General features: G+C 65.7%; 57 protein-coding genes, 3 tRNA genes and 2 pseudogenes (2 of these 62 only partly in view). 33 read left to right on the forward strand and 29 right to left on the reverse strand.

Annotated elements, in window-relative coordinates; genetic code table 11:
• Nucleotides 1–1,246, forward strand: partial view of an L-aspartate oxidase gene (gene nadB, locus MU582_14025; GenBank protein ID UPK73552.1) — the 3' portion only. 1,163 nt of this gene lie to the left of the window's left edge; 1,246 of the gene's 2,409 nt are visible here — the last part of the coding sequence; the start codon falls outside the window, past its left edge; its stop codon occupies nt 1,244–1,246.
• An 81-nt stretch (nt 1,247–1,327) separates the two neighbouring features.
• Nucleotides 1,328–1,621, forward strand: coding sequence for a DUF1330 domain-containing protein (locus MU582_14030; protein UPK73553.1), 294 nt, complete (start codon nt 1,328–1,330; stop codon nt 1,619–1,621).
• Nucleotides 1,622–1,667: 46 nt separating this feature from the next.
• Here the strand turns inward: MU582_14030 and MU582_14035 are convergent, their stop codons facing one another.
• The 7 genes from MU582_14035 to MU582_14065 all read right to left on the reverse strand — a co-directional run bounded on the left by MU582_14035 (nt 1,668) and on the right by MU582_14065 (nt 7,069).
• On the reverse strand, nt 1,668–2,069 hold the full coding sequence (locus tag MU582_14035) for a YciI family protein (protein ID UPK73554.1): 402 nt from the start codon (nt 2,067–2,069) through the stop codon (nt 1,668–1,670).
• Nucleotides 2,070–2,320: 251 nt separating this feature from the next.
• Nucleotides 2,321–3,043: a nucleotidyl transferase AbiEii/AbiGii toxin family protein gene (locus tag MU582_14040; GenBank protein UPK73555.1), complete on the reverse strand. Its 723-nt coding sequence runs from the start codon at nt 3,041–3,043 to the stop codon at nt 2,321–2,323.
• Nucleotides 3,044–3,213: 170 nt separating this feature from the next.
• A complete protein-coding gene (locus tag MU582_14045) occupies nt 3,214–3,801 on the reverse strand; it encodes a hypothetical protein (GenBank protein UPK73556.1) in 588 nt (195 codons plus the stop codon).
• A gap of 446 nt (nt 3,802–4,247) precedes the next feature.
• Nucleotides 4,248–4,319: transfer RNA gene (locus tag MU582_14050), tRNA-Val, on the reverse strand.
• Between the two features lie 214 nt (nt 4,320–4,533).
• Nucleotides 4,534–4,989, reverse strand: a complete 456-nt coding sequence (locus MU582_14055; protein UPK73557.1) for a peroxiredoxin — start codon at nt 4,987–4,989, stop codon at nt 4,534–4,536.
• Nucleotides 4,986–6,581: an AMP-binding protein gene (locus MU582_14060; protein ID UPK73558.1), complete on the reverse strand. Its 1,596-nt coding sequence runs from the start codon at nt 6,579–6,581 to the stop codon at nt 4,986–4,988. The genes MU582_14055 and MU582_14060 overlap by 4 nt, the downstream gene beginning before the upstream one ends.
• Before the next feature lie 50 nt (nt 6,582–6,631).
• Nucleotides 6,632–7,069 carry a DUF3052 domain-containing protein gene (locus MU582_14065; GenBank protein UPK73559.1) on the reverse strand — a complete coding sequence of 146 codons (438 nt, stop codon included), beginning with the start codon at nt 7,067–7,069 and terminating at the stop codon, nt 6,632–6,634.
• Nucleotides 7,070–7,287: 218 nt separating this feature from the next.
• Between MU582_14065 and aceE the strand changes: the two genes are divergently transcribed.
• The 8 genes from aceE to MU582_14105 all read left to right on the forward strand — a co-directional run bounded on the left by aceE (nt 7,288) and on the right by MU582_14105 (nt 16,986).
• The gene (gene aceE / locus MU582_14070) at nt 7,288–10,053 is read left to right on the forward strand and encodes a pyruvate dehydrogenase (acetyl-transferring), homodimeric type (protein UPK73560.1); all 2,766 of its coding nucleotides are present in this window, start codon (nt 7,288–7,290) and stop codon (nt 10,051–10,053) included.
• Between the two features lie 254 nt (nt 10,054–10,307).
• Complete coding sequence (locus MU582_14075; protein ID UPK73561.1) at nt 10,308–11,435, forward strand: phosphatase PAP2 family protein; 1,128 nt, start codon at nt 10,308–10,310, stop codon at nt 11,433–11,435.
• 4 nt (nt 11,436–11,439) lie between these two features.
• Nucleotides 11,440–12,606: a helix-turn-helix domain-containing protein gene (locus MU582_14080; protein ID UPK73562.1), complete on the forward strand. Its 1,167-nt coding sequence runs from the start codon at nt 11,440–11,442 to the stop codon at nt 12,604–12,606.
• Nucleotides 12,607–12,737: 131 nt separating this feature from the next.
• Entirely contained in the window at nt 12,738–13,700 is a 963-nt protein-coding gene (locus MU582_14085; GenBank protein ID UPK73563.1) for an ACP S-malonyltransferase, read from the forward strand.
• Complete coding sequence (locus tag MU582_14090) at nt 13,697–14,701, forward strand: ketoacyl-ACP synthase III (protein ID UPK73564.1); 1,005 nt, start codon at nt 13,697–13,699, stop codon at nt 14,699–14,701. Before MU582_14085 ends, MU582_14090 begins: the two co-directional genes overlap by 4 nt.
• A 43-nt stretch (nt 14,702–14,744) precedes the next feature.
• Complete coding sequence (locus MU582_14095) at nt 14,745–14,993, forward strand: acyl carrier protein (protein ID UPK73565.1); 249 nt, start codon at nt 14,745–14,747, stop codon at nt 14,991–14,993.
• A 44-nt stretch (nt 14,994–15,037) separates the two neighbouring features.
• Complete coding sequence (gene fabF / locus MU582_14100; GenBank protein UPK73566.1) at nt 15,038–16,276, forward strand: beta-ketoacyl-ACP synthase II; 1,239 nt, start codon at nt 15,038–15,040, stop codon at nt 16,274–16,276.
• Nucleotides 16,277–16,425: 149 nt separating this feature from the next.
• Nucleotides 16,426–16,986, forward strand: a complete 561-nt coding sequence (locus MU582_14105) for a hypothetical protein (protein ID UPK73567.1) — start codon at nt 16,426–16,428, stop codon at nt 16,984–16,986.
• Nucleotides 16,987–16,993: 7 nt separating this feature from the next.
• On the opposite strand, the gene MU582_14110 is transcribed toward MU582_14105, so the two are convergent.
• Together MU582_14110 and MU582_14115 are read right to left on the reverse strand one after the other, a co-directional pair.
• Entirely contained in the window at nt 16,994–18,223 is a 1,230-nt protein-coding gene (locus MU582_14110; GenBank protein ID UPK73568.1) for a Fic family protein, read from the reverse strand.
• A 71-nt stretch (nt 18,224–18,294) separates the two neighbouring features.
• Nucleotides 18,295–18,792 (reverse strand): DUF3145 domain-containing protein, encoded by a 498-nt coding sequence (locus MU582_14115; protein ID UPK73569.1) that lies wholly within the window; start codon nt 18,790–18,792, stop codon nt 18,295–18,297.
• A gap of 165 nt (nt 18,793–18,957) precedes the next feature.
• Here MU582_14115 and MU582_14120 point away from each other — a divergent pair, with 165 nt between their 5' ends.
• On the forward strand, nt 18,958–19,608 hold the full coding sequence (locus MU582_14120; protein UPK73570.1) for an SDR family oxidoreductase: 651 nt from the start codon (nt 18,958–18,960) through the stop codon (nt 19,606–19,608).
• Nucleotides 19,609–19,618: 10 nt separating this feature from the next.
• Here the strand turns inward: MU582_14120 and MU582_14125 are convergent, their stop codons facing one another.
• The 5 genes from MU582_14125 to MU582_14145 all read right to left on the reverse strand — a co-directional run bounded on the left by MU582_14125 (nt 19,619) and on the right by MU582_14145 (nt 23,582).
• On the reverse strand, nt 19,619–20,809 hold the full coding sequence (locus MU582_14125) for an AI-2E family transporter (protein ID UPK73571.1): 1,191 nt from the start codon (nt 20,807–20,809) through the stop codon (nt 19,619–19,621).
• 54 nt (nt 20,810–20,863) lie between these two features.
• Nucleotides 20,864–21,319, reverse strand: coding sequence for a MarR family transcriptional regulator (locus MU582_14130; protein ID UPK73572.1), 456 nt, complete (start codon nt 21,317–21,319; stop codon nt 20,864–20,866).
• The gene (locus tag MU582_14135; GenBank protein ID UPK73573.1) at nt 21,316–21,930 is read right to left on the reverse strand and encodes a DJ-1/PfpI family protein; all 615 of its coding nucleotides are present in this window, start codon (nt 21,928–21,930) and stop codon (nt 21,316–21,318) included. The genes MU582_14130 and MU582_14135 overlap by 4 nt, the downstream gene beginning before the upstream one ends.
• Nucleotides 21,931–21,995: 65 nt before the next feature.
• On the reverse strand, nt 21,996–22,772 hold the full coding sequence (locus MU582_14140) for a matrixin family metalloprotease (protein ID UPK73574.1): 777 nt from the start codon (nt 22,770–22,772) through the stop codon (nt 21,996–21,998).
• Between the two features lie 63 nt (nt 22,773–22,835).
• The gene (locus MU582_14145) at nt 22,836–23,582 is read right to left on the reverse strand and encodes a sulfite exporter TauE/SafE family protein (GenBank protein ID UPK73575.1); all 747 of its coding nucleotides are present in this window, start codon (nt 23,580–23,582) and stop codon (nt 22,836–22,838) included.
• A 59-nt stretch (nt 23,583–23,641) separates the two neighbouring features.
• Between MU582_14145 and MU582_14150 the strand changes: the two genes are divergently transcribed.
• Complete coding sequence (locus MU582_14150) at nt 23,642–24,331, forward strand: type 1 glutamine amidotransferase (protein UPK73576.1); 690 nt, start codon at nt 23,642–23,644, stop codon at nt 24,329–24,331.
• A 17-nt stretch (nt 24,332–24,348) separates the two neighbouring features.
• Here the strand turns inward: MU582_14150 and MU582_14155 are convergent, their stop codons facing one another.
• Nucleotides 24,349–24,768: a VOC family protein gene (locus MU582_14155; protein ID UPK73577.1), complete on the reverse strand. Its 420-nt coding sequence runs from the start codon at nt 24,766–24,768 to the stop codon at nt 24,349–24,351.
• Between the two features lie 331 nt (nt 24,769–25,099).
• On the opposite strand from MU582_14155, the gene MU582_14160 reads away from it, so the two are divergent.
• Nucleotides 25,100–25,462, forward strand: a complete 363-nt coding sequence (locus MU582_14160; protein UPK73578.1) for a metalloregulator ArsR/SmtB family transcription factor — start codon at nt 25,100–25,102, stop codon at nt 25,460–25,462.
• On the opposite strand, the gene MU582_14165 is transcribed toward MU582_14160, so the two are convergent.
• Nucleotides 25,418–26,557 carry an NAD(P)/FAD-dependent oxidoreductase gene (locus MU582_14165; protein UPK73579.1) on the reverse strand — a complete coding sequence of 380 codons (1,140 nt, stop codon included), beginning with the start codon at nt 26,555–26,557 and terminating at the stop codon, nt 25,418–25,420. The genes MU582_14160 and MU582_14165 overlap by 45 nt on opposite strands.
• 62 nt (nt 26,558–26,619) lie before the next feature.
• Between MU582_14165 and MU582_14170 the strand changes: the two genes are divergently transcribed.
• Entirely contained in the window at nt 26,620–26,919 is a 300-nt protein-coding gene (locus MU582_14170) for a metalloregulator ArsR/SmtB family transcription factor (protein UPK73580.1), read from the forward strand.
• A gap of 4 nt (nt 26,920–26,923) precedes the next feature.
• On the opposite strand, the gene MU582_14175 is transcribed toward MU582_14170, so the two are convergent.
• Complete coding sequence (locus MU582_14175) at nt 26,924–27,277, reverse strand: metalloregulator ArsR/SmtB family transcription factor (protein UPK73581.1); 354 nt, start codon at nt 27,275–27,277, stop codon at nt 26,924–26,926.
• Nucleotides 27,278–27,369: 92 nt separating this feature from the next.
• Here MU582_14175 and arsB point away from each other — a divergent pair, with 92 nt between their 5' ends.
• Both arsB and MU582_14185 read left to right on the forward strand, forming a co-directional pair.
• Entirely contained in the window at nt 27,370–28,479 is a 1,110-nt protein-coding gene (gene arsB, locus MU582_14180) for an ACR3 family arsenite efflux transporter (GenBank protein UPK73582.1), read from the forward strand.
• Nucleotides 28,469–28,869, forward strand: a pseudogene (locus MU582_14185) (arsenate reductase ArsC). The gene arsB and the pseudogene MU582_14185 overlap by 11 nt, the downstream one beginning before the upstream one ends.
• A 46-nt stretch (nt 28,870–28,915) precedes the next feature.
• On the opposite strand, the gene MU582_14190 reads toward MU582_14185, so the two are convergent.
• Nucleotides 28,916–29,098 (reverse strand): CsbD family protein, encoded by a 183-nt coding sequence (locus tag MU582_14190; GenBank protein UPK73583.1) that lies wholly within the window; start codon nt 29,096–29,098, stop codon nt 28,916–28,918.
• Nucleotides 29,099–29,260: 162 nt separating this feature from the next.
• Nucleotides 29,261–30,190 (reverse strand): LysR family transcriptional regulator, encoded by a 930-nt coding sequence (locus tag MU582_14195; protein ID UPK73584.1) that lies wholly within the window; start codon nt 30,188–30,190, stop codon nt 29,261–29,263.
• Nucleotides 30,191–30,448: 258 nt separating this feature from the next.
• Here MU582_14195 and MU582_14200 point away from each other — a divergent pair, with 258 nt between their 5' ends.
• From MU582_14200 to MU582_14220, 5 genes are all read left to right on the forward strand, one after another.
• Nucleotides 30,449–31,189, forward strand: coding sequence for an ABC transporter substrate-binding protein (locus tag MU582_14200; protein UPK73585.1), 741 nt, complete (start codon nt 30,449–30,451; stop codon nt 31,187–31,189).
• Nucleotides 31,186–32,139, forward strand: coding sequence for an amino acid ABC transporter permease (locus MU582_14205; GenBank protein ID UPK73586.1), 954 nt, complete (start codon nt 31,186–31,188; stop codon nt 32,137–32,139). The genes MU582_14200 and MU582_14205 overlap by 4 nt, the downstream gene beginning before the upstream one ends.
• 14 nt (nt 32,140–32,153) lie before the next feature.
• Entirely contained in the window at nt 32,154–32,954 is an 801-nt protein-coding gene (locus MU582_14210) for an amino acid ABC transporter ATP-binding protein (protein ID UPK77176.1), read from the forward strand.
• Nucleotides 32,951–34,138, forward strand: coding sequence for an aminotransferase class I/II-fold pyridoxal phosphate-dependent enzyme (locus tag MU582_14215; protein ID UPK73587.1), 1,188 nt, complete (start codon nt 32,951–32,953; stop codon nt 34,136–34,138). The genes MU582_14210 and MU582_14215 overlap by 4 nt, the downstream gene beginning before the upstream one ends.
• Before the next feature lie 97 nt (nt 34,139–34,235).
• Complete coding sequence (locus tag MU582_14220) at nt 34,236–34,895, forward strand: class I SAM-dependent methyltransferase (protein ID UPK73588.1); 660 nt, start codon at nt 34,236–34,238, stop codon at nt 34,893–34,895.
• Nucleotides 34,896–35,038: 143 nt separating this feature from the next.
• Here the strand turns inward: MU582_14220 and MU582_14225 are convergent.
• Together MU582_14225 and MU582_14230 are read right to left on the reverse strand one after the other, a co-directional pair.
• Nucleotides 35,039–36,365, reverse strand: a pseudogene (locus MU582_14225) (ISL3 family transposase).
• Between the two features lie 631 nt (nt 36,366–36,996).
• Nucleotides 36,997–37,308, reverse strand: coding sequence for an antibiotic biosynthesis monooxygenase (locus tag MU582_14230; protein UPK73589.1), 312 nt, complete (start codon nt 37,306–37,308; stop codon nt 36,997–36,999).
• A 108-nt stretch (nt 37,309–37,416) separates the two neighbouring features.
• Between MU582_14230 and MU582_14235 the strand changes: the two genes are divergently transcribed.
• Complete coding sequence (locus tag MU582_14235) at nt 37,417–38,358, forward strand: helix-turn-helix domain-containing protein (protein UPK73590.1); 942 nt, start codon at nt 37,417–37,419, stop codon at nt 38,356–38,358.
• Between the two features lie 1,751 nt (nt 38,359–40,109).
• Here MU582_14235 and MU582_14240 read toward each other — a convergent pair.
• A tRNA-Ile gene (locus MU582_14240) sits at nt 40,110–40,183 on the reverse strand.
• Between the two features lie 60 nt (nt 40,184–40,243).
• On the opposite strand from MU582_14240, the gene MU582_14245 reads away from it, so the two are divergent.
• Nucleotides 40,244–40,984 (forward strand): PIG-L family deacetylase, encoded by a 741-nt coding sequence (locus MU582_14245; protein UPK73591.1) that lies wholly within the window; start codon nt 40,244–40,246, stop codon nt 40,982–40,984.
• Between the two features lie 15 nt (nt 40,985–40,999).
• On the opposite strand, the gene MU582_14250 is transcribed toward MU582_14245, so the two are convergent.
• A complete protein-coding gene (locus tag MU582_14250; GenBank protein ID UPK73592.1) occupies nt 41,000–41,719 on the reverse strand; it encodes an MgtC/SapB family protein in 720 nt (239 codons plus the stop codon).
• Nucleotides 41,720–41,857: 138 nt separating this feature from the next.
• Between MU582_14250 and MU582_14255 the strand changes: the two genes are divergently transcribed.
• Together MU582_14255 and MU582_14260 are read left to right on the forward strand one after the other, a co-directional pair.
• The gene (locus MU582_14255) at nt 41,858–42,661 is read left to right on the forward strand and encodes an SDR family oxidoreductase (protein UPK73593.1); all 804 of its coding nucleotides are present in this window, start codon (nt 41,858–41,860) and stop codon (nt 42,659–42,661) included.
• Nucleotides 42,662–42,678: 17 nt separating this feature from the next.
• Nucleotides 42,679–43,269 carry a nitroreductase family protein gene (locus tag MU582_14260; GenBank protein ID UPK73594.1) on the forward strand — a complete coding sequence of 197 codons (591 nt, stop codon included), beginning with the start codon at nt 42,679–42,681 and terminating at the stop codon, nt 43,267–43,269.
• 325 nt (nt 43,270–43,594) lie between these two features.
• On the opposite strand, the gene MU582_14265 is transcribed toward MU582_14260, so the two are convergent.
• Both MU582_14265 and MU582_14270 read right to left on the reverse strand, forming a co-directional pair.
• Nucleotides 43,595–45,490: a prolyl oligopeptidase family serine peptidase gene (locus tag MU582_14265; protein UPK73595.1), complete on the reverse strand. Its 1,896-nt coding sequence runs from the start codon at nt 45,488–45,490 to the stop codon at nt 43,595–43,597.
• 10 nt (nt 45,491–45,500) lie between these two features.
• Nucleotides 45,501–46,238, reverse strand: coding sequence for a TetR/AcrR family transcriptional regulator (locus MU582_14270; protein ID UPK73596.1), 738 nt, complete (start codon nt 46,236–46,238; stop codon nt 45,501–45,503).
• Between the two features lie 122 nt (nt 46,239–46,360).
• Between MU582_14270 and MU582_14275 the strand changes: the two genes are divergently transcribed.
• From MU582_14275 to MU582_14310, 8 genes are all read left to right on the forward strand, one after another.
• Complete coding sequence (locus MU582_14275) at nt 46,361–47,473, forward strand: M20 family metallopeptidase (GenBank protein ID UPK73597.1); 1,113 nt, start codon at nt 46,361–46,363, stop codon at nt 47,471–47,473.
• 94 nt (nt 47,474–47,567) lie between these two features.
• Nucleotides 47,568–49,268, forward strand: a complete 1,701-nt coding sequence (locus MU582_14280; protein ID UPK73598.1) for a peptide ABC transporter substrate-binding protein — start codon at nt 47,568–47,570, stop codon at nt 49,266–49,268.
• A 27-nt stretch (nt 49,269–49,295) separates the two neighbouring features.
• Entirely contained in the window at nt 49,296–50,264 is a 969-nt protein-coding gene (locus MU582_14285) for an ABC transporter permease (GenBank protein UPK73599.1), read from the forward strand.
• The gene (locus tag MU582_14290) at nt 50,261–51,133 is read left to right on the forward strand and encodes an ABC transporter permease (protein UPK73600.1); all 873 of its coding nucleotides are present in this window, start codon (nt 50,261–50,263) and stop codon (nt 51,131–51,133) included. The genes MU582_14285 and MU582_14290 overlap by 4 nt, the downstream gene beginning before the upstream one ends.
• Nucleotides 51,130–52,137: an ABC transporter ATP-binding protein gene (locus tag MU582_14295; GenBank protein UPK73601.1), complete on the forward strand. Its 1,008-nt coding sequence runs from the start codon at nt 51,130–51,132 to the stop codon at nt 52,135–52,137. The genes MU582_14290 and MU582_14295 overlap by 4 nt, the downstream gene beginning before the upstream one ends.
• Nucleotides 52,134–53,135: an ATP-binding cassette domain-containing protein gene (locus MU582_14300; protein ID UPK73602.1), complete on the forward strand. Its 1,002-nt coding sequence runs from the start codon at nt 52,134–52,136 to the stop codon at nt 53,133–53,135. Before MU582_14295 ends, MU582_14300 begins: the two co-directional genes overlap by 4 nt.
• Nucleotides 53,135–54,211, forward strand: a complete 1,077-nt coding sequence (locus tag MU582_14305; protein UPK73603.1) for a tartrate dehydrogenase — start codon at nt 53,135–53,137, stop codon at nt 54,209–54,211. Before MU582_14300 ends, MU582_14305 begins: the two co-directional genes overlap by 1 nt.
• A gap of 72 nt (nt 54,212–54,283) precedes the next feature.
• Nucleotides 54,284–54,934 (forward strand): HAD-IA family hydrolase, encoded by a 651-nt coding sequence (locus MU582_14310; GenBank protein ID UPK73604.1) that lies wholly within the window; start codon nt 54,284–54,286, stop codon nt 54,932–54,934.
• 60 nt (nt 54,935–54,994) lie between these two features.
• Here MU582_14310 and MU582_14315 read toward each other — a convergent pair.
• The 4 genes from MU582_14315 to MU582_14330 form a co-directional block, all read right to left on the reverse strand.
• Nucleotides 54,995–55,067 (reverse strand) — tRNA-Asn (locus MU582_14315).
• A gap of 72 nt (nt 55,068–55,139) precedes the next feature.
• Nucleotides 55,140–55,655, reverse strand: a complete 516-nt coding sequence (locus MU582_14320; protein UPK73605.1) for a hypothetical protein — start codon at nt 55,653–55,655, stop codon at nt 55,140–55,142.
• 17 nt (nt 55,656–55,672) lie between these two features.
• The gene (locus MU582_14325) at nt 55,673–56,641 is read right to left on the reverse strand and encodes a sigma-70 family RNA polymerase sigma factor (protein ID UPK73606.1); all 969 of its coding nucleotides are present in this window, start codon (nt 56,639–56,641) and stop codon (nt 55,673–55,675) included.
• 58 nt (nt 56,642–56,699) lie between these two features.
• A protein-coding gene (locus tag MU582_14330) for a universal stress protein (GenBank protein UPK73607.1) crosses the window boundary here: on the reverse strand, nt 56,700–57,545 show its 3' portion. 48 nt of this gene lie beyond the right edge of the window; 846 of the gene's 894 nt are visible here — the last part of the coding sequence; the start codon falls outside the window, past its right edge; the stop codon is at nt 56,700–56,702.

Here is a 57,545-nt window from a genome sequence, read left to right on the forward strand (position 1 = left end):
CCTCGAGCTTCCGCCGGCATCAAACGGACCGGAGAGTTCACTGGTCATGGACGAGGACCAAGATCCACAAGCGATCCGGGCGATCCTGAGCAAGTACGCGGGAATCCGTCGGGACGGCTCCGGATTGCGGGCCGCCCAAGACGAGCTCGAGTCAGTCGGCGACGGCCCCCTCGCGACAGTGGCACGAGCGGTAGTCGTGGCCGCGACCACCCGCGAGGACAGCCGCGGGTGCCACTGGCGTTCCGACCACCCGCGTACGGACGAGCGGTGGGACACGCACATTGTCATCCGGCTCGACGAGGACGGCCGCCCGGCCGCGTACGGCTCTCATCCGCCCTGCCGCACACCGCCATCGCGCGCGACACACCAGGGAACCGGCGGCGTACTCGCCGCGGCCGTGCGTCGAGCCCTGGCCGAAGACCATGCCGAGGACGACATCACCACTCAGTGGGCGGTGCCGGACGGCACCCTCGCCCGTGCGCGTATCGTCGCGCGCCAAGAAGGCGTGATCGCCGGTACGGCGGTCCCCGCCGAGGTGTATCGCCAGCTCGGCAGCGAGGTCGTCGTCACCGAGCACGTACAGGACGGCGACCACGTCCGCACCGGACAGGACCTGCTCACGCTGGCGGGACCCGCACGGGAGATCATCACCGGCGAACGAACAGCTCTGAACTTCCTGCAACACATGTCCGGAATCGCCACTTCCGCCGCGGCGTACGCGGAGGCGGTGACCGGGCTTCCGACACGGATCCTGGACACCCGCAAGACGTCGCCCGGCCTTCGAGCGCTCGACAAGGCCGCGGTCGTCGCCGGCGGAGTGAGCAACCACCGGCTCGACCTCGCTGCGATGGTTCTGCTCAAGGAGAACCACATCGCTGCGGCCGGCGGCGTGAGCGCCGCGATCGCAGCGGTGCGCGCACACAATTCACGCCGCGTCGCCATCGAGGTGGAGGTCACGTCAACGACCCAGGCCGTCGAGGCGCTTGACGCGGGTGTCGAGTGGATCATGCTCGACAACATGCCGCTCGATCAGATGCGGCACATCGTGGGATTACGAGGTTCGAAGGCAGCCCGCCTCGAGGCGTCCGGATCGATCACGCTGGACTCGGTCAGGGCCGTCGCGGAGACCGGAGTCGACGCGATCTCCGTCGGAGCCATCACCCACAGCGCGCCGGCGTTCGACCTCAGTCTGCTACTGACGCAGACGGCACCAGTGGGTAGCGAACCAGCGGTGAGTGCCGGATGACGCGCTGCATCCGCCCCCAGGACTGGCCGGAACCCCCGGCATGGGAAGCACGACACATCCGGGCGAACACAAGGAGGTTTCATGGCTAGGAGCTACTGGGTCAGCGTCTACCGCAGCATTCCCGACCGACAGCGACTGACCGACTACGACCGGCTGGCCGGTCTGGCTGTCCAGGCCGGAGGCGGGCGGGTACTGTCTCGCGGCGACCGAGTCGTCGCCCACGAGTCGGGGAACACCCAACGCGTCGTTCTGATCGAGTTCGACAGCTTCGAGCAGGCCGCGGCGGCGTACGAAAGCGATGCGTACCGCAAAGCGTTGGCTGCCCTCCCCGATGACGTGGAGCGCGACTTCCGCATCATCGAAGGCGTCGACTGACCGACGAGCGAGAGTCAGCGCAGGAGCAGGCGCTCGACAGTCAGACTCATTCGCCGGGCGGCGGCTGGAAGGCACGGACCTCGATGCGGCCGCCGAGCGCCTTCGACGCGCGGGCAGCCCAGTCGAGCGCGGCCTTCTCGTCAGCAACATCGATCACCCAGAAGCCACCGAGATACTCAGGCGCCTCGACGAACGGGCCGTTGACGGTGCTCAGCGATTCACCGGTGTTGTCTACGGTGATCGCGCTCGAGGGCGGTGTCAGCCCGCCCGCGAAGACGAAGGCGCCGATCGACGTCAGCTCCTCGATGATCGCGCCCGTGGCAGCCAACGCCGCCTCGAGCTCGGCCGGGTCCATGGTCTCCATGGTCGGTTCCTCGTCGGAGTCGTGTGGAACGGAAAGTAGGTATTGGCTCATATCGGGTAGACCGATCTCGACCCGAAGACTCATCGGTGAAACGTTTCTGCACCGCGATCGGCAGTCGACACAACAGGAGCCGTCGTCACCCGGGCGCACGTGGCCAAAGATGACCCGGGCCAATTCGGTCCCCGGGTGTTCGTGGATGAGCGCGACAACGCGTCTTACGTCGGCCCGGACCGCGTACAGCGCTTGGCCGGGCGCGGTTCAGCTGGCGGGGCTTGGCCAGGTGCCGCCATCATCGCCGAGTGACGTCTCCGCTGTTAGCGCTCAACTCATGAGCGTCAGGTCCAAGTCGACGCTTCGGGGTCCCACATGAGCTCGTCGGCGGCGCCGGTGAGCGCTGGGTCGGCGAACGCGATCACCTCACGGAGGACGCGCTCGAACTGTTCGGGCACGTTGTCGAGGTTGGTACGGCGCCGCCATCTCGACCATCGAGTCTGCGCCATGGGTGCGAATCCATCCAGTACCTCGGTTAGCGGCCGCAGGATTGTGCCTCGATAGGTGGCGACCTCGGTGGTAGCGCGCTGCAAGACTTCGCCACTGACCCGATGGCGTCGCGAGAGACTCCAGATGTCGCCGAAGTCGCGCCAGCGGGTGTTGGCGATGCCGCGCTGAATCGCGGTGACGATCTTCTCGGCGTGCACCATGGGGATCGGGTAGCCGGACAGGGTGATGGGTGTGCCGCCCAGAAGGCGGGGAACGGCGACTGGCGTGGGGTCGGGCCAGATCGGGTCACCAACGTTCACATCTACGTGGAATGGCAACTTGGCGCTCGCCAGCCGAGCCTGCACCTGCACACGTACACCCGAATAGTCGTCGCCCTCGCGTATGACCTCGGCGATCGCAGTCTCCGTGGCGAACTCGATCCCATCTACCGGTACCGGCTCGACTTCGAGTGTTTGCCGCACCAGTCCCAGAACGGTCTCGATGTCGTTGGCCAGATCCAGACCGGCAAGATCGACGTCCTTCGTCGGACGCCGCGACTCCAATGCGGCCAACAGCACTCCGCCCTTGAGGACGAAACGCTCCCGAAGGTCGCTGGCGGCCAGCCGGGCGAGGAATCCTTCGAGAACGTAGAGCTGGAGTAGCTCCTGAGTTGGCCGACCACTGCGTCGGGCTTCGTTCTGCAAATCGAGATACGCATCGCCGGCAGCGTTGCCCCGAGTCACGCGGCTCACAACAGGATCTCCAACGTGTCGCGCAGCGCGCCGACCACTCGAGGAAACGACCGCGCAACGCGTAGCAACTCGGAGGGCTGCCCGCCGCGACGTAACCAGCGTTTGAGTGCCTCGACGGCCAGGTCAGCGCCGTCGACATGACGCATCCGGAAAGCGTCGATGATGCTGCGCTCGGCCGAATAGATACCGATCGTACGATCACCGCCGATGTCGAGTTGGTCCCGTCCGATCGCGAACGTGTCGACATCGAACCGCCGCCAACGAACTGGTGCTCTCGTCTCGGGTGTCCACGATCCACGCGGGACGGCGACCTCAATCTCGGCAGGGATATCGTCGATGAGGTCATGGCGCACCAGAGCCGAACGCAGGCAGATCGTCGCATCCGGCGCCTTCACCGCGATCTCGACCAGGTCCTCGTCACCCACCCAGTCGCTCTTGCGATACAGGCCACGAGCCAGCACCACAACGTCGCCGTTGCCGATGAACCGCCGGAGCTGACGCTCGCTGACATGCTCCAACGCCTCGGAGTACCGAAACACCTCGGGCAGACTCGCGAGCAAGTCATCAGTAGTCGGCGCTGCCACGGCGACCTCCCGGATTGTCGGAAACCCTCAACAGCAATACCTCTAGTGTAGAGGATTTCCTGCAGATCAGGTGGAATGCCATGGCCGGCTTGCGCACGAGTTCGACCGCGCCAGTGTCGCCGCGCGGACGAGCATAAAGGCGTCCGCGCTCATAGCCCGATGCCCCGGCTGGACGTCGTGGCGAGCGCCTCGTGCGGGCGGATGTAGCGGTTCACGAGGACTGAGATGTCGCGGTGCCGGGTCTGGCGCAACAGGAGCCGTCGTCACAGCCGGCTCGTACCTCGCCGCCTCGGGCGCAACAGGAGCCGTCGTCGCTCGGGCGCAACAGGAGCCGTCGTCACAGCCGGCTCGTACCTCGCCGCCTGTTCCTCCTCCCGGCATCCTGTTGCTCCACAAACGACAGGAGGCCTGGAACGGCTCCGCCGTTCCAGGCCTCCTGTCTGATGTGGGCGCAACAGGATTTGAACCTGTGACCGCCTGCTTGTAAGGCAGGTGCTCTACCGCTGAGCTATACGCCCCTTGCTACGGCGCACTACCCTACCCGGTCGATGCGCAAGCCGTATGCAGACATGGGTTGTGGCCGCCGGCGTCTCGGGTCACCAGCGGCCACAACGAGGATTACACTACCGTGAGTCACGCAGAACGCCAATACGTTTCCGGCACATTTTCAGACCGATTTTGGTCGATCCACGGATCGCGCCGAGTCAGCGGCCACAGTCGGATGAAATCGTTTCAGACCGCCGCGAGCGCCTTCGCGTACTCATCGACGTCACGGGCGTCGGGAAGACCGTTCTCGACCTTCCAGCGCACGACGCCCTCGCGGTCGATGACGTAGGTGCCACGCAGCGCACAACCCTTCTCCTCGTCGAAGTTGCCGTAGGCCTTCGCCACCTCGCCGTGCGGCCAGAAGTCGCTGAGCAGCGGGTACGAAAGCCCCTCGGCATCGGCGAACGCACGCAGGCTGAACATCGGGTCGCAGGAGACCGCGAGCAGTGCGACGTCGTCGTTGTCGAAGTCGGGAAGCCGATCGCGAAGGGTGCACAGCTCTCCAGTGCAGATGCCGGAGAACGCGAACGGGTAGAACACGAGCACAACGGCCTTCGAACCGCGGTAGTCGCTCAGCGAAACCTGCTCGCCGTGCTGGTTCGCGAGAGTGAAGTCCGGTGCCTGCTCGCCGATCTGGGTCATGCCAACTCCTTTTTGAGAATCTTGCCCGTCGCGTTGCGCGGGAGTGCTGCCACGAAGCGTACGTCGCGGGGCACCTTGTACCGCGCGAGGTTCTCCTTGACGTGCTGACGTACGTCGTCTTCGCTCAGCGTCACATCCGACCGGGTCGCGACGTACGCGCTCAGCCGCTGCCCGAACTCGTCGTCGGCGACCCCCACGACCGCGACCTCGAGTACGCCGTCGATGCGCATCAAACAGTCCTCGACCTCCTGCGGGAAGACGTTCTCGCCGCCCGAGACGATCATGTCGTCGTCACGGCCCTCGACGAACAACAAGCCGTCATCCATCCGACCGACGTCACCGGTCGCCATCGCCTCCCCGATGGTCTGTTTGCCCCCTCCACCCGTGTAGCCCTCGAACAGCATCGAGTTCGACACGAAGACGCGGCCCGTCTGACCGTCGGGCACCTCATTGTCGTCGTCGCCGTACAGACGTACGTCGGTACCGACCGGCGCGCGACCGGCGGTTCCCGGATGCGAGCGAAGCTCCGCCGGCGTTGCGATCGTCACCCAGGCGCACTCGGTCGAACCGTACGTGTTGTAGAGGTTGTCGCCGAACGCGTTCATCCACTCGAGCGCGACATCGCCCGGCAGCGCCGATCCGCTCGCGGCGACGATACCGACCCCGGACAGGTCGTACGAAGCGCGACGGTGCTCGGGCAACGCGAGCGTGCGTTGCAGCATCACCGGCACCACCACCGCGGCGTCACACGAGTTGTGCTGCAAGGTGGCGAGGAAGTCCTCCGGGTCGAACCGTCGTCGTAAAACCAGCGTCGAGCCGACCAGCATGCCGAGGTTCAGGTGCCCCCAGCCCCAGGTGTGGAACAGCGGTGCAGCGATGTGCACCGTCATCCGATGGCGAAGCGGGATGCGCGAGACGAGCGCGGCCCCCGCGCCGAGACTGCCCGCTCCCCTGCTCGCGCCCTTCGGCGTACCGGTCGTACCCGAGGTGAGAATCGTCGAGCGTCCGCGGCGCCGGGGTGGTTTTCGGTCGGCGCCGGAGCCGTCTCTTATCAGCGCCTCGACGGTCGTAGCGTCGGAGTCGACGTCTGCCTCGGTCCACGCGCGTACGCCGGTCACACCCGGATCGACATCGGCGAGCTGAGCTGCGAACTCGTCGTCGAAGATGACGACGCGCGGCCGAATCCGGTCGAGCACCTCGGTGATCTGCGGCCCTGAGAACGCCGTGTTGAGGTACAGGACGTCGGCACCGAGCCGGTTGACCGCAACCGTCGCTTCGATGAACCACCGGTGGTTACGGCACATGAGCGCGACGCCATCGCCTTCGGCGACACCGAGTCGGGCGAGCGAGTCGGCCAACGCGTTCGCGTCGCGGTGCAACTCGCCGAACGTACGCGAACCGGCGTCATCGATGACTGCGGTCTCGTCCGGATAGCGGGCCGCGAGGGTTGAGTACCCGCCGGCGAAGCCCATGCCCCACCGAACGAGCGAGGACGCCATCTCATACAGGGTGCGCGGGCCGTACAACTGCACGATCCGCGTGGCTGCCAGCGCCTTGATCGAGCGAGCAAGGACGAGCGGTCGACTTTCCATGACGCTCCCGGTGATCGAAAGGTGCAACTACGAGTTACACCTGCACCAGGTTAGCGCCGAGATCCAGGAGCCGACTTAGGGGTCACGAGCTTGGTAGCAGCCCAGTCGTTACCGGCGGACTGTGTCGTTGTCGTTGCCAGCCCGGCGACCGGCGCCGCCTCGGCGATATCGGTGTTGTCGACGTAGCCCGGGCGTCCCACCTTGGGCGTGAGCAGATAGATGGCACCGCCCTCGACGAGATCGGTCAAGGCGTCGACAAGGGAGTCGACCAGGTCCTCGTCGCCGTCACGCCACCACAGCAATACGGAGTCGACCACATTGCCGTAGTCGTCGTACACCAGCTCGTGGCCCGTGTGCTTCTCGACGGCTTCACGCAGCTCGTCGTCGACGTCGTCGTCCCACCCCAGCTCCTGCACCACGGTGTCGGACTCGAAGCCGAGCCGTCCCGCAATCACAGTGCTGTCCGCGTCGTCCGCGGTCGCGCTCACCAATTCCTCCTTCGTCGCGAGCCGGTCGGTTGACCGGTTCCGTGGAGACACCATAGTGCTTATGGGCGCCATCAATGCCACCGAATCGACAGATGAGTCCGGATCGCGATCATCCGGCTACTGAAAAGTACGCATCCCTCCGCGTGAAACGCCTACGGCCCGGTGACAAGATGGACAGTGCCTCACCACAGTGGGCACCTGATGAAGGAAGGAACACCGTGGCCTCCACACCCGAGCGACGCCCTGCGGTCATCCACGAGGGACTGCCGACCCAGCTGCCCGACATCGACCCCGACGAGACCCAGGAATGGCTCGACTCGCTCGACGCACTCGTCGACGAACGAGGCCGCGACCGTGCTCGTTACGTGATGCTCAAGCTGCTCGAGCGATCGCGAGAGAACAAGGTCGGTGTTCCCGCACTGCGCAGCACCGACTACATCAACACCATCCCACCCGAGAGCGAACCGTGGTTTCCCGGTGACGAGTACGTCGAGCGGCGCATCCGCGCGTACATCCGGTGGAACGCCGCCGCGATGGTCTCGCGCGCGAACCGTCCCGGGCTCGGAGTCGGCGGCCACATCGCCACCTACCAGTCGGCGGCCAGCCTGTACGAGGTCGGCTTCAACCACTTCTTCCGCGGTAAGGACCACCCCGGCGGCGGCGACCAGGTCTTCATCCAGGGTCACGCATCACCGGGCATCTATGCGCGCGCGTACCTCGAGGGTCGCCTGAACGAAGACCACCTCAGCCGCTTCCGCCAGGAGGTCTCGCACGGTGTCGGCGAGGGATTGTCGTCGTACCCGCACCCGCGCCTGATGCCGGGCTTCTGGGAGTTCCCGACGGTGTCGATGGGGCAGGGTGCGATCAACTCGATCTACCAGGCGCGGTTCAACCGCTACCTGATGCACCGCGGCATCAAGGACACCAGCCAGCAACACGTATGGGCGTTCCTCGGCGACGGCGAGATGGGTGAGCCGGAGTCGCTCGGCGCGATCGGCGTTGCGGCGCGCGAGGAGCTCGACAACCTCACGTTCGTCATCAACTGCAACCTGCAGCAGCTCGACGGCCCCGTACGCGGCAACGGCAAGATCATCCAGGAGCTGGAGTCGACGTTCCGCGGTGCCGGCTGGAACGTCGTCAAGGTCATCTGGGGTCGCGAGTGGGACGACCTGCTCGCCCGCGATGTCGACGGCGTACTCGTGAACCAGATGAACCGCACTCCCGACGGTCAGTTCCAGACGTACGCGGTCGAAGACGGCTCGTACGCACGCGAGCACTTCTTCGGTGCTGATCCCCGACTGCTGAAGATGGTCGAGCACCTCACCGACGACGACATCTCGAAGCTGCCCCGGGGCGGACACGACTATCGCAAGGTCTACTCGGCCTTCAAGGCCGCGACCGAGCACACCGGTCAGCCGACGGTGATCCTCGCCCAGTCGATCAAGGGCTGGACGATCGATGCGCTCGAGGCACGTAACGCCACCCACCAGATGAAGAAGCTGACCAAGGACGATCTGAAGAAGTTCCGTGACCGGTTGTTCCTGCCGATCGACGACAGGGCGATCGACGAGTCCGACGTCGCACCGTTCTTCCACCCGGGCCAGGACAACGACGAGATCCAGTACATGCTCGAGCGGCGCCGCCAGCTCGGCGGGCCGGTGCCGGAGCGCCGAGTCGACCCGACGCCGGTGAAGCTGCCCGGCGATCCCGTGTACGCCGAGCTCAAGGGTGGCTCGGGCAAGCAGCAGATCGCCACGACGATGGCATTCGTACGTCTGCTGCGCGATCTGATGAAGGACCCCGAGATCGGTCACCGCATCGTCCCGATCGCACCCGACGAGTTCCGCACCTTCGGCATGGACTCGATGTTCCCGACGGCCAAGGTCTACAGCCCGCACGGCCAACGGTACGAATCCGTCGACCGCAAGCTCCTCCTTGCGTACAAGGAGTCTGACAAGGGTCAGCTCCTGCACGAGGGCATCAGCGAGCTCGGCGCGATGGGCTCGGCGATCGCCGCCGGCACCTCGTACGCCACTCACGGCGAGCCGATGATCCCGGTCTACATCTTCTACTCGATGTTCGGTTTCCAGCGCACCGGCGACTGGATGTACGCGATCGGCGACCAGCTCGGGCGCGGGTTCCTGATCGGCGCGACCGCCGGGCGTACGACGCTGACCGGCGAGGGGCTACAGCACGCCGACGGCCACTCGCCGCTCCTCGCCCGCACCAACCCCGCCGTCGTGCATTACGACCCGGCTTGGGGCTTCGAGATCAGCCATATCGTCAAACGCGGCCTCGAGCGCATGTACGGCTCGACCGACGAACACCCGCACGGCGAAGACGTCGTCTACTACATGACGGCCTACAACGAGCCGGTCGTGCAGCCGCCGGAGCCCGACGACCTCGACGTCGACGGCTTGCTCAAGGGCGCGTACCGCTACCAGCCCGCACCCGACCTCTCCGCCGAAGCGCCGAAGGCGCAGATCCTGGCATCCGGGGTCGGCCTACCGTGGGCACTCGAAGCGCAGCAGGTGCTCGCCGATGAGTACTCCGTCGCGGCCGAGGTGTGGTCGGTCACGTCATGGAACGAGCTCGCCAACGAGGCGACCGACGTCGAGTCGTGGAACCTCAACCATCCGGACGAGGAAGCGCGTACCCCGTACATCACCTCCGCGCTCGCGGATGCGACCGGGCCGACGATCGCCGTCAGCGACTACATGCGGGCCGTACCCGACCAGATCGCGCGGTGGGTTCCGACCGCGTACCAGTCCCTCGGCACCGACGGGTACGGCTTTGCCGACACCCGAGCGGCCGCCCGGCGGTACTTCCAGGTCGACACCTCCTCGATCGTCGTGGCGACCCTCGAGACACTTGCCGCGGAGGGCAAGGTCAGTGTCGAGACCGCCACGAAGGCGTACCGCGATCTGCGCATCGACGACCCCACGGCGGTTGCGGACGTACCGCAGGAGGGTGCAGACGCCTGATCCCGGTTCTCGTCGCGGGTCACCTGCTCCCACCGGGCGGCCCCGATCCGACCCCAGCCGCTGAAGTGTGCGGGCCGACGGCGACGAGACTGGGAGGAGCGAGCGGTGGCGCGCGGAATCGCGTGACCTTGTGAGCAGCGTCGCGATAACCGGATGGACGTTCAGGGGACACACACGGTTAAGATGGTGACTTCATGCTCGAATCGCCACCATCGCCCGCTGACACCACGAACCCGTCTCCAGGTCGTGGTGTCATGCAGCGTGTGCTGAGCGGATTGCGGGCGTGGCCGTACACCTTCATCGTGGCGTTCTCGATCCTGTCCGCGTTGCTCGCCATTGTCGTCGCCGCTCGACTCGATCGCCCGATCAGTGATCCGGAGGGCTTCCTCGGCCCGGCGTACGTCCGACTCCCGCTGATCGGGCTGTTCATGTTGGCCGCCGATGTCGTGCCGCGCGGGTTCGCCCGGGCGTACCGCACAGTCACGCAGACCCGCACGTACGTCGGCGTACGCGGCAAGCTGGCCGCGGCGTTCTGGTCCTGCGCACGGGTTGTGCCCGACACGCTCGCCGTGCTTCGCGAGCACTGGTCATGGAAACGCGTCGGCTACGTCATGGCCGGGCTGATCACCTTCTACACCTGCTACGTCAGCTACCGGAATCTCAAAAGCTTCCTGCCGCTGATCACCGACCGCAACTACGACAGCCAGCTCGACCAGATCGACGCGTTCTTGTCGTTCGGCACCCGGCCGAGCCTGTTCCTGCACGACATCCTCGGCACCGACATCGCGGCGCACATCCTCGCGTACTGGTACATCAGCTACCTGCCGCTCAACGTCCTGATCCTCGGCGCGATGGTGGCCTGGAGCAAAGACCTCGGCCGAGGTGCATGGGCCGCGACCGCGCTGAGCCTGAACTGGATGCTCGGCGTGGCCAGTTACTACGCGCTGCCGACCCTCGGCCCCGGCATCGCCTACCCGTCGTACATCTGGGAGCTCGACGACAACAGCGCGTCGACTCTGCAGCATGCCCTGACGATGAGCCGCAACCAGTTCGTCAGCGATTTGAACGACCCGTCCCTTTCCCAAGGCGTCGCCGGCTTCGCCTCGTTGCACGTCTCTGTCGTCCTGACGGTGTGTCTGCTGTTCCACCAGTCCGGGATTTCGCGATGGCTCTGCAACGTCGCGTGGATCTACCTCGTCGGCACCGTGCTGGCGACCCTGTACTTCGGCTGGCACTACATCCTCGATGACATCGGCGGCGCCGCGATCGCGTTCGCGGCGGTCTGGATCGGCGCCAAGGTGACCAGGCAACCGACCCGGAGAAGCGAGAACCTCAAACGCGCAGGCCCGCCCGCGGAGACCGTCGAAGCGTCTCGCGAGTAGCGATATGAGCGGGCGTTCGAGAGCCGAGCTCGCCGCCGTCCTGAACCGTTCGGTCGGAGACCTGACCACCGCGGCCGTGGCGGCGATGGAGCGCACCTACCCGTGGTTCCACGAGCTCAACGCGGAGAATCGATCGTGGATCAGTTCGGTCGCACACTCCGGCATCATGGCGTTCATCGAGTGGTTCCGAGATCCCACCGGTCAGCAGCCGGTCCCGAACATCTTCTCGGTCGCGCCCGACGCATTGGCGAATGTCGTGAGCTTGCAGCAGACCGTCGCCTTGGTACGTACGACGATCAGCATCGTCGACGCGCGCGCGGATGACATCTGCGGACCCGCCGACGGCGCGACGGTACGTTCGGCGGTCGCGTGGTACGCGAGCGAGGTCGCCTTCGATGCCGCCGAGGTGTACGCCCGGGCGGCCGAATCCCGCGGCGCCTGGGATGCCCGACTCGAGGCGCTCGTCGTCGACACCGTGCTGCGCGGTGACACCGACGAGACTCTCGGCTCACGTGCGGCCGCTCTCGGCTGGACGGCAACGGGCGAGGTCATCGTCGCGATGGGTCCACCGCCTCGGCCGAACCTCGGGCTCGCCGCCGAGGCCGTGATCGCCAACGTACGCAAAGCGGGCCGTCGTCTCGGTGTCGACGTGATGTGCTCGGTGCAGGGCGAGCGACTCGTGGTCATCCTCGGCGGCCGGGGTGATCTCGACAAGGCGGCCGCGAGGCTGAGCGATGAGTTCGGACCCGGCCCGGTGATCGTCGGGCCGCGGGTGAGCGACCTGCGCGCCGCCACCGCATCGGCACGATCGGCCGCCGCCGCACTGAGAGCCGCTCCCGGTTGGCCCGACGCACCGCGACCCGTGCACGCCGACGAGCTGCTCGCCGAGCGCGCGTTGTCCGGTGACGGCCATGCCCGGCGCGCGCTGGTCGACGATGTGTACCTCCCACTGCGCGCCGGCGACGGTGTGCTGCTGCAGACGGTCGCCGCCTTCGTCGAATCCGGTTGCTCGGTCGAGGCCACCGCTCGGCATCTGTACGTACACCCCAACACCGTCCGCTACCGGCTGCGCAAAACGGCGTCCGTCACCGGACTCGATCCGCTCTCGGCCCGCGACTCGTACACGCTGCGAATCGCGATCACGCTGGGCAGGCTCCGCTCGGACGACTAGTGCCCTGCACTAGCTGGGCAGGAGCGGACACCCGCAATCGCGACGATTGTTGAAAACCCCCAACGATCCGGCGACTTTTTCGTTCGTACGCGCACCGTCTTGTCGGACTCGCACAGGGCAGGCTGTATCTCGTGCTAGTCATCGTCGCCCCCGGTCAGGGTGCACAAAAGCCCGGCTTCCTCGCCCCTTGGCTCGAAGATCCCGCGTTCGCGAGCCGCGTCGAATGGCTGTCGGCCGTCGCGGGCGTTGATCTCGCCCATTACGGCACCGAAGCCGACGCGGAGACGATCCGCGATACGGCGATCGCGCAGCCGCTGCTCGTCGGCACCGGGCTCGTCGCGGCGCTCTCGTTGTTCCCCCACCCGTCCGAGGCGTTCGGCGCGGTCGGTGCGGCAGCAGGCCACAGCGTCGGTGAGATCACCGCCGCCGCCGGGCTCGGCGCGATCACGGCCGAGCAGGCAATGGTCTTCGTACGCGAGCGGGGCAATGCGATGGCCGCGGCGTCGGCGCAACGGCCGACATCGATGACCGCTGTGCTCGGGGGCGACCGCGAGGAGGTGCTCGCCAAGCTGGCGGAGCTCGACATCACTGCCGCCAACGACAACGGCCCGGGCCAGGTCGTTGCGGCAGGTACGGTCGAGCAGCTCGAGCAGCTCGCGGAGAACCCTCCGGCGAAGGCGAGGTTGATGCCGCTGTCGGTTGCGGGCGCCTTCCACACCGACCACATGGCACCGGCCGTCGACCGGCTGGCCCGCCTCGCAATGTCGATCACCACGCACGACCCGCGGACTCGGCTCCTGTCGAATCGCGATGGCACGGTCGTGCACGACGGGGGCGAGGTCCTGGACCGACTGGTGTCGCAGGTGTCGACACCGGTCCGCTGGGACCTGTGCATGCAGACGATGTTGGATCTCGGAGTCACGGGGCTTCTCGAGCTCCCACCGTCGGGCACGCTGACCGGCATTGCGAAGCGGGCCATGAAGGGCGTCGAAACGTTCGCGTTGAAGACGCCCGATGACCTCGACGCAGCACGTGAGTTCGTCGCCAAGCACGGTGAGACGGCAGCGAACGGCTCGACGGAGGTCGACGCATGACCGAGACACTCGGCGTACCTTCCGACGTCCGCAGCAGCGGCATCCTCGGCGTCGGCGCATACCGCCCCCGAACCGTCGTACCGAACTCCGACATCGTCGACCGTATCGACTCCAGCGACGACTGGATCCGGACCCGCTCGGGCATCACGACACGCCGGTTCGCCGAACCGGACGAGACCGTCCAGACGATGTCCGTGTCTGCATCGAGGGACGCGCTCGCCGCCGCCGGCCTCGAGCCCGAAGACATCGACTGTGTGATCGTCGCGACCGTCTCCCATCTGATGCAGACGCCGGCAGTCGCGGCAACGATCGCCGACGAGCTCGGGTGTACGCCCGCAGCGGCCTTCGACATCTCCGCGGCCTGCGCGGGCTTCTGCTACGCACTGTCGCTCGCGTCCGACATGGTGAGAGTCGGCACGAGCGGGCATACGCTGGTGATCGGGGTCGAGCGACTCAGCGACATCACGAACCCCGACGACCGCTCGACCGCGTTCATCTTCGCCGACGGGGCGGGCGCCGTCGTGGTCGGCCCGTCGGACACGCCTCGGATCGGCCCGGTCGTGTGGGGTTCCGATGGCGGCAAGTCCGACTTCATCACCCAGACCCAGTCGTGGGACAACGTGTTCGCGTCGGTCGAGGCCGAGTGGCCGACCCTGCACATGGAGGGCAACCCCGTCTTCCGCTGGGCGTCGTTCGAGATGGCGAAGACCGCCAAAGAGGCACTCGACCGCGCAGGCCTCGCGCCGGGCGACCTGGACGTTTTCGTACCCCACCAGGCGAATATGCGAATCACCGACGCCATGGCACGTACGCTCAAGCTCCCCGAGAGCGTCGCGATCGCCCGCGACATCGCCGAGCAGGGCAACACCTCGGCCGCGTCGATTCCGCTCGCACTCGAGCGGATGATCGCCGACGGAGAGGCCAAGAGCGGGCAGAGCGCCCTGTTCATCGCCTTCGGCGCGGGTCTGGTGTACGCCGCCCAAGTCGTCATCCTGCCCTGACCCACTGATTTCCATCCAAGGCACAAACCCGAAAGGACCGTTCATGGCCAGCACCGAAGAGATCCGCTCCGACCTCGCAGAGATCGTCAACGAGGTCGCCGGAGTACCGGCCGACGACGTCGCGCTCGACAAGTCGTTCACCGACGACCTCGACGTCGACTCCCTGTCGATGGTGGAGGTTGTCGTCGCCGCCGAGGAGAAGTTCAGCGTGACCATCCCCGACGACGACGTCAAGAACCTGAAGACCGTCGGCGACGCTGTCGCCTATATCGAGCGCGCCCAGGGCGCCTGACGACCCGTTCACCGTCCGATGCGGCGTAAGGAGACACGACCTACATGACTCGCACCAAAGTCGTCGTCACAGGGCTCGGTACGACGAACCCGCTCGGCGGTGACGTCGCGTCGACGTGGGACGCCATGCTCGCAGGGCGATCCGGCGTGCGCCGGGTGGAGGCCGATTGGGCCGACCAGATCCCAGTGAAGATCGCCGGCACCGCTGCGGTCGAGCCGACGGAAGTGCTCGAGCGGGTGAAGGCGCGTCGCCTCGATCGCTCGTCGCAGTTCGCGCTCGTCGCCGCGATGGAGGCGTGGGCCGACGCCGGCCTCGACCAGGACGCTCCCGACCCGGAGCGTACGGGCGTCGCCGTGCCGTCGGGCATCGGTGGTGTCCAGACGCTGCTCAGCAACTACGACGCGCTGAAGGAGAAGGGCTACCGCCGCGTCTCGCCCCTGGCGGTACCGATGCTGATGCCGAATGCGCCGGCGGCCAACATCAGCTTGTACGCCAATGCGAAGGGGCCGGTCCAGTGCCCGGTCTCGGCATGCGCATCCGGTAACGAGGGCATCGCGCTCGGCGTCGACCAGATCCGACTCGGCAGGGCCGACGTCGTCCTGGTCGGCGGCACCGAGGCGGCGATCCATCCGCTGCCGATGGCGGCGTTCGGCCAGATGATGGCACTCAGCAAGCGGGAGGGCGATCCGACGCTGGTGTCTCGGCCGTGGGACGTCGACCGCGACGGGTTCGTGCTCGGTGAAGGTGCAGGCGTACTCGTCATCGAGTCCGAGGAGCATGCGCGCGCTCGCGGCGCGCGCGTGTACGCCGAGGTGCTCGGTGCCGGCATCACCGATGATTCGCACGACATCGCGCAGCCCGACCCCGACGGTGCGGGGGGTTCGCGCGCTATGCGGGCTGCCTTGCGCGAGTCCGACATCGGCCCGGAGCAGATCAAGCACATCAACGCTCATGCGACGTCGACGCCGCTCGGTGACGTCGCCGAAGTGAAGATGGTCCACTCGGTACTGGGCAAGCACGCCGACGACCTCGTCGTGACGAGCACCAAGTCGATGAGCGGACATCTGCTCGGCGGAGCGGGGGCGCTCGAGTCGATCGCGACCGTACTCGCGATTCGTGATCGCAAAGCGCCGCCGACGATCAACCTCGATGATGTCGATCCCGAAGTCGACATCGACATCGCAACCTCGGCACGCGATCTGCCCGCTGGCGACTTCGCCGCGCTGAACAACTCGTTCGGCTTCGGCGGGGCCAACGTCGCAATCGCTTTCGCGACCGTGTGAAGCGCGCCGGGTCAGGCTCTGCGGGTCTGGCCCGGCACCACCGTGTGGGACGCCACATCGGCTGAACCCATACGTGAGCGCGCCGCACTTGGACCGCTCGGTGATAATGAGGGGGACCATCCGACGTACGAGCGGCGAAGGGGGCGCGTGTGAACCTCGATCCGGGATCCAACGACGGTGCACGCAATCGACTCCTCCTGAAGCTCCTCGGCGGGCTCGTGGTCACGGGAATCCTCATCGGCCTGGTCGTCGGCGTACTCGGCACGACCGTTCTGAAGTCGATGGGTTTGAAGGACCAACCCGCGCCATCGCCCGCACCGAGCGAGAAGACCACTGAGATCATCGACGGCGGCGACGAGTCCGACGAGCCGGAGCCCGACGATGACGAGGGCAACGAGACGGACGAGCCCGACGACTCAGAGACGACGAGCGCGCGACCGAAGTCAGTGCTTCGCGCGACACCCAACCCGGCCGAACCCGGCGAGGAGATCACTCTGTCGGGCAAGCTGGCGAAGGCACACAACGGCGTACTACAGGTTCAGCGACGCGAAGGCGGTACCTGGAGCGACTTCCCGGTCACGGCGAATCTGAACTCGAACGGCACGTTCTCGACGTACATCCTCACCAGTCGCACCGGCACCGCAGCGTTCCGACTCCTACACGAACCGACCGGGCGCAGCACCCCGATCGTCAAGATCACGATCGGCTGACTCCCGGCTAGCGAGACGTACGCCGCCGGCGCGCCCGCGCCGCGAAGGCGTCGAGCGCGGCAATGACCTCGGGGCTCTGCCACAGTCGATTGCGCGCACGGTGCTCGGACGCGGTCAACGCACCGACCTCGACCAGCTTCTCGATCGCACCTTGGGCAGCGACGTCGGAGATGTGTAGTTCACGACGTACGACTTCGTTGTTGATGACCGGGTGGTGCAGCACGAGGTCCACGACGCGCCAGACCGACGCGTCACGTCGCGCGCGAAGCCGATCCGACCAAGCGGCCCGAATCTCGTCGAGCGACTCGACCAGTTCCCGCCCATTGTCGATTGCCGCCAACGACGCTCGCACGACCTCGCCGACGATCGGCGCCGGATCACCGGCCCGATACTCGGTCAGGGCTCGGAAGTACGCGTCAGTGTCGGTCAGCAGGCCGGCGGAGACCGGGATGGTCGCGCGCTCTGTAACGCCCTTGCTCCGCAACATGGCCTGCAGTAGTGCGCGTCCGGTACGGCCGTTGCCGTCGGTGAACGGATGGATGGTTTCGAACTGCGCGTGCGCAAGAGCAGCGTGTGCGAGGGCGGGAACGTCGTCGCGACCGATGAAGTCGACAAGATCAGTGATGGCCGCGACGACCCGGCTTTGGTGGGGCGGAACGAAGTCGGCCAGGTGAGGGCCGGCGCCAGTGCCGCCGATCCAGACCTGCTGCGCTCGCCAGCGGCCCGCATGCGCGGGGTCCGAGTCATCGAGGAGAGTCCGGTGCATCCGCAGGATCGAGTCACCGTCGAGCCGATCCGCCATAGCGACGGCCGCACGCATCACGGACACATTTCGCGCTACCAGGCGCGCGTTGCCACTCGCCCGCTCCCCTAGCTCGGCCATTGCCAGCTGGCGGGCTCCAACCGTTATCTGCTCGATCTGTGATGAGGACGATGACTCGCTACGCAGCAGAATCGAGGCCATCGGCCCGATCTCGGAACCGGTCCCGTCGCGATCGAGCTTCGCACTGACGTACGCGTCGAACCTCGCTATCGCGACGCGAGCATCCTCGGCCTCGGCCAGCAAAGACGCGGGCAATGCCACCTGCACCTTGCTCAGCCGCGGCACCACCGCAGCGTCGTACGGGCCAAGGTGTGCGTTGCGTTGCGTACGCGACAAGGTGGCGCGCTCATCGAGTCGCCACGGATGGCGCTCGTAGCCGATTTCTGGCCAGCCGGTGCTGCGATCCTTTGCCACAGAGCCAGGCTACCAAAGGCTAGCCATTGATCCTTCGGTAAGCGAGCGGCAGCACGAAGGCTTGACCGCCGTCAGCCGACCTGGTGTAGCCACCGGACCGGGGCACCCTCGCCCGCATGACGGAAGGGCTCCAACTCGTCGTCCCAGGCGCGACCGAGCAGCTTGTCGAGTTCGAGCTCGAGAGTCGACTCGCCGAGCGAGGCACGCACCATGGCGGCTTTGAGGCGGTCCTCCGGGATCATCATGTCGCCGTGCATACCGGTGACCGCATGGAACACCCCGAGGCTCGGCGTGTACGAGTAGCGGGCGCCCTCTGAGCCACCGACACCGTCCTCGGTCACCTCGAACCGCACCTGCTGCCACCCGCGCAGGGCAGACGCGATCTTCGCGGCCGAGCCCGAGCTCCCTTGCCAGGACAGCTCGCAGCGGTACGTACCTTGCTCCGCCGGTTGTGGGGTCCAATCCGGGTTCGGGGGTACGCCGAGTACGCCAGCGACGGCCCACTCGACATGCGGGCACAACGCTGACGTCGCGGAATGGACGTACAAGACGCCTCTCGTTGTGGACACCGTTGCCTCCTTGTAGACGACGATCGCCTTCCCCAGCGTCTTCGTCACCCGGAGTCTCGGGTCCGCGACCATTGTGCACTACCCAACACGAGTTGACCAAGCAGCCCGGCCGTATCGGCCTGCGTGGCATGATCGGACACGGGCTAGACGACCGAGGAGGACCGTATGCACGTCGCCATCGCCGGAGGACACGGCCAGATCGCGCTGCACCTGGAACGTGAGCTCGCCGCGGCAGGCCACACGTCCACGGCAATCATCCGCAACCCCGATCACGCCGACGACGTACGCGCCGCCGGGGCGGAGCCGGTCGTACTCGACCTCGAGAAGGCGACTGCAACCGAGCTCGCCGAGGCGATCAACGGTGCGGACGCCGTCGTGTTCGCCGCGGGCGCCGGACCGGGCAGCGGAAGCGACCGCAAGGCGACGATGGACCGTGACGGCGCACTGCTGCTGATCGCCGCCGCCCAGCTCACCGCGACGATGCGCTACGTGATGATCTCGGCGATGAACGCGGACGCAGGCGACCCCGACTCCGACGACGTGTTCCAGGTCTACCTCGCCGCCAAGGGTGCCGCCGATGCCGCGTTGAGAGAGAGCGAACTGGACTGGACGGTTGTGCGTCCCGGTCGTCTCACCAACGATCCGGCCACCGGCAGGGTCAAACTTGCCGACTCCGTTTCGCCCGGTGAGGTCACGCGAGCTGACGTCGCTCGCGTGATCGCCCGTACGCTCGTCGAGTCGGGCACGATCGGCACGACCTTCGAGGTCGTCGGCGGTGAGACACCGATCGAGGATGCCGTGCGAGCGGTCGGCTAGCCCTCGTGCCCTAGGGTTCGACCGGCGCGGCGTCCTGATCGGGCGTCGGGTCGTCGGGCGGCGACTCCTCCTCCGCAGCTTCGCCGTCTTTGGCCGCTCCGTCATCAGTCGGCTCCGCTTCGAGCTCGATCGTCTCGTTCAGGTAGCGCAGCATCTCGGCGACGACGGCGACGACGGGTACGGCGAGAAATGCGCCGACGATGCCGAACAACGTGCTGCCGAGGGCGACCGAGAGCAGGATGACGCCCGCATGCAGCCGCATGCTTCGGCCCTGCAGCCACGGCGACAAGATGTTGCCCTCGAGCTGCTGCACGCCGAGCACGATCGCGAGCACGATCAGAGCACCGCCGATCCCGTTCGAGACCAGCGCGATCAGTACGGCCAGTGCTCCGAAGACGAACGCTCCGACGATCGGGATGAAACCGCCGAAGAAGGTCATGATCGCGAGCGGGACGGCGAGCGGAACTCCGACCAGGACCAACCCGATGCCGATGAAGACCGCGTCGACGAAGCTCACGATGGCCTGCGTACGGATGAAGCCGCCGAGCGTCCACCAGCAGCGCAGCAGGACGATGTCGATGTGACCGCCGGCCTTGTCGCCTGCGACTCGGCGTAGCCAGGGCAGGAACTTCGAGCCGTCCTTGACGAAGAAGAACGTCAACACCAGAACGAGCGCGGCGCCGACGATGAAGTTCGTGACCGCGCCGACTCCGGTCAGCGCACCGGACGCGATGGTGCTGGCGCTCTGGGTCAGTTGATCTTGCGCGGCCGAGATCGCCGTACTGATCTGCTCATCGGAGACCTTGAGCGGGCCGTCGATCAACCAGTCCTCGACCTTGGTCAGGCCTTGGCTCGCATCCTTTGCGATGTCGCCGACCTGATCGGCCACCGACGGCGCAATCGCCCAGAGCACTCCCCCGACGATCGCGAATCCGCCCAGGATGACGGTCATTGCGGCGAGCGCGGCCGGGAACTTCGCCTTGTCTCGCAGGAGCCTGGCCGGCGGTGCGAGCACCGTTGTGACGATCAGCGCGATCGCGACGGGCAGCACGATCGTCCAGAGCCGCCCAATGAGCCACACCAGCAGGTACGCGGCGATCGCGATGAGGATCCAACGCATGCTCCATCGGGCGAGCCACGAGATGCCCCGCCCGATCACGGTCTCGCGTTGACCGAAGCGGCCTTCGAACTGCTGCGTCATCTACCCGGCTCTCCCTGAGCATGGTCGGAGGTGTCCGGGCACAGTATGCCGTGCTCAGGTCTCCCGGTACGCGCGCGACGCGGCACTGATCCGCAGCATGATGTCGCGGACCTTGGCGAGCTCGTCGGCACCGACCGACGAAGCGACGGCGTTGGCCCACGCATGTTGGTCCCTGGCCAGTTTGCCGAGCGTACGACGACCGTCGTCGGTCGGCTCGACGAGTTTGGCGCGTTTGTGACGTGGGTTGTCGACGTATTGCGCCCAACCCTGCTCGACCAGGCGATCGGCGACGCGCTGGACGCTCTGGCGAGCGAGACCGAGCCCGACTCGACGCGCGATCTCTGCGACCGGGAGCGGCTCGTCGAGGGTCGCACCGAGCACCTGCCACCACGCCGGAGTCAAACCGGCGGGTTTCGCGATGTCCTCCGCGGCGGCGAGGAACTCACCGTTCAGCTCGAAGACCGGCAGCACGAGCTCGGTCAGCGCATCGCCGGCAGGCGTACGACTCACTCGGCGGCACCGATGAGTTGGTCGAAGTACCTGCGCGCTCCGGTGGTGTAGAGGCCGTACCAAGCGTCGATGATCTCTGCTGGAAACAGCTCGAGACGTACGAAGATCGCCCGGGCGAAGTCGACCGGGAAGACCGCCGGCGCGGTGATCAACGCACCGTCGGTGACGACCTTCTCTTCGACGTACCGGCTCGCACCTTCGTACCCATCTACCCCGTCGAGGAAGTCGGCTGCGTTGCTGGTGTGCGCGCGCCCATTGAGCAGGCCGCTTCGAGCCAAGCCGAGCGTCGCACCACAGATCGCCGCAACCGGCGTACCTGCCTCGAGGAGCCGACCCGCGAGACCGAGCGCAGCGTCGTGACCCTCGCCCCAAGTGTCGGCGCCCGGCAGGATCAGCATCGCGATGTCGGCCTCGTCGAGCGCGTCGATCGTCGTATCTGGCCGGACCTTCAGGCCGCCCTTCGTCGTGACCGTCTCGGCATCGCCCTCGCAGGCAGTGACCAGCTGGAACCTTCCGGGCATCTCCTCTTCGGCCATCGCCAGACCGGCGGTCACGTACGAGTACTCCCAGTCGGCCATCGTCTCGGTCAGGTACAGCACAACGTTCTGCATCGCTCACTCCTTTGACAGTGTGCTGTCATACTACTGAATGACAGCACACTGTCAAAGTGACCTCGTCAGGCGGCGCTGAACGACCCCGTGTCGACCTTCACGTCGGCGCCCTTGGCGCTGTCCGGAGCCCTGAAGCCACCGCAGCCGGCGCGACGGCCGACCTTGTGCAGACCCTTGCGGTCACCACCGCCCCACTTCGCCTTGCGGTGCCGGGTGTAGCGGTACATGAGCTGCTTCTTCGACGGTACGTGCCACAGACCCATCGCATGGCCGAGCTCGTGCATCAACAGCTGACCGCGAGTGCCGTACTTACCGTTGGCGCCGAAGCCCTTCGGGTAGTTGTATCGGTACTTCCCGTTGACGATCACGAAGCCGGTGCGCATCTCGCCATAGCGCGCGCCGCGACGGTGCCACCACTGGCCGCCGCCCCAGGCAGCGTTGCCGGAGAAGTTGCGCTTCTTCGGGGTCGTCCAGGCGATCACCAGGTCGGTCTTGCCGCGGTACTTGTTCGCGCCGTTCTTGGGTACGACCTTCGTTCGGCCGAGGTACTTGAACTTCAGGCCGCTGGCCCCGTGTACGCGCTTGATCGCCTTACGTACGTCCTTGATCGCGCCCTTACGCGGCGACTTACGCGGGTTGATCTTGTAATGGATCGTGCGACACGGGTTCCATCGCGCAATGTACTTGTAGCCGAAGTGCTTCGACATGAACGCGTACTTTCGGCTTCGTTCTGCATCGCTCGGCGCGCTGGCGTCGTCGGCGTTCGAGGCGACGAGGGTCGCACCAGACAACGCCAGCGCCAATGGCACGGCGACAGCGATGCGACGGATTCTGCCCTTCATTCAGTCCACCTTCTGGTCTGAGACATAGCGGGCCGATCGTACTGACCGGAGGGGTCGGCCCGATCATGCCCGTAGCGCGAGATACGGCGACAGCGCGAGCAGAGTCGCGACGAGTGCGATCTTCAGGGTGCGGGTGGGAAGCTTGCGGGCGAGGCGCCAGCCGACGAGGACTCCGGCGAGCTCGGGTATACCGATCAGTGCCGCCAGCGCCCAGTCGATCGAGCCGTTCGTCGCGTACGCGACCGTGCCCGTACTCGCGATGACGATCGACTGCGCCTGAGCGGCAGCGAGCGACTCGAGCAGCGGCACACCGAGCACGACCAGCAGAGGAACTGTCAGCATCGGACCCCCGATGCCGACGATCCCAGCCAGGACGGCGACCCCCACGCCAAGGATTGCGACGACGTACGTCGACGGATGACGATGCGGCACGTGCGCATGTCGTTGATCGCGGTAGACGACCAGCCCGGCGACTCCGGCGACGATGACGCCGAGCACGACACCGAACGTGCGCTCCGAGACGTGTGCGTTGATCAGTACGCCGACCGGCGTACCGACCAAGGCGGTTCCGGCCAGCGTCCAGGCAGTACGCCGAGTGTCCGGGTCGCGAAGCTGCCCCGATCGGGTGAAGGCGGCCGTCGCGACGACACCGGTCGCGATGTGCGTGACGATCGAGGTGCCTGCGACCTCGGCGGGCGACAACCCTGTCAGCGCGAAGAGTCCGATCGTCGGCAGTACGCCGCCCGGGCCGACTGCCGTGATGCCGACCCCTCCGACGAACCCGATCACGGCCAGCAGAATCAATACCACCGTCCGAACGTACGCGAGGCGCTGATAGGAATGGGACGGTGCCTGCGAAGGAAGCAACCATGTCGCGATCGGTGCTCGTCGTCGTCAACGACGAGGGAAGCCCGCTCCGTCGGTTCGAGCCCTGGCTGACCGAACTCGGAGGGCACGTCACCTTCGTGAGCGGCGCCGAGGTGCCGGCCACCACCGACGGGTACGACGGGATCATCCTGCTCGGCGGCAGCTTCATGCCCGATGACTATGAGCGGGCGCCGTGGCTCCATCGCGAACGCGCGTTGACGGCGAACGCAGTCGAAACAGGTACGCCGCTCCTGGGCATCTGCCTGGGCGCGCAGCTCCTCGCCCAGGTCTCCGGCGGCGTGGTGAAGGCATCGTTCGGCGCCCCGGAATGGGGCTCAACGGCCATCAAGATCCTTCCCGCAGCAGCACAGGACCCGATCTTCGCCGGACTACCGGAGACCATCGCGATGATCGAGCATCACCGCGATCGCATCACCGAGCTACCACCTGACGCCGTGCATCTCGCGTCCTCAGAGGCGTGCCCGATCCAGGCGTTCCGGGTCGGCCCCGCCGCATGGGGTGTCCAGTTCCACCCCGAGCAGTACGCCGCGCGCGTACGCACCTGGGACTCGACTCGCCTTGCCAGTGAGGGCATCGACCTCGAAGAGCTCGCCGAAACGGCGGCCGCGAACGAGCCGGAGGCCGAGAAGGCCGCCTGGGCATTGCTCTCCGCATGGGTCGCTGTGCTCTAGTGCAGGGCGTTAGCGGTTCATCCGCAACAGTTGGACGCCTGCGGCGATACTGTGGTGACGCCCTCAAGATCGGGCTGCGCGTCGGCGAGTACGACGTAGTTCTCCCAGGACTGGCCGTCGGGGCCAGTGACCCAGTGCTTCGACTGACGCGCGTAGCAACACTCGACGTCGCCTTCGGTGCGTAGCGACAGGCCGGCAGCCTCCAGACGGTCTGCTTCGGAGACGATCTCGTCCATCGACTCGCGTTCGATGCCGAGGTGGTTCAGGGTCGCCGTCTCCCCGCCCTCGAAGAGCACGAGCTTGAGCGGCGGCTCGGCGATCGCGAAGTTCGCGTACCCGGGCCGGCGCTTGGCGGGCTCCGTACCGAACAGGACCGAGTAGAACTCGATCGCCTTGTCGATGTCGTCGACGTTGAGAGCGAGCTGCAAGCGGGACATGGGTCATCTCCTTGGGTTGAGGTACAAGTACTGACGTTCGGGCTAGGCGCAGCAGTTGACCTGGGCTGCGGGACGGGCCGATTGCACGGGGCCACACCGGAATGCACATTGGGCGCGACGGATCAGGCCGCTCACCCGCGTCCGGACGGGGTCCTCACGCGCCCCCGAGATCACGTGCCGACTACGCACGCTTCGACGAAGCTCCTGCTCTCGTATGCGGGATAGGTCTTCCAGAATTCGGTAGGGCAACATCACAAACCATCCAAGTTTTTCGACATTCATAGAATAAGTGGTTTTTGATATATGTCAAACAACTTGGCAGACTGAGAGAGTGCCGAAGCCGCTCCCGCTCCTCACCGACGCCGGCCCGGTGTGCTGCGCCCCCTTGGGATCGTCCGACTCACGACTGACCATCGAAGCGGCGACCGAGGTCGCCGTTCGGCTCAAGGCGCTCGCCGACCCGGTGCGGTTGCGTCTGGTCGACCACCTGGCCGCACGACCTGGCCTCGAAGACAGCGCAAGCAGTCTTTCGGCGGTCGTCGGGCTCGCCGACTCGACAACGAACCACCATCTCAAGCAACTGCTCAACGCCGGCGTGGTCAGCAAGCGTCGCGACGGCATGAACGTGCACTACCGCCTCACGCCCGCATCACTGAGCGCGATCGCCGGCGTCCTGAACGCCACCTGCTGCTAGCAGGAAACGATCGCGAACATCGCCTCGCAGTCCGACGATGGCCGAAGCACCGGCGGCGTACGCGACGAGTGGGGGCACGACGTACGCGGCGTCGGCGGCGACCCCGCGCAGTGTGTTGGATGCGAAGGAACGCTGGAACTCGAGCCCGAGGTAGACCAGACCTGGGTGCGTTGCAGAGATTCCACCGGCATGGAGTGGCAGTCCGTTCTCGTCGAGCGCTCCCAGGTCGCGAAGGTATCCGAGGCTCGGTCGATAACCGGTCGCGAGGATGACGGTGTCGACCTGCTCAGGCGTGCCGTCCGACCAGACAACGCCGTCGTCTTCAAACCGCTGGAACATCGCCCGTCGTTGCAGCACTCCCGAGGCGTACGCGGCGCCGTACACACCGTCGTCGGACACCAGTGGGCCGGGTACGAGTCGGGCGAGCCACTCGGGCGGCAATTGGTCGAAGCCGGTGGTTTCGGTCCAGTAATGGACATCCTTCCCCGCATGGACCTGCGGTAGAAACCGAACTGGCTCGAGGGTCGCGAGCGTGACGTCGGCGTACTCGATCAGCTCGTGCGCAACCTGGACTGCCGAGTTGCCGCCGCCCACCACGAGAACACGCCGCCCGGCGTACTTCGTCGGCTCACGATATGCGGCGACGTGCAGCACCTCGCCGGCAAATCGCTCGCGCCCCGGAATCGGCGGCTCGTACGGGTTCGAGAACGAACCCGACGCGGCCACGATGCCGCTGGCCGACAGTGCGTCCCCGTGCGCAGGGTGTACGACGAACCCGGGACCATCCGACTCAACGCGCTCGACTCGCGTACCGGTACGAATCTCGAGGTCGAGCGATGCTGCGTACCGCTCCAGATAGGTGACAACCTCGTCGCGATGGGGGTAATGCTCAGGGTCTCCGGGGAACGCGACTCCGTCGAGCGCGCTGTACTGCGCAGGCGAGAAGACAGTAAGGCTGTCGTAGTAATCGGGCCAGGAGCCGACCGGTCGGGCACCAGCCTCGAGAACGAGGGGCTGCATACCGGCGGCGCGAACCTGGCGGGCTGCGGCGAGGCCGGACTGGCCGCCGCCGACGATGACGATGGGTGCATTCATGAATCGAAACATATCGTCATTTCGTAATATGATCAAATGACGATCCGAGCTACCATGAACCCATGACGGAGACCGGAGTCGAGCTGGCGGAGTCGACCAACGACTTCCTGAAGGCACTCGCGAGCCCCGCGCGTCAGCAGGTGATGTTCCTGTTCGCAGGCGGTGCGGAACTGTCGGTCGGCGATGTCGCAGATCGAGCCGGAATCGGTCAGTCGACAGCGTCGCAACAACTTGCGATGCTTCGACGCGGACATATCCTCACCTCGCGACGCGAGGGCAAGACTGTCTACTATCGCGCCGACGCGCAGGGCACTGCCGCCGTACTCAACAACCTGCAGGCCTACCTGCAGTCGTGCTGCTGAGCAGTTAGGTCCGGGCGCTGAGCACCGCAGCCAGTGCGTCGAGGCGCTCCGGTACGAGCGAGTAGAACGCCCATACACCGCGCTGTTTCCGGTCGAGCAAGCCAGCGCTGACGAGCACCTTGAGATGGTGCGAAACCGTCGGCTGACTCAGGCCCACCGGCTCGTTCAAATCGCAGGCACAGGCCTCGCCGCCCTCGTGTGAGGCAATGATCGACAGCAGTCGCAGCCGTGCCGGATCGGCAACGGCCTTGAACGTACGCGCGAGGTCGACGGCCTCGTCAGCGGCAATCGGAGTTGCCGTGAGGGACGTCGCGCACGCGTCCGCCGCACTGGAGATCTCGATGTCGATCGCAGCCATTGGGCCAGTATGCACCATCATATTGACAGTCGTCGATGTCTCCGCGATCCTGAACACATCGATGTTCATCAATCTCGTGAGGACCGCTGCCGATGACCGACGCCGTGGACGCTGAACGTCCGCAGACCGACGTCCTTGCACGCCTTTCCCGTCTCGACCGACTTCTGCCCGTCTGGATCATCGCTGCAATGGCGCTCGGGCTGGTGCTCGGCAGCGCCGTCCCAAGCCTCGACGATGCGTTGAACGCGATCACGATCGGCTCGGTCAGTCTGCCGATCGCGATCGGGCTGCTGTTGATGATGTATCCAGTGCTGGCAAAGGTTCGCTACTGCGAGACAGCACGTGTAACCGGCGACCGTCGGCTGCTCGTCGCATCGTTGGTGTTGAACTGGCTGGTCGGGCCTGCACTGATGTTTTCGCTCGCATGGCTACTCTTACCCGACCTGCCCGAGTACCGCACCGGTCTGGTGATCGTCGGCCTCGCGCGGTGCATTGCGATGGTATTGATCTGGAACGACCTGGCGTGTGGTGACCGCGAAGCCGCGGCAGTACTGGTGGCGATCAACTCGGTCTTCCAGATCGTTGCGTTCGCCGCACTCGGGTGGTTCTACCTGCAGGTCCTGCCGGATTGGCTCGGGCTCTCCACGACCAGCGTCGACTTCTCCATGGGCGCGATCGGCCTCAGCGTGGTGGTGTTCCTTGGCATCCCGTTGCTCGCCGGCTACCTCACCCGCACGATCGGTGAACGCAGCCGCAGTCGTGAGTGGTACGAAGACCGATTCCTGCCACGGATCGGCCCAGTAGCGTTGTATGGCCTGCTATTCACCATCGTCATGCTGTTCGCACTGCAAGGTGACGCCATCACCCATCAGCCCCTCGACGTCGTACGCATCGCACTGCCGCTGCTGGCGTACTTCGTCGTGATGTTCGCCGGGTCGTGGGCACTAGGCGCCCGGCTGCGGCTCGGCTACGAGAAGACGACGACCCTGGCGTTCACGGCAGCCGGAAACAACTTCGAGCTGGCCATCGCAGTCGCCATCGGCACCTTCGGCGTCACCTCGGGCGAGGCGCTTGCCGGAGTCGTCGGTCCGCTCATCGAAGTGCCCGTCCTGGTCGCACTCGTCTACGTCGCGCTGTGGTTGCGCAACCGCGACACCTCCATGACCACAATGGAGAGGATCAATCGTGTCCATGACGCCTGAAGTCCTGTTCATCTGCGTCCACAACGCCGGTCGCTCCCAGATGGCTGCCGCGCTGCTCGACCACCACGCACACGGACGAGTCCACGTACGGTCGGCCGGCTCGCAGCCCGCCAACGAGCTCAACCCCGCCGTCGTCGAAGCGATGTCGGAATGGGCGTCGACATCTCCAAGGAGTTCCCGAAACCTCTCACCGATGAACTGGTACGTGAAGCCGACGTCGTCATCACCATGGGCTGCGGCGACGCGTGCCCCATCTACCCCGGCAAGAAGTACCTCGACTGGCAGTTGGACGACCCAGCGGAAAAGTCCATCGATGACGTCCGCTCGATCCGCGATGAGATCGAAATACGCGTCCAGCACCTCATTGAAGAACTGACAGCCGCGCCGTAGGCGAAGCGTCCCACCTACTCGATCGAAACGAGGCCCGGGCTCGTGACTACTTGCCCTTGAACGCGTCCTTCACCTTGTCGGCCGCCTGCTTGAGGTTGCCCTTGGCTTGCTCGGCCTTGCCCTCGGCCTGCCATTGCTCGTTGCCGGTGACGTCACCGGCCTTCTCCTTGGCCTGCCCCTTGAGTTCTTCGGCCTTGTGCTCTGCCTTGTCGCGCTTGTCGTCAGACATGTCAATCCTTGAAGGGTCCCGAGTTCGTAACCCTCACGTTGTTTGTGCGACCAGTCGGCCGTCACACCCGGATACCGTCAACGGTAACCCCGTTGGGTCGTTCGGACACGGTCTCGCGCGTCCGACCTCGCTGCGACCGGGACTCGACGGCGGATCCTCGAGTCAGGACGTCGCTTCGCCTGCCGGACACAGGACAGTCACCAGCTCGCCGATCCCGTCCAAGAGCGTGGTGATACCCCGGCTTCGTGCCGCGGTCCGGGTGTATGCCAGTTGGATGTCCAGGCCCCAGGTGGGTAAGGAGAGTGGCAACTGGCTCAAGCGCCCGGCCACCAGGCTCTGCGCGACAGCGAACTCGGGCATGACCGCAACGAGGTCGCTGCTGGCAATCGTGTCCAGGGCCGCAGCGGGTAGGCCGGTCAGCTGCACAGGCTGGGTACGAGGCGGGTCGGCGTGGCCGAACATGTGGGCGAGCGCTTCTGCCTCGGCGGCCCATCGATACACGACGACCGCAGTGTCACGCAAATCGTCGACCGTGATCGAGCGCTGCTCGCTCAACGGATGATCCGGTCGGCATACCAGGACCATTTCTGACCGGCAGACGTTCACCGATTCGAGCCGCGCAGGCAGAACGGTGTTGATGGTCAAGGCAACGTCGACGGTCCCGTCCAATAGGAAACCGAGCGCCTCGACACTGTGCGCGACCCGGCAATGCGCCGTGATCGACGCCCGACTCAGCACGTCAAGGACCGGCGCAAAGGCGACGGCCGCGAGGCTCGCCGGCGCGGCAACGATCACGCGATCGTGCATCGGCGCAGCTACCGAGTGATGCGCTTCCTGCAACGTAGTCAGGCACCTGCGAGCGTACGGAACGAGCCGCTCGCCGGCCGCGGTCAGGGTCGATCCTCGGGTACTCCGGGTGAACAGACCGGTTCCGAACTTGCGCTCCAACGCGGTCATGCGGGCAGAGATCGAAGGTGTTGCCTGTCGCAGCTCGGCCGCGGCCGCACCCATACTCCCGCAGCGAGCGACCGCAAGGAAAGCGATGAGATCCGCCGTCTCCACACGCTCGTCGGTGCTGGGCTCGATGGTCACAGGCGCAGCCTAACGCGCGATGGAGCCAACGAGGGTCTACCGCCGCACACCGATCCTCACGAGACTGGCGTGGTCCACCAGCAATCACAGGAGTGACAAAACATGCACATCCACAGCCGCGTCACCAGATGCCTGGCCGTGCTGGCAGGTGCAACATTCATAGCAGCGACTTCCGCCTGTTCCGCAGTCGTCACCGAGGATGACGAGAGCGCAGCCTCTGCCTCCGGATTGCCGGACGAGATCGCTCAGCGAGGCAAGATGGTCATCGCCACGGGCGCCTCAACCGTGCCGACACACTTCCTACGCGACGGCAAGCTCGTCGGGTTCAACGTCGACATCGCCGACGAGCTGTCCGAACGTCTCGATGTCGAGGTCGAGCTCGAGCAAGTTCCCTTCGACAGCGTGCTGGCCGGAATCGCGTCGAAACGGTTCGACACCTCGCTCTACAACTTCAGTGACAGCGCGGACCGGCGCGAGGTGGTCGATTTCGTCGACTACGCGGCCTCAGGTTCAGTCGTGGTGGTGCGCAAGGGTGAGGCCGGTGACATCGGTCCCGACCCCCAAACTCTTTGCGGGCACTCGGTCGCCGTCACCGCCGGAGGGTACGAATACCAAGCGCTGTCGGAGTACAACCCCAAGTGTGAGGCGGCCGGTAACGACCCGATCGCCATGCAGACGTTCGACAGCGACTCGACCCAACAACAGGCGCTGCTCAGCGGTCGCGCCGACGCCTTGGTCGACGGCCTGACCGCGACGCCCTACATGGTGGCTCACAACAGCGACAAGTTCGAGCTGCTCGGCAAACTTCCGATCGCCGGTGACCCGCTCGGTATGCCTGTCGCGAAGGGCCAGGAGGACCTGGTCAATGTATTGAAGGCGACCTGGGAAGACATGCTCGCCGACGGCACGTACGAAAAGATCGCCGCGCGGTGGGACGAGGAAGCGCTCATTCCGACCGAGATCACGGTGAACGACGGCAACGGGCTGGGCGAATCGTGAGCGTTCCTTCTCGGACCGTAGATCTGTCCGACACCTCGAGCCCGGGTTCCGAAGGCCCTGGCGGTGCACTCGACATCGCTCGTCGACGGCACGTCGGCCGATGGGTGGTCGGAGCGATCGTCCTTGTCTTCGCCGCCGATCTGGTGTTCTCTGCTGCGACCAATCCGAACTTGCCGTGGGATACGGCGGCTGACTACTGCTTCGACGGGCGGATCATCCGCGGACTCGGAGTGACCCTCGCGATGACAGTCATCGCGACTCTGCTCGGAACGCTGCTCGCTCTGGTGCTCGCGACGATGACGCTGTCGCGCAACCCCGTGCTCGTTGCCGTCGCTCGGCTCTACATCACGGTCTTCCGTTCAGTGCCGACCGTGGTGCAGATGCTGTTCTGGTACTACCTGGCCGCCGTCCTGCCGACACTGTCCATCGGGATGCCCTTCGGTCCGGACCTCGTCTCGTTCTATACCAACGAACTGATCACCAAGTTCGTCGCAGCGATGCTCGGTCTGGCTCTCGGTGAGGCTGCGTTCCTCGCGGAGTACTTCCGGGCAGGCTACTCGGCCGTGCCCCGCGGCCAGATCGAGGCTGCGCAGGCGTGCGGTTTGACGCCGATGCGCACCTTTCGACGCGTCGTTCTGCCGCAGGCTACGCGGATCGTCCTGCCGTCCTACGGAAACCAGATCATCATCACGCTCAAGAACACATCCGTCCTGTTCGTCATCGGCGCCGGCGACATGATGACCGAAGCGCAACTGATCTACTCCCAGAACTTCCAGCAGATCGCCCTCCTCATGGTCGTCATCACGTGGTACCTCATCGTCGTCACGCTACTGACGTTCGGCCAACGTCGGCTGGAGGCCCGCTACTCCCGCGGGTACGCCACGCCGACGTCAGCGACCGCGCGAGGGCACGCCGTTCGATCCGACACCGCTGCGGAGGAGTCCCGATGAGTGAGAACCCGGACATGGTCGTCCGAGCCGTCGGCGTCCACAAGACGTTCGCGGGAGGGGTCCAGGCGTTACGAGGCGTCGACTTCGACGTCCGCCGCGGTGCTGTCGCGTGCATCCTTGGACCGTCGGGGTCCGGTAAGAGCACGCTACTGCGCTGCATCAACCGGCTCGAGTCACCGACTCGCGGGCACATCGAGGTCGACGGTAAGCCAATGGGATTCGCCCGCCGCGACGGGCGTCCGCGCGAGATCGGCGGCCGCCAGCTCGCCATTCAGCGACGCAGTACGGGAATGGTGTTCCAACAATTCCACCTCTGGCAGCACATGACCGTGGCCGAGAACGTCATGGAGGCACAGCTCGGCTGTGGCACCGACAAGGCCGCCGCTCGAAAGCGCGCCCTCGAGTTACTCGACCGGGTCGGGCTGGCCGACAAGGAGGGCGCCTACCCCGGCCACATCTCAGGAGGCCAACAGCAGCGCGTGGCAATCGCCCGTGCGCTGTCCACCAGCCCTCGGGTCATTCTGTTCGACGAGCCGACGTCCGCCCTCGACCCGGAGCTGGTGGGTGAGGTCCTCACCGTGATGCGCTCCTTGGCTGAGGACGGCGTGACCATGATCGTGGTCACGCACGAGATCGACTTCGCTGCCGACGTCGCCACCGACGTGCACTTCATGGCCGACGGCATTTTGTGCGAGAGCGGACCGCCGAGCCAGATTCTCCATGAGCCGAAGCACGAAAGAACCGCAGCCTTCCTCGCGCAGGTCGACCGTTCGGGCCCCTCAACCTCCTCTGCAGCTGAAAGGACACAACCATGACCGCTCCCAGCCTGGAGAGGTGGACGATCGAGGATTCTCGGGCCCGCCTCTGCAAGCGATGGTCCGTGTACGGCCCAGACGTCATTGACTGCACGGTGGCCGAGATGGACTTCGCGATCGCGCCGCCGGTGCTGGAAGCGATCCGCAGCACCGTCGAACGCCAGTCGTTCGGCTATCCACAGCCCGATGACGTCAGCGACCTCCCGGGGGTCGCGGCCGAATGGCTGTCGGACACAGGTCTCCACGTTCGTCCCGAGCAGGTGCGTTTGATGGGTGACGTCATCAAAAGCATGGTGTTGGCGCTGCGTCACCTGAGCGCACCGGACACCCCCGTCGCCTTGATCACGCCGACCTACAGCCGGTTTCACGACGCAGTCGCCGCAGCCGGGCGTACGCCCGTCGAGGTACCGATGCAGCGAGGAGCCACGGCATACCGGATCGACCTTGACCTTCTCGGCCGCGCTCTGCACGACGGCGCCGGGGTCGTCCTGCTCTGCAACCCGAGCAATCCGACCGGTCGGGCGTACACGCGAAACGAACTCGTCGCTCTAGCAGAGCTTGTCGACCGGCATGGCGCCGCACTGATCAGCGACGAAATCCACGCACCGTTACATTTCGAGGAGTTCACGCCGTACGCAAGCGTCGACGAGGTCGCGGCCGGACACTCCCTCACGTTGACCAGCGCGACCAAGGCGTGGAATATCCCCGGGCTGCGGTGCAGTATGGCGGTGTTGACCGACCCGCGCCACCTGGAGTCCTGGGATCTCCTCCCCCGTGCTGCCAAAGGAGGTATCTCGCCGCTCGGCGTGCAGGCCACGATCGCCGCCCTGCGTGATGGCCAGGAGTGGCTGGACCAGATCCGAACGATTCTTGACGTCAACCGTCGCCTGATCGTCGACGCCTTCGACTCGGCGGGCCTGCCCGGGCTCGTCCACCTTCCGCAGGCGACCTACCTTGCATGGATCGACCTCAATCGCCTCGGCTTATCGGACCCCACGTCACTACTGCGCGAAGATGCCAAGGTAGCCACGACCCCGGGCGTCGAGCACGGCGCCGGTGGCGAGGGTTTCGTCCGATTCAATTTCGCCAGCCCCACCGAGCTCATCGATGAGGCCATTCAGAAGGTGATCCACACCGTGAAGCGCTATTCGACAACGAGCGCACATCTACCCGACCATGATTGACAGCCACGCCGGCGGCCTCGATGCGCCAGCCTGGGTTGAACGCTGGGACCGTCAGCAGAGTCGATACGTCCCCAACCGAGACTCGACCATACGGCTGATGTTCGACCTCGTCGATGACCTCGAAGCCACACCGGGACAGCTCGTCGACTTGGGATGCGGGCCAGGGACACTATTGAATCGGGCCCGGCAACGGTGGCCCCACGCGCAACTGGCCGGGATCGACCTCGACCCGGTCCTCTTACGACTCGCAAGAAGCACACTCGGCGGCACGGCGCAGCTGATCGAGAGCGACCTACGCCGTGCCAACGACGTCGACCTCGCGCCGGCGTCCGTCGACACTGTCGTCTCGATGACTGCCCTGCATTGGCTCTCCGAGGAGGACCTCCCGCAGTTGTCCCAATGGCTTGCTGCCGTTGTACGGCGTGGCGGGGTCTTCGTCGACTACGACACGATGGAGCTCGCCCCGACAGTGCCGCGGCTAAAACAGGCAGCACATGCCCTCCGGGCGCGGCTGCGAGACGACGCACTCGACGAGCCCGACTCCGAAAGCTGGGATCAGTGGTGGAACGCGCTGCGCCTCGAGCCAGCGCTGGCAGCCGAGTTCGCAGAGCGTACGCGCCGTTTCGCCTTTCGCCAGACCGCGAATGCGGGTTTGAGTCTGGAGAGCCTCCGAACCGCGCTACTCGAGGCGGGCTTCGCCGAAGTCGCGCCTCTGAGCCAAGTAGCAGACCGGCACCTGCTCGTCGCAGTTCGATAACACCCTTCTCCGCACGAGGCTCTAGTACGCGCACAAGCGGCCTGTGGGCATGGCCAGGGGTGTCTGACTCCTGACCGGCGCATACGCCTGTGCGGCGGTGGGGCTCGAACCCACGACCCAGGGATTACGAGAGCTTTGCGGGCTCATCCCAATCGGGGGTGTAGGAGTTGGGGTCTGAAGCCGCCGGTCTCGAGCAGGCTTCGGGCGATGTAGTTGGTCAGGTTGCGGAACCCGAGTGCGGAGCCGCGCAGGTGCTCGAGCCGTCCGTTGAGCGCCTCGGTCGGCCCGTTGCTGGTGCCGGGTCGTTCGAAGTAGGCGAGCACGTCAGCGGCTCGCTTCTTCAGGGTCCGGCCCAGGGTGGCGAACTCGGTGAACACCTTGGGGACGCCGGCGCTGAGGTCGGTGATCAGCTTCTCCATGAGCTCACGGCCACGTTGCCGGTCCTCGTGGCGATAGGCGGCGATCATGCGCTGGTAGACACCCCCAGGTCGCCTCGACCTCGACGTGAGCGTCATCAACGAACAGCGCGCGTAGCCTGTCGCTCTGCTTGTCGGTGAGCAGGTCCGCGCCGGTGTGCAGCGTGCGCCGCGACTTGTAGAGCGGGTCGTCCCTGAACCCACGGTGCCCGTGGATCGCGAGTTGGACCCGGCGCCGGCACCTGTCGAGGGCGTCACCGGCCAGGCGCACGACGTGGAAGGGATCCATCACCGTGACCGCGTCCGGGATCTCCTCTGCAGCGGCGGTCTTGAACCCGGTGAAGCCGTCCATCGCGACCACCTCGACCGCGTCACGGAAGGCGTCGTCGCGGTCGGCGAGCCAGGTCTTGAACGCCGCCTTCGACCGGCCCTCGACCATGTCCAGCAGCCTTGCTTGGCCGGCGCCATCGCGGACCGGGGTGAGGTCGATGATCACGGTGACGTACTTGTCGCCACGCCTGGTGTGGCGCCAGACGTGCTCATCGACGCCAATGACCTTCACGCCCTCAAACCGCGTGGGGTCGTTGATCAGCAGCCGCTTGCCTTCAGCCAGGACCGCGTTGTTGGCGGTGTCCCACGCGACCCCGAGTCCCTCGGCGACACGGGCGACGGTGAGGTGTGCGACCACGGCCCCTTCCAGCGCCCACCGCAGCCCGGTGCGCGAGAGCTTCGCGCGTGGCTCCGCCGCGGCGCTGGTGTCTTGGCGCCACACGTGTCCGCAGTCGGCACAGCGGTAGCGGCGCACTACAACTTCCAGCACGGTCGGTCGCCAGCCCAGCGGCTCGTGGGCCAACCGCCGGATCACGGTGTCACGAGCAGCGCCTTTGCTGCCGCACCGTCGGCACCACTGATCTGGTTCCACCACGCGGCACGCGAGGACCGCACGATCCGGTTCAAGTCGTTGTCCGGTCACGCTCAGACCGAGGCCGTCGAGTCGAGCGAAGGCGGTCAGGTCAGGGCAGCCGAAGCCGGCCGGCGGGGTAGCGTCGGACACGTCGAGGTCTTTCGGATGGATGGCGTAGGAACCTCCGTCGTCGGGAGACCTCGACGTCTATCTGCGGACCGACGCGCCCGGCCGACCTACACCGTCATCTGAGAAGACCCCTGAAACGTCTTCGACGACGACGGGACCGGCGAGGAGGAGGGCGCGGTGAGCTAAAGGAATGGAGCTTGCTCGGCTTCGACGCCGCCGCAAGCTCCGGTGAAACGGTCGGTACTGGTCGGTCGTCGTCGGTCACCACCGGATGGCGGCGTCCCCCACGCTCGGCGTTTGCGCAGGTCAGCGGCTCGTTCGCCCAGTGGGCGCATCAAGCGATAGACGCAAAGCCGACGTGATTAGGTCGTCGGTTCGATTCCGACAGGCGGCTCCGGCGAACAGCCCTGACCTGCGGAAACGCAGGGCAGGGGCGGTTCGGTTCTGGTGGTCGCGCGATGCGCTGGCCTCACGGCTCTGCCCGACACCGACGTCGCTCTCCTCTGCGACGGACCCCTCGCTGGCTGAGCGCTCGCGGCCGCCATCCTGTCCGTGTGCCGATAGGCCTCGCACCGCTCGGCAACGCAGCGTGGCGTTGCGTCGCGACCTGGCGACGGCTCGGCGGGGCGCGATCGTCTCGTGCGTTGGCGGACTACGGGAGCTTGGACGCGAGGACGTCGGCCGCCAGGATCTCGGGTGCTGCGCCGAGGAGGTGCTGGTTGGCCATCAGGGCTGCGACGATGGCGCCGTTGGCGTGGGCGTCGCGAGCGGCCTCGTCGGGGAATGCATCGAAGATCCAGAAGGTGTCGGCGTGGGTCCTGACCGCGAACCAGACAATCGTTCCTACTTCTTCGTTGGCGAGCGCGACAGCGCCGGCGAGCAGGTCGGCGAGCGCGTCGTGCTGTCCATCGGCCGCGACGACCTTGGCGACGAAGGCATACGGAAGTGATGCGGGTGTGGACATGAGGGGTTCTCCTAGGTGTCGAGGTTTCTTGGTGAAGCGAGTTCAGCGTATGACGAGCAAGGGCATGTGAGAAGTGGCGTATACGGCAGTATTGCTATTGTTCGCGCCATGCGTATCGGACTGATCGCGATCGACGGCTGCTTCGGTTCGGCTGTCGCGTCGGTCATCGACATCGTGCGGGTGGCCGACGGAGCCCGCGGCGATGTCGACCCGCGGATCGACCCGATCGAACTCGCCATCCTCGGACCGAAACGGAGAGTGACCACGACGGCATCGATGACCCTGTCGGTGGACCACCCGCTGTCGGAGTCCGGAGAGTTCGACGTGGTCGTCGTCCCTGCGCTTGGAACCCTCACGGCCGCCGCTACCAACGACGCCCTCCAGAGCCGAGATGCTCGTTCGGTCATCGCCTCGCTCGGGCGCCTCGATGACGCGACCACCCGGATCGCCGCGGCGTGCACCGGCGTGTTCGCCGTCGCGGAGACCGGACGGATGCATCATCGGCGGGCGACGACCAGCTGGTTCCTGGGGCCGGAGTTCCTGAAGCGCTATCCGACCGTCGCCCTCGATCTCGACACCATGGTCGTGGTCGACGGGAACCTCGTCACCGCCGGCGCCGCGTTCGCCCACATCGACCTCGCGCTCTCACTCGTGCGATCGATCAGCCCCGACCTGGCCCAACATGTCGCCAAGCTCCTCATCATCGACGAGCGTCCGTCGCAGGCGGCCTTCGTCGCCTATGAACATCTCCGGCACGAGGACCCGATCGTCGTCGAGTTCGAACGCTTCGTGCGCGCCCGCCTGGACGAACCGTTCAACGTCGCCTTCGTCGCGCAGTCGCTCGGCACCAGCCGGCGCACCCTCGAACGACGAGTCCGTGCGGCGCTCAACCTCACTCCGCTCGGCTTCGTCCAACGGCTTCGCATCGAACGAGCTCGGCACCTCTCAGCAACCACGGACCTCACCTCCGCCGAGATCGCGCTACGGGTCGGCTACGCGAACGCCGAGACTCTGCGCTCCCTCCTGCGTAGGGAGCGACGCCGTTCCTGACCTATCGCCATGCCTGTAGCCGGTGTCCTAGTGCTCGACTGGAACCACCTCTCAGCACGTCGCGTCGACGCTCCTGCGTCGCCCCTGGACGACCCATTCGACACGCCCGCAGCACAGGCCATGTGACGTGTCCCGGCTTCCCGGACGGTCGGGGTTGGGTGGCTGTGATGTCGCTGCGTTCTCGTCGAGGGGGTCAGCAGACTCGATCAGGGTCGATTGGGATGAGACGCGAAGGCGGTCAGGTCAGGGCGGCCGAAGCCGGCCGGCGGGGTAGCGTCGGTCACGTCGAGGTCTTTCGGATGGATGGCGTAGGAACCTCCATCGTCGGGAGACCTCGACGTCTACCTGCGGACCGACGCGCCCGGCCGACCTACACCCTCATCTGGGAAGAGCCACCTTGCGCACAGGGGTTTCCCCCGTCATTACAGGCAGGTGCACTCGCCGGTGCATGAGGAGCTGACAGCCTTGCGGATGAGCACGCCCCGGTGACACTCACGAGCCCGGACCGTACCTCGGCTTGAGCCAACCACAGCAGGCCCGCAATCCATGTGCGTGTCAGCGACACGGCGGCCGAGACGGTGAACAGAACCGACTCGGCGCCGAAGTCAGCGAGGTCCGGTGATTGATTAGGAAGTATTCCCGATGGCGCGCCCACTCGTCGCCTTGACAACGCCGTCCTCGGTCAACGCGGCATAATACGAAATTCCCTTGTTTTCCGGCATCCGAGATGAGAATTTGCAATACTGCCATTTGTTCTCTTTGGCCCCCGCTGATGCCTTGCAACCGTAATGGAGCAACGGGGATGTCCCAACATTTGCAACCATTCTTACGGCCAGCCCGTCGGCCTTGTAATCCCTGATCCAGAACATGTCCCCATAGGACTGGAAACAGTACGCGGCGATTCTGTTACCCTGCCTATCCCTCATCCACCGCTGAAAGCAGCTCGACGGCGGCGACTCTGTAGTGACGGTCGCATAGTCGACAATTGCGTCACTGTCGGCACCCACCGATGTGGGGGTCGTGCCGATTCCGCCACTCGCGGATGCGGGGGTCGCGCCGACTCCCAACAGAATCGGCGCTACACCGACGCTGAGAGCTGCCAGAGTCCTCTTGATCATACGTTCCTCCTCGCGAATGCTGGTGTCGCTCTAGACACTTCACTTTGTGTGCCCGTGGTGTCGGTTACGGGCTTGCCCATGAGCGTGGTAGCGAACCCTTTCACCTCACTTTCAGCTCACTTTCACGCCACCAACCACCTCACGCGTATGATCAGGTCGTCACCCGTGTAGAGCCGCTTTTCATCACGAGATCGCGAGAACCTCTGGCTGTCGACCGCGCCCCAGAATCCATTTCGTTAGGAAGCACGTGCCCGCACCGATACCCATTACGCCGCTCGATAACCGCGCCTGAGGTCAGATGCCCCGAGGTCAACCGGCTCCGAGGACTTCGCTTCCGATCGACCCGGGTGAGTAGCCGAGTCCGGACCTTCTCTGCCTCGCGGTCGGCACCGGGCGCCGCCCGGGACAGTCTCCGACAGGTAGAGATCTCGTTTGCTGACCGGGTCTCGCCCTGCGTAGACCGGCACTCGAAGGGTGCTTGTCGATAGACCCTCGCTGGCGGTGAGTGCGGTTCTGGGCCTTGGTCATAACACGCGCCATAGCGCGCACTCATGTCACGAGCTATGTCACGTATGACGGATCCAGGCCGATCTGGCGCGTTCTCTTCTCGCTCCGACCTGCACAAGTGCGGTGTGGGGCGGGTGGGGCTCGAACCCACGACCCAGGGATTATGAGTCCCTTGCTCTAACCAGCTGAGCTACCGCCCCGAGCGCGGTCATCGTACCGGGCGGTCGCGGGATCGATAGGCTCGCCGTAGGAGGTACGTCATGACAGAACCATCCCCGCTCGAGCCCGTACGCGAAGACTGGACGCGTGCGCTCGCGGTAGTCGCTCATCCCGATGACATGGAGTTCGGCGGTGCAGCAGCCGTGGCGCGCTGGACCGCACAGGGCAAGTCGGTCGTCTATTGCATGGTGACGAGCGGTGAGGCCGGGATCGACGGCGTCGCGCCCGATGAGTGCAAGGAGATTCGTACCGCCGAGCAGATCGAGTCCGCACGGATCGTCGGCGTCGACCAGGTCGACTTTCTCGGACTGCCTGACGGCATCCTCGAGTACGGCGTCGCACTGCGGCGAGCGATCGCAGGGGTCGTACGCCTGCACCGCCCGGAGATCGTCATCACCAACAACTTCCGCGACACCTGGGGTGGCGAGTTCCTCAACCAGGCCGACCACATCGCGGTCGGCCGAGCGACACTCGATGCCGTACGCGACGCGGGCAACCGCTGGATCTTCAACGAGCAGCTCAGCGACGGCCTCGAACCATGGAACGGCGTCAAGCAGGTCTGGGCAGCGGGATCGCCCGACTCGACGTACGCCGTCGACATCTCGGACACTTTCGACGCTGGTGTCGAGTCGTTGAAGGCACACAAGGCCTACATCGACGGCCTCGGCTGGGAGAACTTCGATCCTGCGGAGTTCCTCGAAGGCATTTCTCGACAGACGGGAACACGCCTCGGCGTCGCTCACGCAACCGGGTTCGAGGTCTTCTCGATCAGCGGCGGCTGAGCGCCGTCGCACGCACTACTCCGCAACGCTGTTGGCGTCACGTACGCGCACCTGCAGCACGCCGTCGATGCCTTCGATCTCGGCGGCGAGCTCCGCAAGGGCGCCGACTCCGGCAATCTCGAACCGCACATGGCGTACCGACTCGTCCATACGCCATTGGCCCCGAGCCGGTTGCACCGTGACGCGGTCGAGTGCGAACCCGCCCGCGGTGGCGATCTCGAGGGCGCGGCTGAGCACACCGCGCCCGGAAACGTACACGAGGTCGACCGAGCTGAGAGCCGTTCCCGATCGAGGCAGTCGCCGCGAGACCGCCGTCAACCCGTACACCACAAGGCCGTAGCCGATCGTCGCGACCGCCGCGATCACCCACATCCCAGCCCCTGCTGCCATTCCGACCCCGGCCGTGACCCAGATCGACGCCGCCGTGGTCAGTCCGCGGACGGCATCTCGGCGTACGAAGATGATTCCCCCGCCGATGAAGCCGATGCCGGAGACGACCTGCGCCGCAATCCGCGACGCGTCGAGGTTCGTACCCGCATCGCCGACGACATCGGCGAACCCGTACTTCGAGATGACCATGAACAAGGCCGCTCCGATACCGACCAACGCATGCGTACGCAGACCCGCCGCCTTCGCACGAACCTCGCGTTCAAGGCCGATGACTGTCGAAAGCACGAACGCGACCGCCAGGTCGGCGACCTGGATCCATGAACCCGGATCGATTTCCGCGCGCATACTCACCCGTTCGATTCTCGCAGGCGACTTCGACGCACGCAGTTTTCCGCGAGCGGGATCTCACATCCGTTGTGGGCCGCTCGTCTACGTACCGAGCGGGCCGATGGAGCCCGCCCGACTCGATTTGGAGCCTGCACTGTGGATCTCGAACTGCACGATCAAGTCGCCGTCGTCACCGGCGGTAGCGCCGGAATCGGCCTCGCGACGGTACGAACGCTGCTCGACGAAGGCGCGCGTGTCGTCGCGGTATCGCGTACGCCGGGCGCGCTCGTGACGTTGGGGAGGAAGGAGCTGACGCATGTTGCCGCCGATCTCACTGATCCGGCAGCACCTGAGCGCGCGATCACAGTCGCCGCGGACACGTACGGCGGCGTCGACGTACTCGTCAACAATGCCGGCGGACCGCCGCCGGGGGCGACACTCCCCCGCTTCTCGTTCGAGCAGACCTCCGACGACGACTGGCATGCGATGTTCGAGTTCAACCTGCTGTCCGCGGTCCGTTCGACGCGCGCGGCGATCCCGCTGATGCTCGAACGTGGCGGCGGGTCGATCGTGAACATCTCGACTGCCAACACGAGGCGACCCGGCCCGATGAACTTCGACTACGCGGCCGTCAAGGCTGCGTTGCGCAACCTGACGGCATCGCTGTCCGAGACGTACGCGCCGCAAGGAATCCGAGTCAACACCGTCTCGCCCGGCCCCGTACGTACGCCGTGGTGGACCGAGGACGGCGGTGCGGCCGACGTACTCGCAGCGGCCACCGGGTCGAGCCGTGACGAGGTCCTCGATTCTGTTGCGCCGACCATGATGGGCCTGGCAACCGGACGCCTTGTCGAACCACAGGAGGTCGCGGATGCGGTCGCGCTGCTCGCCTCACCGCGATCGGCAAGCACGACCGGCAGCGACTTCGTCGTGGACGGTGGATTCCTGAAGGTCGCCTGACACAGGCGGAGAGCGTGGTGCGGAATACCAGCGCCACGCTCCCCGCTGGTCAAGTTGTGACCGACCACCCGATGCCACGTGCCGACCTGCACGCCCTGCTTCGTACGCGCTTCAGCCCGCTGCGTTTCGACGACCACCACATCCTCGAACCAGACGACATCGAGCTGCTCCTCGAAGCGGCGAGATGGGCACCGTCGGCAGGCAACTCGCAACCCTGGGCGTTCGTCACGGCACTGCGCGGCGATGCCGACCATGCACGTTTCGTACAACACCTGGCGCGGAGCTCACGCCGATGGGCGCCGGCAGCATCGGCCCTGATCGTCAACGTCTCGCATCGGTTCGTCGAAGACAGCCCGATCGAGTACTCCGAGTTCGCCGACTACGACCTCGGCCAGGCCGTCGCGCATCTCACCGTGCAGGCGCAGGCGATGGGACTTTCTTGCCGTCAGTTTCGTGCCTTCGATCTCGATGCGCTGTCCGCGGAACTGGGACTGTCACCCGGCTGGTTCATAGTGTCGATGACGGCGATCGGCGTGGCCGTGGAGACCGCCGACGGCGCCCGCGAGCGCAGGTCGGTACATCGGCTCCGCACCGAGCCTCTGGCGTAGTCGCTCTCCGGGGGATGACCGGGACTACCCAGGTACGCAGATCGCCAGGATGGGTAGTTCTGCCGACGCGCGATCCGCACCGGTCGCGACAACCTGGTCACTCCGAGCCACGGAGGAATCATGGACGCGAACCCGACCGGAATCGACACGAATCCGAGAGTTCGTACGCTTTCGTACCACCACACGCGCGCTGGGTGGTACGAAAGCGTACGAACTCCGCCGGTCCGCAGAGCGATGATGAGCTCCCCCGACTGGACTCGAATCAGTAGCTGCCGCTGCCAATTCGAGTTGTCCGAGCAATGGACGGCCGTTGCCGTCAGTCGCGCTACGTGCCTGTTGTCGCGTCCCACCGGATGCCGGCGAGCGTGCGCTCGACGAGGCAGAACATGCGCTCCTGGCTATGCTCGAGTGCCGCCAGGCCGGTCGGTTCATGACCCGCATCGAACCAGTCGATGACTACGTCTCCGCCGCACGAGCGGAGAGCATCAGCGTAGCGCTGCGCCTGCGCCGCGGGCGTTCTGGTGTCGCGCGAGCCCTGGTTGAGCCAGACGGATCCCGTGACGTTCTCGACGAGGTTGATCGCCGAATAGCGGGCGAGGAGATCGGTGACCTCATCGGGCATACCTCCAAGAAAGCCCGTCCACGCCGAGCGGAGCGCTGGGTTCATGTCCTCGAACGCGGTTTTCCAGTCTGCCATCGCGACCTGGGCAAGTCCCCCGGCGAACATCTCAGGGAGACGACCAAGCGCGAGGAGGGTCAGGTGACCTCCGTACGACGCACCCGTGATGAACGTCGTCTCGGGCTGCGCCACTCCCCACTCCCGCAACCAACGTACGGCGGACTCTATGTCCTCGATCTCGCGGTCACCTCCGGCGGCCCAGAAGCCTTCCCGGAAGGTTCGTCCGAACGACACCGAACCTCGATAGTTGAGCGAGGCGTACGCAAATCCCCGACTGAGCCAGGCCTGCGCAGCGGGGCCGAATCCGAAGCCGTCGACCGTGACGAGATTGGGACCCCCGTGAACCTCGAGCACCGTTCCGCGCGGACTCCCGTCTGGCAATGCCCACCACAGCTGCACTCCCGTGCCGTCGACACTCTCGATCATCGAGGTGGTCAGCCGTCGCCCGCCCGGCACATCGGGCGGAGCCAGAAGAACCTGCGACCTGCGGCCCGGGCGATGACCTCGCACATGCAAGGGGACGTCCCAGCGCGACCCGACGACGCGTACCTGGCCGTCCGGCGCGAAGTACGATCCCGAATACACGGCGTACACATCAGCGACATCCGGGTGAACGTAGCTGCCGTCGCCGTCGCTGATCACCGTCCTCGACGCACCGTCCTCGGCAAGGAGCAGCAATCGCTGAACGCCACCGTCGATATGAACCGCGAGAATTCGGCGCGAGTCTGCGTGCCAGTCCAGCGGCATCACCTCACCCGCCAGATCCGGAAGGTCGAGATCTGACCGGTCACCCGTGACCGGGTTCCAGATCGCTGGTCGGGCGAAGCCGGAGCGTTCCGTCCAGACCAGGACGCGCGGGTCGCCAACACGGCCGGAGAACCGCACGGCGCGGACCGGACCAGCGGGCAGGTCGTCGAGTACGTCTACCTGGCGACCGGAGTCGACATCGATGACTGTCACTGCGGTGCGTCGTACGCCCGGATTGTGGTCGGTCGAGTCGATGCACGCGAGCGCGCCGTCTCCCGACAGGTGGCCGTACCAAGCTTCATTGGCCGAGGAGTAGATCGTTCGCACGCTCCCCCACGGCTGGGTCGGGATCACAAGCAGGTGGTAACCGTTGTCGTCGACTGCCGTCACCGCCAGCGTCGAGCCATCCGCGCTGAACTCCAATCCGCGGAGCACATATGCGGGATGTTCAGGCGTGAGCTCTACGCGGTTCGTTCCGTCGGCGCGCACCGCGTAGAGCCGGCCGACCTCCGAGCCACCGTCGTCGTCGAGGTCGACTACCCATTGGCCGTCGGGCGACAATGCGGCGCCCTGACCGACGGCGAACGGCAACGGGTCACTCATTGTGCCGGCGCCCGCGTTCCAGATCCGTCCGACCGAGGCGTCGCGGTGCTCCTCGATCACCAGGTCGAGATCCTGGCCTCCCGCGCTCGGCCGCACGGTCTGGAGAAACGGTCCGGCGTACCAGCGTCGCCAATCATCGTTGTAGTCAACATTCATGACTATAAGACTTGCACTGCCGGGATGCGGCGTCAACGGCACGCCGTCAGGTCTTGCGCGGTCGCGTCGTACGCGAACGGGCCTTACCTCCCTTACCGCTCGATGCCTCTCGGGCGACGACGGCCTCGATCCCGTCGAGCATCAGCTCGACCGCGACGCTGAAGATGCGTGGGTCGCCGATGCTCGCGAGGTGGTCGCCGACAGCCGCGATATTGGGGTAGTCGTCGGCCGACAACTGGCGGTACTCGACCTGCCATGAGGTCTCGTCCGCAATGCGAGTCGTCTCCGGAAGGTCATTCAACGAGGCCTCCATGCCACACATCGCGCGCGTCATGTTGCCGTAGGCACGAGCACAGCTTGCCGCGGTCTCGGCACTCAGCCCCGCCCGCCGGAGGGCTCCGAGAATGAAGTCGACATTGGCGAACTCTCGCGGGCGCCTCGTCGTACGAGATGCCATCTGCTGCGCGAACGCGGGATAGCGCAGGTAGTGCTCATGCACGGTGTGCGCGGCGAGCCGTAGGTCGGCACGCCAGTCGTCGGACGGTACGAGGTCACCGCCGTACGACCGCGACCGCAATGCGTCGATGAGCTCGAGTACGAGCTCGTCCTTGTCTCTGAAATGCCGATAGACCGACGTCGGGTGCGCATCGAGTTCGCGCCCGATTGCCTGGAACGTCAGCCCGTCCAAACCCTCGCGCACGGCGACCGCCTCGGCTGCCTCGAGGATGACGTCTCGACTGAGACTGTCGCGAGCTCGGCGCTTCTTACGTGCGGGCTCGGCCATCAAGCAATCTCCTCCGTCACATGCGTCGCGGTGCTGCCGACCGGCGACCGACCAGAAAGACACAGCCTAGCCGAATCGCGTAGTCAATGTCATAGTCTATCCAACTCGCACAAGGAGAACGAATGGATTCGAGCCAATCACTGGCAACGACTCACCTGCTGGAGCGGATCGAACGGCTGGTGATGGCCGAGACGCCCTCGGGGGACACCGATCGGCTGCTCGCATGTTACGAACCATTGCGGGAGTGGGGCGCCGAAAGGCTCGGGCGGGAAGCGCGCATTGTCGATCGCGACGGCGTCCCACACTTGTACTGGCCGGCGGAGCGTGCTTCGGTGCTGCTACTGACGCACGCCGACACCGTCTTCCCCGCCGGTACGACCGGCTCTCGGCCGTTCAGGACCGAGGACGGCCGCGCGTACGGTCCGGGCGTCTTCGACATGAAGTCGGGGATCGTACTCGCGCTCGAAGCACTCACCGAGATCGAGAACCGCGACCAAGTCTCGATGGTCGTCACGGGTGACGAGGAGGTCGGTTCGCCCACTTCCCGACAGTTGATCGAGGAGGCCGCGGCGAACGCGAGAGCGACCCTCGTTCCTGAGCCGAGCCTCGACGGCGGGCTCAAGACCGCACGCAAGGGCGGCGGAATCTACCAAGTCCGACTTGAAGGACGCGAGGCACATGCAGGTCTAGAGCCAGAGCGCGGGCACAACGCACTCGTCGAGCTGGCCCATGTAGTGACCCATGTCTGCGAGCTGGCCGATCCGGAACGCGGTACGACGGTCACACCCACGACCGCGCGTGCCGGAACGACGACGAACACCGTTCCGGCGCATGCACAGGTGGGGATCGACGTACGCGCTCGCAGCCTTAGCGAACTGGAGCGTGTCGACGCCGCTTTACGTGACATGACGAGTCACAACTCCAACGTGGGAATGCGGCTCGACGGCGGGATCAACCGCCCACCGCTTGAGGCGAACGCGAGTGAGGAGCTGTTCGCCCTCGCGACCAAAGTAGCGGCGGAGGCCGGGCTGCAGCCCCTGACGCGCCACTCGGTGGGCGGTGCATCCGACGGCAACTTCACCGCCGCACTCGGCGTACCCACCCTCGACGGACTCGGCGCCATCGGGCACGGCGCGCACACGCCGTACGAATGGATCGACATTGCGACTCTCCCCGACCGTGCTCGTCTGATCGCAGCCGTTCTCACTGCACTGACCACAAATCAGTGCCATTGACTATCTAATTGCCCATACCTATTGCATACGACCGATAGCCGGCCTTATGCTCCCGTCATTCACGCTTCGGCGCGGGGGACCAATGGAGGCCACGATGCCCACGACCCGCAAGACTGTCCGCCGACTCGCCCACCCCCGCACCATCGCCGCAGGATTCACGATCGCCATCCTCGGCGTCGTCGGCTGCACCGGCGGAGGATCGACCTCCGACAGCCAGAGCGCGGCCGCGGACGTACCCGTACGCGACGGCGGCGACATCGTGATCGGCGCCGAACAAGAACCCGCGTGCGCGGACTGGGTATCGACTTGCTCGGGATCGATATGGGGCGACTGGATCATGCGCCGGCCCACGATCCCCGTCACCTTCGACATTCGTAAAGAGGGCGACGACTGGGCAGCCGAACCATCCGACCTACTCACGGGCGAGCCAAAGGTCGAGTCAACCGGCGACTCGATGACGATCAAGTACTCGATCAATCCCGAGGCCGTCTGGTCTGACGGTGAACCCATCACATCGGCCGACTTCAAGTACACGGCCCTGCAGATCCGCGACGGCAAGAACATATTCGACAAGACCGGGTACGACAAGATCACAAACGTCGAGACTCCAGACGAGAAGACCGCGGTCGTGAACCTCGATGAGCAGTACGCAAGCTGGCGAACATTGTTCAGCAACACCTATGGTGTGCTGCCTTCGCACCTACTCGAGGGCAAAGACCGCGCCGAGATCATGCGCGACGGCTACGCGTTCAGCGGCGGCCCGTGGATCATCGAGTCGTGGAAACGCGGCACCAGCGTCACCCTCGTACCCAATGAGAACTATTGGGGCGACAAACCGCATCTCGACAAGGTGACGTTCACGTTCATCCCGGACACAGCAGCGGCCTTCCAGGCGCTCAAGAGCGGCCAGGTCGACGCCCTTTACCCGACTCCGCAGCTGAACGCGATGAGCCAGATCGAAGCAGGTCTGCCCGGCATCAACTCACAAGTAGACACCCAGAGTGGCAACCTCGAGGCGCTCTGGGTCAACAACGAAGCATTTCCCTTCGACTCTGAGGCCGTGAGGCAGGCCACCTCATACTCCGTCGACCGCGCGGCCCTCGTCGACCGGATCTACGGCGCGGTCGGGGTCGATGAGCCGGCACAGAGCTTCTCATCCCCGCTCGTGTCCACGTACGCAAACGACTCGTTCAGTCAATACGAACTGGACCTCGACCAGGCCGCGGATCTGATGGAGTCCGACGGCTGGAGCAAGAACGGTGACGGAGTCTGGACCAAGGATGGCCAACAAGCCGCATTCGTCATCCACTCACTCGCGGGCAACAAGCGACGCGACCTGATGCTGCAGATCCTCCAGCAGCAGTACGCGGATGCCGGGTTCGAGGTGAGCATCAAGACGACGACACCTGCCGACCTCTTCACCAAGATCGCGCCGTCCGGCGATCTACAGATGGGTCTGTGGACACTGGTCGACTACTTCCCGGAACCCGCTCCGGCATTCAACTCCGACGACATTCCCACCAAGGCGAACGACTACTCGGGCTTCAACTTCAGCCGCGTCGACGATCCGGAGGTCGACCGTCTCCTCAAACAGGTCGACACCGACCTAGACACGAACAAGCGGATCGAAGCAGCGAAGGAAGCCGACAGCGTGCTCGCCGACTCAGCGGCATCCCTCCCATTGGTCGCCATCCCGAACATCCTGCTCTGGAACCAAGAGATCGGCGGACCCGTGAGCATCAATCCGGCCGAGGGGCCGTTCTGGAATCTGCAGGCCTGGGGACTTGCCAAGTGAACGACGAGCGATGAGTACGGGGCAAACATGATCGGCTACGTGATCCGGCGACTCGTCTACTCGGTGCCGGTCGTGCTCGTCGCGTCGTTCGTTCTGTTCTGCGCCGTGCGCGCCGCATTCGACCCGCTTGCGAAGCTACGACAGTCGCGAGACCCGGGCCTCGTAGCACGTGAGACAGAACGACTCGGTTTGGACCGGCCGATACCCGAGCAGTACGGCCTATGGCTCAAGGAGTTCGTCACCGGCAACTGGGGGGTCAGCACGCGTACCAGCGGAGACGTCGGCCCGATGATCATTGACGCCGTCTGGCCGACGGTTCAGTTGATCGCCTGGGCTCTGCTGTTCGGCATAGTGATCGCGGGTTCGATCGCAGTGTTCTCCGCCGTACACCGGTACTCATGGGGCGACCATCTGCTGACGGGGCTCTCCTACGTCGGTGTGGCGATGCCGGCATTCTGGTTCGGCCTGATTCTGATCCAGCTGCTGGCGGTCGGACCGCTGCAATACCTCGATACCGACGAGCCGCTCCTCTACTTCATCGGATTGCACTCCCCCGGCCAGTCCGGATTCAATCTCGACTACCTGCGTCATCTCGTCCTCCCGGTGCTCACCCTGACGATCGCACTCGTCGCGAGCTGGAGCAGATACGGCCGGGCGGCAATGCTGGACAGCCTGTCGAGCGACTACATCCGCACCGCCCGCGCCAAGGGCGTCCACCGCCGACGAATCATTTGGAACCATGCGGCCCGCAACGCATTGGCCCCGTTCGTCACGGTCGTCGCGCTCGACGCGGCGCTACTGTTCGGCGGCCTTGTCGTCACCGAGCAGATCTTCTCGATCCCCGGCATGGGCAGACTGTTCCTCGACTCGCTGCAGGCAGGCGACGTGTACGTCCTGATCCCCTGGATGATGATCGTCGCGGTGGCAGTCGTCGCCTGCAACCTCATCGCTGACCTGAGCTACGCGATCCTGGATCCGAGAGTGAGGCTGCGATGACCGCTGAAACGTCAGCCGCTACGACGCTGGCCGGCGCGGCGTTCGTACGCCGCTTCACCCGACATCGGCTGGCAGTGGTCGGCCTGGGCATCCTGATCGTCCTCGCCATCGCGACATTCGGCGCCGAATGGGTCGCCCCATCGCCCCGTGGCGCTCAGGATCTCGCACTCGGCCCGACACCACCGTCGCCCGAGCACTGGTTCGGAACCGACGAGCTCGGCCGCGACTACCTGAGCGAGCTGCTGTACGCGGGGCGGGTCTCGCTGTCGGTCGGGCTCGCGGTGGCAGTGTTGTCGACAGCGTTCGGCACGTTGGTGGGAACCATCGCCGGGTACGCGGGCGGGATCATCGACGAGCTGGTCATGCGATTGACCGACCTGTTCCTCATCGTCCCTGCGATCGCGATTCTCGCGCTCGCACTGGAGTCACTCGGACGGTCGACTCCAGCGATCGTCTTCGTACTCGCAGCGATCGGGTGGACGTACGTCGCGAGGATCGCGCGTGCCCAGGTGCTGAGCCTGCGCGAGAAGGAGTTCGTCGATGCCGCGCGCTCCATAGGCGCATCCACGCCCCGAGTCGTCGTACGCCACATCCTCCCGAACCTCGCCGGGATCATCGCAGTCAACATGTCGCTGACCGTGGCGACGGCGATCATCATCGAGTCGACCTTGAGCTTCCTCGGGTTCGGGGTACAACCACCGTCGTCGAGTTGGGGATCGTTGCTGAGCACAGCGTCCGGACTCGTCGGCACTTCGGAGGCCTACCTTCTGTACTTCCCCGGCCTGATGATCCTGACGACAGTTCTCGCCGTCAACTTCGTCGGGGACGGGCTACGAGATGCACTCGACCCACAAGGCAAGAACCTATGAGTACCGATTTGAATGATCCCCTGCTGTCCGTGAACGACCTGCGTGTCACGTACGGTCGGGCCGAACACGAGGCGGTCACTGTCGACGATCTGAGCTTCGCCGTTGCTCCCGGCGAGACACTCGGCATCGTGGGTGAGTCGGGTTCGGGCAAGAGCATGACCTCGCTCGCCGTCCTCGGACTGCTGCCTCGTGGAGCGCGCGTCACGGGCTCGGTGCGATTCCACGGCGAGGAGCTCCTCGACCGCTCGGACGATTCGATGCGTACCCTGCGCGGCAACGAAATCGCGATGGTGTTCCAGGACGCACTCACCGCGCTCAACCCGGTGCACACAGTGGGAGACCAGCTACTCGAGGCGATACGCGCACATCGCACGGATCTGTCCCGCGCCGCGATGCATGACCGCGCGATCGAAACACTCGAGCTCGTAGGCATCCCTGCAGCACGGGAGCGTATGGGCCAATACCCGCATGAGTTCTCCGGCGGCATGCGACAGCGAGCGATGATCGCCATGAGCATCATCAACGAGCCGGCCCTGCTGATCGCCGACGAGCCGACGACTGCGCTCGACGTCACTGTGCAGGCACAGGTGCTCGACGTGTTTCGCCGTATTCGCGAGCGGACAGGAACGGCGATCATCTTGATAACGCACGACCTCGGAGTCGTCGCCGGCGTGGCCGATCGAGTGCTCGTCATGTACGCCGGCCGGCAGGTCGAGGTTGCTGATGTCGACTCGCTCTTCTACGAGACCGCGCATCCCTACACCGCCGGCCTACTCGCCTCGCTGCCTGGGCTCGAAACGACGAACCCCCGTCAGCGCCTGTTTCAGATCGACGGTCAACCGCCTGACTCGACCGTATTGCCTCCGGGCTGTCGGTTCGCTCCTCGCTGCCCACACACCGTGGATGCGTGCACTGGCTCACCACCGGCGGAGGCGATGCTGTCCGACGGTCACTCGGTGTACTGCGTACGCGCCGACGAACTGCAGAACGGACTGCTGCGATGACGCTCGAACTCTCGGATGTGGTGAAGACCTATCCTGTGCGGCACGGCGTCCTCGGACGCCGCACCGCATCAGTGCAAGCGGTCTCCGGTGTCAGCCTGAGCGTGCCCGCCGGGACGACGTACGGGCTCGTCGGCGAGACGGGGTGTGGCAAAAGCACCCTCGGAAGGTGCGCCGCGCGTCTGAACGAACCCGACGACGGCGTCGTCTCTGTCGACCAGGCCGAGATCACGCACCTGCGCGGTGCCCACCTGCGTGGGGTACGTCGCAAGGTGCAGACGGTCTTCCAAGACCCCTTCGCATCCCTCAACCCGCGGATGTCGATCCAGGCGATCCTCCGCGAACCGCTCATCATCCACAAATTGCATCCCGGTCGACACGATGAGCGCGTGGGCACGTTGCTCGAGCAGGTCGGGCTGAATCCCAGTTGGGCTGGACGCTACCCACACGAACTCTCCGGTGGGCAGCGACAGCGCGTCGGCATCGCCCGGGCCCTCGCGGTCGAACCGGACGTCGTCGTCTTGGATGAGCCGGTCAGCGCGCTCGACGTGAGTGTCCAGGCGGGCGTACTCAACCTCCTCTGCGATCTGCAGGAGAAGCTCGGACTCACGTACCTGTTCATCTCCCACGATCTGTCGGTCGTCCGGCACCTGAGCCACCAGGTGGGTGTCATGTACCTCGGCAGGATCGTCGAGAGCGGGCCCGCTGAGCGGGTGTACGCGTCGCCGAAGCACCCGTACACCAAAGCGCTGCTGTCGTCGATTCCGATGCCTGATCCGCGCGCGGAACGCGCCCGCGAGCGCATCGTGCTGAGCGGCGACCTGCCGAGTCCGATGAGCCCACCGTCTGGTTGTCATTTCCACACGCGCTGCCCGCTAGCGACGGAGATCTGCTCGCAGATCGTTCCGGAGACCCAGATAGCCGACACCGGCCAGGCGGTCGCGTGCCACCACGCCGACCTTGCGACACATATGCCCACCAATCGACACAAGGAGCGGTAATGGCGACCCATTCGATTGCGGTCATTCCAGGTGACGGCATCGGCAAAGAGGTGATGCCCGAGGGGGTACGCGCGGTCAAGGCCGCGGCGCAACGATATGACCTCGCGCTCGAGTTCACCGAGTTCGACTTCGCGTCGGCCGAGTACTACGAGAAGCACGGCGCCATGCTTCCGCCAGACTGGTACGACGTACTGGCGGAGTTCGACGCCATCCTGTTCGGAGCGGTCGGCTGGCCCGAGATCGTGCCCGATCACATCTCCCTGTGGGGCAGCTTGCTGAAGTTCCGGCGCGGCTTCGACCAGTATGTGAATCTGCGCCCGTGCCGATTACTCCCCGGCGTACCCAGCCCACTCGCCGGTCGCGAACCCGGCGACATCGACTTCGTCGTCGTCCGGGAGAACACCGAGGGTGAGTATTCGAGCATCGGCGGGCGAATGTTCGAGGGTACCGAGCGCGAGTTCGTCGTACAGGAGACCGTCATGACCCGGGTGGGCGTCGACCGGGTTCTGCGGTACGCCTTCGACTTGGCCAATCGTCGCGAGGCGAAGCACCTGACGTCAGCGACGAAGAGCAACGGCATCTCGATCTCGATGCCCTATTGGGATGAGCGCGTCGCAGAGGTCGGCGCGCGCTACGCCGACGTGCGACGCGACCAGTTCCACATCGACATCTTGACGGCGAACTTCGTACTGCGCCCTGACCACTTCGACGTGGTCGTCGCCAGCAACCTGTTCGGCGACATCCTGTCCGACCTCGGGCCCGCGTGCACGGGAACGATCGGCGTCGCGCCAAGCGCGAATATCAATCCGGAGCGTACGCACCCTAGCCTGTTCGAGCCCGTGCATGGGTCGGCTCCTGACATCGCCGGCAAGGGCATCGCCAACCCCATTGGGCAGATCTGGAGTGCGGCGATGATGCTCGAGCACCTCGGTCATGCCGTCGCCAGCCAGTCAATCCTCGACGCGATCGAATCAGTGCTTGCCGATGGTGTATCTGACGTCATCACACCCGATCTCGGGGGTTCCGGCACGACGTCCTCACTTGGAGCAGCGATTGCCGAGCGACTCGACTCGTAGGAAGAAGACTTCAGTGGCGTTCGAACGGCTCGTCGCACTCGTCAATGGCCCTACGCCCCAGGAGGCACGTTCGTGACCGTCCACAGATACGACGCAGTTCTCTTCGATCTACTCACTGCCCTATTGGACTCATGGACGCTTTGGACCGATGTCGCCGGGAGCCCTGCGGTTGGCCGGAGGTGGCGCGACGAGTACCTGCGCAGAACCTACGCCGCTGGAGACTACCGCCCCTACGACCAACTGGTTGCTGAAGCCTCGTCAGCGCAGGGGCTCGACAGCGCGCTCCAAGACGAGCTCACTCACCGATGGGGCGAGCTGCGCGCATGGCCCGAAGTACCCGACGTCCTACGAGAGCTGTCGGCGGCCGGAGTCAGACTCGGCGTCGTCACGAACTGCTCGGAGGCCTTGGGTCGCTCGGCCGCGGCAAAGCTCGGCGATGCGCTCGAGGTCGTCGTGACGTCGGAGGCGGCTGGAGCGTACAAGCCACGCCCCGAGCCCTACGAACTGGCGCTGAGCCGACTCGAGCTGCCCGCCGAGCGTGTCCTGTTCGTCGCCGGCTCGAAGTTCGACCTCCCCGGCGCTGCCTCTGTGGGCATGCCTGTCTGGTGGCACAACCGCGTCCGCATGGACCGCGGCGATTTGCCCGCCCCAGTGGCTGAGCACGACACACTCACCCCATTACTCCAGGACGTCCTCGGCCGTGATGGTGGCATTCCCTCGTAGCTTGGAGCTTTACTGAGGCGGAACATGCCAGCGTCGCATGTTTCGGACGAACTCTTTGTGCTCCCCCGACTGGACTCGAACCAGTAACCTGCCGGTTAACAGCCGGCTGCTCTGCCAATTGAGCTACAGGGGATCGCGGCATCGTGATGCCGTGCGCAAGACAGCGTAGCAAGTCGGTCGGCCGAACGTGAAAACGGCCGGTTGCTCACAGGCCGAGGTCGACGCGGGCGAGTTCGAGCCCGCGGCGGCGCGCCTCGCGTACGGCGCCGGAGGCCGGGTCGAGGCCGTTCGCGAGCAGGAACGAGAACTCCACATCGCCGGTACGCACGGGTGAGCGGCGGGCGACGATCTGCAGGCCCTTGCTGCCCTCGATGGGGACGTTGCGGGTGAGCAGAATGCTTGCCGTCACTCGTTCGTTGATCAGCTGCAGGAGCCGCCGCGGGTCATCGAGGTGTACGACGTGGCGAGGGTGCGGTTCGCCGAAATCGGCTACCTCGTCGACCACCAGGGCGGATTCGTCGCGGTCCCAGGTCGCATGCTCAACGTGCTCCCAGGGGATCCCGACGAACGTATCGCTGCCGAGGTAGAGGGATCGATCGGTGCCGACCAGCCATACCCCGTCGTCGGCGCGTCCGAACGCAAGCACCCGCTCTCCGCGGGTCAGGTCAAGCGCTGAGAGCACCTCACGAGGCAGTCGGTCTCGACGTGGCTTCCATCCCATGTCTCCATGATGCCTGATCAATCATCACCCACGAGCGCGGTGACGTATCGCGTACGGCCGATGCGGTCGAGGGCTTCATCCTCGAGTCGGCGCGCGACATGCCGGGTGATGCCGAGCCGCGTCGCGGCCTGCGCCAACGTCAACGGCGAGCCGTCGAAGCCGAACCGCAACCGGATGAGTGAGCGGTCGGGCTCGACGAGCTCGGCGATGATCGACTCGAGACGTCGGCGGGTCTCTCGTCGATGCGCTACCACCCAGGGGTCGTCGGCGTCGCCCATCAGCTCATCTGCCGTCTCATCGCCGAACTCGAGCGACAGGAGCGGCTGGTCGGAGCGCATCAGGTCTTCGACGCGATGCTCGCTCAACCCGACCGCCGCGGCGATCTCACTCGAGGTGCCGGGCACACCTGTCGCCTCTTCAATCGCATCACGGGCCTTGCGGCAGCGGTTGAGCTGCTCGTACGACTGCTGCGGCACCCGAATCGTGCGGTGCTCCGGGATCGCCCGCGAGATCGCCTGCCGGATCCACCACGTCGCGTACGTGGAGAAGCGGAAGCCGAGCGACTCGTCGTACTTCTCGACAGCGCGCATCAGCCCGACGTTGCCCTCCTGGACCAGATCGAGCAACGGGACCTGGCGTACGCCGATGCGGCGCGCCAGCGTGACCACGAGTCGCAGGTTCGCGCTGATCATCGCGCTCCGCGCGGCATCTCCAGCGGCGACTGCGGCTCGCAGCTCTTCCTCGTCGCCGCCGGTCGACGCCGCGAGCCGACGTCGCGCACGCTGGCCGGCAGCCACCAACGCGCCGAGCCGGCGCTCGTCTCGCGGAGACAACAGCGGGATCCGCCCGATCGCGTTCAGGTACGCGTGGAGCCCCGGATCCGTCGTGTCGTACGTGGTGCGTGCCGTCTCGCCGGCCATCGTTGCCTCCCCGATCGTGTCGTCGCGCCAAGTCTCGACCGAGGACTGCGGAGGCAAAAGCGTCATCAGGCCGCCTGTGGACCGACTCTCGTACGGCGGCGACCGACTGTGGAGCTCCCTGTGGTTAGCGCACGATCTCCACAGGGCAGGTGGCATGCTGCAACACCGATTGGCTCACGGAGCCGAGCAGCAAACCCTTGAAGCCGCCGCGGCCGCGCGACCCGACGACCACAACCGACCCTTCGACCGCCTGAGCGAGGATGGCCTTGGCCGGGTGATCACGTACGAAGCGACGGTGCACACTCACCTCGGGATAGCGCTCATCCCAGCCGTCGAGCGCCTCGTCGAACAACCGGGACTCCTCCTGTTCGATGACCTCGACGTCGTAGACCGTCGGCAGCGGATCGTACGGTCCGGTCGAGACCGGGTCGGTCCAGCCGTGTACGGCGATGAGATCGGTGTCGAGGTCCTGGGCCCGGTCGAACGCGCGCTCGACGGCACGACCCGAGGCATCCGACCCGTCGACTCCGACGATCACCGGACCCGTGAGCCGAGGGTCACGGGCTTGGTCAGCGTCCCCGGCGCCCGATGGGACAACGAGGACAGGGCATGCGGCGTGCGCTGCGACCTGAACGGTGACCGAACCGAGCAGGAGGCCCTTGAACCCGCCGAGTCCGCGCGAACCGAGCACGATGAGGCTCGCCGATTCGGACTCGCTCCGCAGCGCAGGCGCCGGTGGACTCGTCGCCAGAGCCGTCGACACGGTGAGGCCAGGGTGGCGCTCGGTCACGTACGCAGCCGCTTCGGAGAGCACCCTCTCCGCCTCGGCACGGAGGTAGTCCAAGGTGCCGGCCTCGAGGATGACTTCGGGCGCGGCGTACGCCTGCGACAAGATGAGCACGTGCACGATTCGTAGCGGTGCGCCGCTACGAGCCGCCTCGACGGCCGCCACGTCGAGCGCCGGCTGACT

It is taken from the genome of Nocardioidaceae bacterium SCSIO 66511 (assembly GCA_023100825.1).
GTDB lineage: Bacteria > Actinomycetota > Actinomycetes > Propionibacteriales > Nocardioidaceae > Solicola.

Coding starts and splice junctions, on each gene's coding strand:
- MU582_14030 (UPK73553.1), top strand. CDS start 1,328: ATGGCTAGGAGCTACTGGGTCAGCGTCTACCGCAGCATTCCCGACCGA.
- MU582_14035 (UPK73554.1), bottom strand. CDS start 2,069: ATGAGTCTTCGGGTCGAGATCGGTCTACCCGATATGAGCCAATACCTA.
- MU582_14055 (UPK73557.1), bottom strand. CDS start 4,989: ATGACCCAGATCGGCGAGCAGGCACCGGACTTCACTCTCGCGAACCAG.
- MU582_14060 (UPK73558.1), bottom strand. CDS start 6,581: ATGGAAAGTCGACCGCTCGTCCTTGCTCGCTCGATCAAGGCGCTGGCA.
- MU582_14075 (UPK73561.1), top strand. CDS start 10,308: ATGCAGCGTGTGCTGAGCGGATTGCGGGCGTGGCCGTACACCTTCATC.
- MU582_14080 (UPK73562.1), top strand. CDS start 11,440: ATGAGCGGGCGTTCGAGAGCCGAGCTCGCCGCCGTCCTGAACCGTTCG.
- MU582_14090 (UPK73564.1), top strand. CDS start 13,697: ATGACCGAGACACTCGGCGTACCTTCCGACGTCCGCAGCAGCGGCATC.
- MU582_14095 (UPK73565.1), top strand. CDS start 14,745: ATGGCCAGCACCGAAGAGATCCGCTCCGACCTCGCAGAGATCGTCAAC.
- fabF (UPK73566.1), top strand. CDS start 15,038: ATGACTCGCACCAAAGTCGTCGTCACAGGGCTCGGTACGACGAACCCG.
- MU582_14120 (UPK73570.1), top strand. CDS start 18,958: ATGCACGTCGCCATCGCCGGAGGACACGGCCAGATCGCGCTGCACCTG.
- MU582_14125 (UPK73571.1), bottom strand. CDS start 20,809: ATGACGCAGCAGTTCGAAGGCCGCTTCGGTCAACGCGAGACCGTGATC.
- MU582_14135 (UPK73573.1), bottom strand. CDS start 21,930: ATGCAGAACGTTGTGCTGTACCTGACCGAGACGATGGCCGACTGGGAG.
- MU582_14140 (UPK73574.1), bottom strand. CDS start 22,772: ATGAAGGGCAGAATCCGTCGCATCGCTGTCGCCGTGCCATTGGCGCTG.
- MU582_14150 (UPK73576.1), top strand. CDS start 23,642: ATGTCGCGATCGGTGCTCGTCGTCGTCAACGACGAGGGAAGCCCGCTC.
- MU582_14155 (UPK73577.1), bottom strand. CDS start 24,768: ATGTCCCGCTTGCAGCTCGCTCTCAACGTCGACGACATCGACAAGGCG.
- MU582_14165 (UPK73579.1), bottom strand. CDS start 26,557: ATGAATGCACCCATCGTCATCGTCGGCGGCGGCCAGTCCGGCCTCGCC.
- MU582_14170 (UPK73580.1), top strand. CDS start 26,620: ATGACGGAGACCGGAGTCGAGCTGGCGGAGTCGACCAACGACTTCCTG.
- MU582_14175 (UPK73581.1), bottom strand. CDS start 27,277: ATGGCTGCGATCGACATCGAGATCTCCAGTGCGGCGGACGCGTGCGCG.
- arsB (UPK73582.1), top strand. CDS start 27,370: ATGACCGACGCCGTGGACGCTGAACGTCCGCAGACCGACGTCCTTGCA.
- MU582_14190 (UPK73583.1), bottom strand. CDS start 29,098: ATGTCTGACGACAAGCGCGACAAGGCAGAGCACAAGGCCGAAGAACTC.
- MU582_14200 (UPK73585.1), top strand. CDS start 30,449: ATGGTCATCGCCACGGGCGCCTCAACCGTGCCGACACACTTCCTACGC.
- MU582_14210 (UPK77176.1), top strand. CDS start 32,154: ATGGTCGTCCGAGCCGTCGGCGTCCACAAGACGTTCGCGGGAGGGGTC.
- MU582_14215 (UPK73587.1), top strand. CDS start 32,951: ATGACCGCTCCCAGCCTGGAGAGGTGGACGATCGAGGATTCTCGGGCC.
- MU582_14220 (UPK73588.1), top strand. CDS start 34,236: ATGTTCGACCTCGTCGATGACCTCGAAGCCACACCGGGACAGCTCGTC.
- MU582_14230 (UPK73589.1), bottom strand. CDS start 37,308: ATGTCCACACCCGCATCACTTCCGTATGCCTTCGTCGCCAAGGTCGTC.
- MU582_14235 (UPK73590.1), top strand. CDS start 37,417: ATGCGTATCGGACTGATCGCGATCGACGGCTGCTTCGGTTCGGCTGTC.
- MU582_14245 (UPK73591.1), top strand. CDS start 40,244: ATGACAGAACCATCCCCGCTCGAGCCCGTACGCGAAGACTGGACGCGT.
- MU582_14250 (UPK73592.1), bottom strand. CDS start 41,719: ATGCGCGCGGAAATCGATCCGGGTTCATGGATCCAGGTCGCCGACCTG.
- MU582_14270 (UPK73596.1), bottom strand. CDS start 46,238: ATGGCCGAGCCCGCACGTAAGAAGCGCCGAGCTCGCGACAGTCTCAGT.
- MU582_14275 (UPK73597.1), top strand. CDS start 46,361: ATGGATTCGAGCCAATCACTGGCAACGACTCACCTGCTGGAGCGGATC.
- MU582_14280 (UPK73598.1), top strand. CDS start 47,568: ATGCCCACGACCCGCAAGACTGTCCGCCGACTCGCCCACCCCCGCACC.
- MU582_14285 (UPK73599.1), top strand. CDS start 49,296: ATGATCGGCTACGTGATCCGGCGACTCGTCTACTCGGTGCCGGTCGTG.
- MU582_14290 (UPK73600.1), top strand. CDS start 50,261: ATGACCGCTGAAACGTCAGCCGCTACGACGCTGGCCGGCGCGGCGTTC.
- MU582_14295 (UPK73601.1), top strand. CDS start 51,130: ATGAGTACCGATTTGAATGATCCCCTGCTGTCCGTGAACGACCTGCGT.
- MU582_14300 (UPK73602.1), top strand. CDS start 52,134: ATGACGCTCGAACTCTCGGATGTGGTGAAGACCTATCCTGTGCGGCAC.
- MU582_14305 (UPK73603.1), top strand. CDS start 53,135: ATGGCGACCCATTCGATTGCGGTCATTCCAGGTGACGGCATCGGCAAA.
- MU582_14320 (UPK73605.1), bottom strand. CDS start 55,655: ATGGGATGGAAGCCACGTCGAGACCGACTGCCTCGTGAGGTGCTCTCA.
- MU582_14325 (UPK73606.1), bottom strand. CDS start 56,641: ATGACGCTTTTGCCTCCGCAGTCCTCGGTCGAGACTTGGCGCGACGAC.